At 62.3% G+C, this 56,316-nt stretch carries 57 protein-coding genes, 1 tRNA gene and 1 pseudogene (1 of these 59 cut by a window edge); 47 read left to right on the forward strand and 12 right to left on the reverse strand.

Annotation, left to right across the window (positions count from 1 at the left end; all coding sequences use genetic code 11):
* Positions 1-44: 44 nt before the first annotated feature.
* Positions 45-221 carry a hypothetical protein gene (locus IVB01_RS12785; RefSeq protein ID WP_247277146.1) on the reverse strand — a complete coding sequence of 59 codons (177 nt, stop codon included), beginning with the start codon at positions 219-221 and terminating at the stop codon, positions 45-47.
* Positions 222-347: 126 nt separating this feature from the next.
* Between IVB01_RS12785 and IVB01_RS12790 the strand changes: the two genes are divergently transcribed.
* Both IVB01_RS12790 and IVB01_RS12795 read left to right on the forward strand, forming a co-directional pair.
* Entirely contained in the window at positions 348-1,619 is a 1,272-nt protein-coding gene (locus IVB01_RS12790; RefSeq protein ID WP_247494585.1) for a hypothetical protein, read from the forward strand.
* 129 nt (positions 1,620-1,748) lie between these two features.
* Positions 1,749-2,390, forward strand: coding sequence for a hypothetical protein (locus IVB01_RS12795; protein ID WP_247277148.1), 642 nt, complete (start codon positions 1,749-1,751; stop codon positions 2,388-2,390).
* Positions 2,391-2,489: 99 nt separating this feature from the next.
* Here the strand turns inward: IVB01_RS12795 and IVB01_RS12800 are convergent, their stop codons facing one another.
* The 3 genes from IVB01_RS12800 to IVB01_RS12810 form a co-directional block, all read right to left on the reverse strand.
* Positions 2,490-2,852 carry a hypothetical protein gene (locus IVB01_RS12800; RefSeq protein ID WP_247277149.1) on the reverse strand — a complete coding sequence of 121 codons (363 nt, stop codon included), beginning with the start codon at positions 2,850-2,852 and terminating at the stop codon, positions 2,490-2,492.
* A gap of 44 nt (positions 2,853-2,896) precedes the next feature.
* Positions 2,897-3,853, reverse strand: coding sequence for a hypothetical protein (locus IVB01_RS12805; RefSeq protein ID WP_247277150.1), 957 nt, complete (start codon positions 3,851-3,853; stop codon positions 2,897-2,899).
* A gap of 231 nt (positions 3,854-4,084) precedes the next feature.
* Positions 4,085-4,414, reverse strand: coding sequence for a hypothetical protein (locus IVB01_RS12810; RefSeq protein WP_247494586.1), 330 nt, complete (start codon positions 4,412-4,414; stop codon positions 4,085-4,087).
* A 327-nt stretch (positions 4,415-4,741) separates the two neighbouring features.
* Here IVB01_RS12810 and IVB01_RS12815 point away from each other — a divergent pair, with 327 nt between their 5' ends.
* The 4 genes from IVB01_RS12815 to IVB01_RS12830 all read left to right on the forward strand — a co-directional run bounded on the left by IVB01_RS12815 (position 4,742) and on the right by IVB01_RS12830 (position 7,798).
* Complete coding sequence (locus IVB01_RS12815) at positions 4,742-5,224, forward strand: hypothetical protein (protein WP_247277152.1); 483 nt, start codon at positions 4,742-4,744, stop codon at positions 5,222-5,224.
* Positions 5,225-5,292: 68 nt separating this feature from the next.
* On the forward strand, positions 5,293-5,478 hold the full coding sequence (locus IVB01_RS12820; protein WP_247277153.1) for a hypothetical protein: 186 nt from the start codon (positions 5,293-5,295) through the stop codon (positions 5,476-5,478).
* Between the two features lie 1,055 nt (positions 5,479-6,533).
* Entirely contained in the window at positions 6,534-7,340 is an 807-nt protein-coding gene (locus IVB01_RS12825) for a hypothetical protein (RefSeq protein ID WP_247494587.1), read from the forward strand.
* A gap of 50 nt (positions 7,341-7,390) precedes the next feature.
* Positions 7,391-7,798, forward strand: coding sequence for a hypothetical protein (locus IVB01_RS12830; protein WP_247494588.1), 408 nt, complete (start codon positions 7,391-7,393; stop codon positions 7,796-7,798).
* A gap of 38 nt (positions 7,799-7,836) precedes the next feature.
* On the opposite strand, the gene IVB01_RS12835 is transcribed toward IVB01_RS12830, so the two are convergent.
* Positions 7,837-7,913, reverse strand: a tRNA-Asp gene (locus IVB01_RS12835).
* A gap of 160 nt (positions 7,914-8,073) precedes the next feature.
* Entirely contained in the window at positions 8,074-8,277 is a 204-nt protein-coding gene (locus IVB01_RS12840) for a hypothetical protein (protein WP_247277155.1), read from the reverse strand.
* A 427-nt stretch (positions 8,278-8,704) separates the two neighbouring features.
* Here IVB01_RS12840 and IVB01_RS12845 point away from each other — a divergent pair, with 427 nt between their 5' ends.
* The 31 genes and pseudogenes from IVB01_RS12845 (at position 8,705) to IVB01_RS12995 (ending at position 40,202) form a co-directional block, all read left to right on the forward strand.
* Positions 8,705-10,960, forward strand: coding sequence for a TonB-dependent siderophore receptor (locus IVB01_RS12845; RefSeq protein WP_247494596.1), 2,256 nt, complete (start codon positions 8,705-8,707; stop codon positions 10,958-10,960).
* A gap of 448 nt (positions 10,961-11,408) precedes the next feature.
* Complete coding sequence (locus tag IVB01_RS12850; protein WP_008136158.1) at positions 11,409-11,774, forward strand: NADH-quinone oxidoreductase subunit A; 366 nt, start codon at positions 11,409-11,411, stop codon at positions 11,772-11,774.
* Positions 11,765-12,352, forward strand: a complete 588-nt coding sequence (locus IVB01_RS12855) for an NADH-quinone oxidoreductase subunit B (protein ID WP_247277156.1) — start codon at positions 11,765-11,767, stop codon at positions 12,350-12,352. Before IVB01_RS12850 ends, IVB01_RS12855 begins: the two co-directional genes overlap by 10 nt.
* Positions 12,353-12,363: 11 nt before the next feature.
* A complete protein-coding gene (locus IVB01_RS12860) occupies positions 12,364-12,978 on the forward strand; it encodes an NADH-quinone oxidoreductase subunit C (RefSeq protein ID WP_247277157.1) in 615 nt (204 codons plus the stop codon).
* A gap of 2 nt (positions 12,979-12,980) precedes the next feature.
* The gene (locus tag IVB01_RS12865; RefSeq protein WP_247277158.1) at positions 12,981-14,177 is read left to right on the forward strand and encodes an NADH-quinone oxidoreductase subunit D; all 1,197 of its coding nucleotides are present in this window, start codon (positions 12,981-12,983) and stop codon (positions 14,175-14,177) included.
* Positions 14,177-15,169: an FkbM family methyltransferase gene (locus IVB01_RS12870; protein ID WP_247277159.1), complete on the forward strand. Its 993-nt coding sequence runs from the start codon at positions 14,177-14,179 to the stop codon at positions 15,167-15,169. The genes IVB01_RS12865 and IVB01_RS12870 overlap by 1 nt, the downstream gene beginning before the upstream one ends.
* A gap of 12 nt (positions 15,170-15,181) precedes the next feature.
* Positions 15,182-15,793, forward strand: coding sequence for an NADH-quinone oxidoreductase subunit NuoE (gene nuoE, locus IVB01_RS12875; protein ID WP_247277160.1), 612 nt, complete (start codon positions 15,182-15,184; stop codon positions 15,791-15,793).
* On the forward strand, positions 15,793-15,999 hold the full coding sequence (locus IVB01_RS12880) for a hypothetical protein (protein ID WP_247277161.1): 207 nt from the start codon (positions 15,793-15,795) through the stop codon (positions 15,997-15,999). Before nuoE ends, IVB01_RS12880 begins: the two co-directional genes overlap by 1 nt.
* A gap of 15 nt (positions 16,000-16,014) precedes the next feature.
* The gene (nuoF, locus tag IVB01_RS12885) at positions 16,015-17,340 is read left to right on the forward strand and encodes an NADH-quinone oxidoreductase subunit NuoF (protein WP_247277162.1); all 1,326 of its coding nucleotides are present in this window, start codon (positions 16,015-16,017) and stop codon (positions 17,338-17,340) included.
* Positions 17,341-17,344: 4 nt separating this feature from the next.
* Positions 17,345-17,596, forward strand: a complete 252-nt coding sequence (locus tag IVB01_RS12890) for a hypothetical protein (RefSeq protein ID WP_247277163.1) — start codon at positions 17,345-17,347, stop codon at positions 17,594-17,596.
* A gap of 14 nt (positions 17,597-17,610) precedes the next feature.
* The gene (gene nuoG, locus IVB01_RS12895; protein WP_247277164.1) at positions 17,611-19,686 is read left to right on the forward strand and encodes an NADH-quinone oxidoreductase subunit NuoG; all 2,076 of its coding nucleotides are present in this window, start codon (positions 17,611-17,613) and stop codon (positions 19,684-19,686) included.
* Between the two features lie 10 nt (positions 19,687-19,696).
* Positions 19,697-20,764, forward strand: coding sequence for an NADH-quinone oxidoreductase subunit NuoH (gene nuoH / locus IVB01_RS12900; protein ID WP_247277165.1), 1,068 nt, complete (start codon positions 19,697-19,699; stop codon positions 20,762-20,764).
* Positions 20,765-20,778: 14 nt separating this feature from the next.
* Positions 20,779-21,267 carry an NADH-quinone oxidoreductase subunit NuoI gene (gene nuoI / locus IVB01_RS12905; protein ID WP_026202312.1) on the forward strand — a complete coding sequence of 163 codons (489 nt, stop codon included), beginning with the start codon at positions 20,779-20,781 and terminating at the stop codon, positions 21,265-21,267.
* Positions 21,268-21,276: 9 nt separating this feature from the next.
* On the forward strand, positions 21,277-21,915 hold the full coding sequence (locus IVB01_RS12910; protein ID WP_247277166.1) for an NADH-quinone oxidoreductase subunit J: 639 nt from the start codon (positions 21,277-21,279) through the stop codon (positions 21,913-21,915).
* Entirely contained in the window at positions 21,912-22,220 is a 309-nt protein-coding gene (gene nuoK / locus IVB01_RS12915) for an NADH-quinone oxidoreductase subunit NuoK (protein ID WP_008547737.1), read from the forward strand. The genes IVB01_RS12910 and nuoK overlap by 4 nt, the downstream gene beginning before the upstream one ends.
* Positions 22,221-22,228: 8 nt before the next feature.
* Entirely contained in the window at positions 22,229-24,334 is a 2,106-nt protein-coding gene (gene nuoL / locus IVB01_RS12920) for an NADH-quinone oxidoreductase subunit L (protein ID WP_247277167.1), read from the forward strand.
* Positions 24,335-25,843, forward strand: coding sequence for an NADH-quinone oxidoreductase subunit M (locus IVB01_RS12925; protein WP_247277168.1), 1,509 nt, complete (start codon positions 24,335-24,337; stop codon positions 25,841-25,843). It begins immediately after the preceding gene.
* Between the two features lie 22 nt (positions 25,844-25,865).
* On the forward strand, positions 25,866-27,302 hold the full coding sequence (gene nuoN / locus IVB01_RS12930; protein ID WP_247277169.1) for an NADH-quinone oxidoreductase subunit NuoN: 1,437 nt from the start codon (positions 25,866-25,868) through the stop codon (positions 27,300-27,302).
* A 1-nt stretch (position 27,303) separates the two neighbouring features.
* Positions 27,304-28,110 (forward strand): biotin--[acetyl-CoA-carboxylase] ligase, encoded by an 807-nt coding sequence (locus IVB01_RS12935; RefSeq protein WP_247277170.1) that lies wholly within the window; start codon positions 27,304-27,306, stop codon positions 28,108-28,110.
* Positions 28,110-29,780: a ribonuclease J gene (locus IVB01_RS12940; RefSeq protein ID WP_247465028.1), complete on the forward strand. Its 1,671-nt coding sequence runs from the start codon at positions 28,110-28,112 to the stop codon at positions 29,778-29,780. Before IVB01_RS12935 ends, IVB01_RS12940 begins: the two co-directional genes overlap by 1 nt.
* 10 nt (positions 29,781-29,790) lie before the next feature.
* Complete coding sequence (gene mce / locus IVB01_RS12945) at positions 29,791-30,195, forward strand: methylmalonyl-CoA epimerase (RefSeq protein ID WP_247277172.1); 405 nt, start codon at positions 29,791-29,793, stop codon at positions 30,193-30,195.
* A 9-nt stretch (positions 30,196-30,204) separates the two neighbouring features.
* Positions 30,205-30,480, forward strand: a complete 276-nt coding sequence (locus IVB01_RS12950) for a DUF1467 family protein (protein ID WP_247277173.1) — start codon at positions 30,205-30,207, stop codon at positions 30,478-30,480.
* Positions 30,481-30,720: 240 nt separating this feature from the next.
* Positions 30,721-31,068, forward strand: coding sequence for a hypothetical protein (locus IVB01_RS12955; RefSeq protein ID WP_247277174.1), 348 nt, complete (start codon positions 30,721-30,723; stop codon positions 31,066-31,068).
* A 35-nt stretch (positions 31,069-31,103) separates the two neighbouring features.
* Positions 31,104-32,403 (forward strand): annotated as a pseudogene (mtnK, locus tag IVB01_RS12960) (S-methyl-5-thioribose kinase).
* 156 nt (positions 32,404-32,559) lie between these two features.
* The gene (locus tag IVB01_RS12965; protein ID WP_247277191.1) at positions 32,560-34,146 is read left to right on the forward strand and encodes an ABC transporter substrate-binding protein; all 1,587 of its coding nucleotides are present in this window, start codon (positions 32,560-32,562) and stop codon (positions 34,144-34,146) included.
* Between the two features lie 60 nt (positions 34,147-34,206).
* Entirely contained in the window at positions 34,207-35,142 is a 936-nt protein-coding gene (locus tag IVB01_RS12970; RefSeq protein WP_247277176.1) for an ABC transporter permease, read from the forward strand.
* Positions 35,139-35,960, forward strand: coding sequence for an ABC transporter permease (locus IVB01_RS12975; protein ID WP_247277177.1), 822 nt, complete (start codon positions 35,139-35,141; stop codon positions 35,958-35,960). The genes IVB01_RS12970 and IVB01_RS12975 overlap by 4 nt, the downstream gene beginning before the upstream one ends.
* A complete protein-coding gene (locus IVB01_RS12980) occupies positions 35,957-36,937 on the forward strand; it encodes an ABC transporter ATP-binding protein (RefSeq protein ID WP_247418450.1) in 981 nt (326 codons plus the stop codon). The genes IVB01_RS12975 and IVB01_RS12980 overlap by 4 nt, the downstream gene beginning before the upstream one ends.
* The gene (locus IVB01_RS12985; protein ID WP_247277179.1) at positions 36,930-37,952 is read left to right on the forward strand and encodes an oligopeptide/dipeptide ABC transporter ATP-binding protein; all 1,023 of its coding nucleotides are present in this window, start codon (positions 36,930-36,932) and stop codon (positions 37,950-37,952) included. The genes IVB01_RS12980 and IVB01_RS12985 overlap by 8 nt, the downstream gene beginning before the upstream one ends.
* 146 nt (positions 37,953-38,098) lie before the next feature.
* Positions 38,099-39,883: an adenylate/guanylate cyclase domain-containing protein gene (locus tag IVB01_RS12990; protein WP_247277180.1), complete on the forward strand. Its 1,785-nt coding sequence runs from the start codon at positions 38,099-38,101 to the stop codon at positions 39,881-39,883.
* Positions 39,884-40,040: 157 nt separating this feature from the next.
* Positions 40,041-40,202, forward strand: a complete 162-nt coding sequence (locus tag IVB01_RS12995; protein WP_247275904.1) for an RNA polymerase subunit sigma-70 — start codon at positions 40,041-40,043, stop codon at positions 40,200-40,202.
* Positions 40,203-40,339: 137 nt separating this feature from the next.
* Here the strand turns inward: IVB01_RS12995 and IVB01_RS13000 are convergent, their stop codons facing one another.
* Positions 40,340-40,966: a LysR family transcriptional regulator gene (locus IVB01_RS13000; protein ID WP_247418448.1), complete on the reverse strand. Its 627-nt coding sequence runs from the start codon at positions 40,964-40,966 to the stop codon at positions 40,340-40,342.
* Between the two features lie 127 nt (positions 40,967-41,093).
* On the opposite strand from IVB01_RS13000, the gene IVB01_RS13005 reads away from it, so the two are divergent.
* Positions 41,094-41,486, forward strand: a complete 393-nt coding sequence (locus tag IVB01_RS13005; protein WP_247275906.1) for a RidA family protein — start codon at positions 41,094-41,096, stop codon at positions 41,484-41,486.
* Positions 41,487-41,533: 47 nt separating this feature from the next.
* A complete protein-coding gene (locus tag IVB01_RS13010) occupies positions 41,534-42,235 on the forward strand; it encodes an L-2-amino-thiazoline-4-carboxylic acid hydrolase (RefSeq protein WP_247275907.1) in 702 nt (233 codons plus the stop codon).
* Between the two features lie 320 nt (positions 42,236-42,555).
* Here the strand turns inward: IVB01_RS13010 and IVB01_RS13015 are convergent, their stop codons facing one another.
* The 4 genes from IVB01_RS13015 to IVB01_RS13030 all read right to left on the reverse strand — a co-directional run bounded on the left by IVB01_RS13015 (position 42,556) and on the right by IVB01_RS13030 (position 46,674).
* On the reverse strand, positions 42,556-43,584 hold the full coding sequence (locus IVB01_RS13015; RefSeq protein ID WP_247275908.1) for an ABC transporter permease: 1,029 nt from the start codon (positions 43,582-43,584) through the stop codon (positions 42,556-42,558).
* A gap of 12 nt (positions 43,585-43,596) precedes the next feature.
* Positions 43,597-45,099: a sugar ABC transporter ATP-binding protein gene (locus IVB01_RS13020; protein WP_247275909.1), complete on the reverse strand. Its 1,503-nt coding sequence runs from the start codon at positions 45,097-45,099 to the stop codon at positions 43,597-43,599.
* A gap of 6 nt (positions 45,100-45,105) precedes the next feature.
* Positions 45,106-46,128: a sugar ABC transporter substrate-binding protein gene (locus IVB01_RS13025; protein ID WP_247275910.1), complete on the reverse strand. Its 1,023-nt coding sequence runs from the start codon at positions 46,126-46,128 to the stop codon at positions 45,106-45,108.
* 96 nt (positions 46,129-46,224) lie between these two features.
* On the reverse strand, positions 46,225-46,674 hold the full coding sequence (locus tag IVB01_RS13030) for a globin (protein WP_247275911.1): 450 nt from the start codon (positions 46,672-46,674) through the stop codon (positions 46,225-46,227).
* Positions 46,675-47,189: 515 nt separating this feature from the next.
* Here IVB01_RS13030 and IVB01_RS13035 point away from each other — a divergent pair.
* The 8 genes from IVB01_RS13035 (at position 47,190) to IVB01_RS13070 (ending at position 56,138) form a co-directional block, all read left to right on the forward strand.
* Positions 47,190-47,564: a DUF2946 family protein gene (locus IVB01_RS13035; protein WP_247275912.1), complete on the forward strand. Its 375-nt coding sequence runs from the start codon at positions 47,190-47,192 to the stop codon at positions 47,562-47,564.
* A gap of 90 nt (positions 47,565-47,654) precedes the next feature.
* Positions 47,655-49,871, forward strand: a complete 2,217-nt coding sequence (locus IVB01_RS13040) for a TonB-dependent receptor (RefSeq protein ID WP_247275913.1) — start codon at positions 47,655-47,657, stop codon at positions 49,869-49,871.
* Between the two features lie 77 nt (positions 49,872-49,948).
* Positions 49,949-50,482, forward strand: a complete 534-nt coding sequence (locus tag IVB01_RS13045) for a copper chaperone PCu(A)C (protein ID WP_247275914.1) — start codon at positions 49,949-49,951, stop codon at positions 50,480-50,482.
* A gap of 29 nt (positions 50,483-50,511) precedes the next feature.
* Positions 50,512-51,030, forward strand: coding sequence for a YcnI family protein (locus IVB01_RS13050; RefSeq protein WP_247275915.1), 519 nt, complete (start codon positions 50,512-50,514; stop codon positions 51,028-51,030).
* Entirely contained in the window at positions 51,030-52,592 is a 1,563-nt protein-coding gene (locus tag IVB01_RS13055) for a CopD family protein (RefSeq protein WP_247275916.1), read from the forward strand. The genes IVB01_RS13050 and IVB01_RS13055 overlap by 1 nt, the downstream gene beginning before the upstream one ends.
* A gap of 163 nt (positions 52,593-52,755) precedes the next feature.
* Positions 52,756-54,075 carry a proline--tRNA ligase gene (gene proS, locus IVB01_RS13060; RefSeq protein WP_247275917.1) on the forward strand — a complete coding sequence of 440 codons (1,320 nt, stop codon included), beginning with the start codon at positions 52,756-52,758 and terminating at the stop codon, positions 54,073-54,075.
* 73 nt (positions 54,076-54,148) lie between these two features.
* Positions 54,149-55,429 carry a lipoprotein-releasing ABC transporter permease subunit gene (locus IVB01_RS13065; protein WP_247275918.1) on the forward strand — a complete coding sequence of 427 codons (1,281 nt, stop codon included), beginning with the start codon at positions 54,149-54,151 and terminating at the stop codon, positions 55,427-55,429.
* Between the two features lie 7 nt (positions 55,430-55,436).
* The gene (locus IVB01_RS13070; RefSeq protein ID WP_247275919.1) at positions 55,437-56,138 is read left to right on the forward strand and encodes an ABC transporter ATP-binding protein; all 702 of its coding nucleotides are present in this window, start codon (positions 55,437-55,439) and stop codon (positions 56,136-56,138) included.
* A gap of 91 nt (positions 56,139-56,229) precedes the next feature.
* Here the strand turns inward: IVB01_RS13070 and IVB01_RS13075 are convergent, their stop codons facing one another.
* On the reverse strand, positions 56,230-56,316 hold the 3' portion of the coding sequence (locus tag IVB01_RS13075) for a zinc-binding alcohol dehydrogenase family protein (RefSeq protein WP_247275920.1). Its footprint extends 993 nt past the window's final position; 87 of the gene's 1,080 nt are visible here — the last part of the coding sequence; the start codon falls outside the window, past its right edge — the gene reads right to left on this strand; its stop codon occupies positions 56,230-56,232.

Below are 56,316 nucleotides of genomic sequence, written 5' to 3' on the forward strand. Positions count from 1 at the left end.
TTCAGTAGGGAGTCGACCTAATTCGGTTGAGGCGCTTCGAATTGTCAGTTCGGTGAGCGAAGTAGGTAAAACAGGGCGCTATTTCCCTCGATCTGGGCTGTTTCGCGCGAAGTCTCGTGGCCGCTCATCAGCAGTGTGTCGTCCTTCCACACTTGCCATTCCCACTTCTGCGGGAGAAGGGCGATCAGCCTCACTTCAAGCATCGCGGTAAATTTGGCCATCTACGCTATATGCGCTCCTGATCGTCAATATTCCAGTGGTCAATATCCGTCCGAGGGACGGCACAGAATTGCGCTCGTAGTGCGCAACCCCGCGCGAGCATGCGCGTACTCACCGACAGGATACCAATGGCAAACGATTTAGTCGTCCAACTCGGCGCGAAGTTGGATCAATTCCAAAGCGACCTGAACCAAGCCGGCGATATGGCGGATAGCGCCGTAAATCGGATTGAGCAGTCGTTTGCGAGCATCAACCCAACTGCCGGAGGGTTTGCGTCGCTCGGAGTTGCCGCTGCTGGCGTTACTGGCCTTGTGGGTGGGCTGCTCGCTGCGCTCACCAAGGTCAACAGCGAGCTGGCCGACCTACAGAAGAACGCAGAGTTTACCGGCCTGACTGCCGAGCGATTCCAGCAGATCCATTTCGCGGCTGGGCAGGGCGGCGTCTCTTCGGCGGACGCGGTCACCGACTTGCGCAAGGTTGCTTCGTTACTCGCAGATGCCAAGGAAAACGAAAACTCTCTGACGAAACTGCTTGATGCCAACAACATCAAGTACAAGGACCGCAACGGGCAAGTTATCAGCCTCAACCAGCTTTTGGTGGTGGCTGGCGATCTGATTAACAAGTTCGGCTCAATGCCGGAAAAAACGAAGGCCGCGCAGATGCTCGGCCTTTCAGAAAGCTGGGTTGAGGCGCTTCGCAACGGCAGTAAGTCGTTTGAGGATATTGCGCAGGGGGCAGAGGCGGCTGGTGCGGTCATCGACGGCGCGACCGTTGCCAAGGCTGCCGCGTTCGATCGAGCGTGGAAGCAGTTCTCTGCACAACTTGCTGCGCAGTTCAAATCAACTGCTGCCGATATTGGCGGTTGGTTAGATGATTTGATTGATAAAGCCAACGACCTTGTGAAGACTGCGCTTGCCTCGCAGAACATTCAGCCTGGTAGCGGCCAGGATGTGTTCAATAGATGGGCTGATGCAGCGGACATCTTCCAAAAGGACTTGCGCGGCCTGCCGCAAGATGTCGACCAAGTCACGCGCGCGATCGAACATCTAAACGCTTCGGGCAAACCCGAGAATCTTGAGATCGCAGCTGCCCTTGAGTTAATCCGCGCGAAAGCGCAACTTGCTCGCGACATGTTGCAAGCTGCGGCCGAGCAGCAGTCCAAGGTCGAGTTTCCAGGCGGCGTTCCACTACCATCGTCCCGACCGGCCGCTGCCAACAAAGATGATCCTAATGCTGCAAAACTCCCGACACGCGGTGGTGATGGTGGCGCGAACGCTTACGATCGCGCGACCGAATCCATCATAAAGCACACGGCTAGGTCGATCGCGGACACCGTGGCAGTGGGTAAGGGCGCGACAGCCATGGTGGCGGCGCGCACTAGATTGGAGGTCCGGATATGAGCGCAATAAATGGTTTTGTTCGAAGTAATGCGGCATTCCTGCTGACGGACGTGACTTTCATATTTCAAAGGCATCCCGGATGATGTCAATCTCAATAAGGCTCATCGCCTGTACCGGTTGAATGCTGTCGTGGCTGCGACTGGTCCGGCGCAGTTCGGCGAATGGCTATCCGGTCGTCTCGCTTACAAGTCATTTGACAATTTGATCAAAACCGCTGAGCTTCAGATCACTCATCATTTCCAGCGCTACGCGCGCGAGTACCGCAACGGAGATGCGGCATCTTGCGTTGTGCTGGCTGGTTGGCATGAAAAAGAAGATCGGCCAGCGATCTATTCTATTGAATTAGAGACGGCCGGCACACCAAAAGCTTTGTTGGTCAGACAGAGCGCTGAGTTTGAGGAAAAGCACGTTGCGGCGAGTTTGACAGAATTACCGATCATTTCGATGCCCCCGCCGTCGCTAGAGGAGTTTCAAGCGGCGGACTATGACTTGATTGCCGACTTGGAGAAGGTCGATCCTGAATCGTATCTCCTTCACTGTATGGAGATTCAGCGTCGCAAACGCTTCGATGGGCGTCACGTTGTCGGCGGCCATGCCGTATTGACGACGATCACTGCGAGCGGCGTCGTGCAGCGCCTCGTGCACGTATGGCCTGAAGATCAACCCGGCTCAAGGATTGAACCAGTACCGATTGATTGGTCGGCGTGGCGGGCGGAGCGCGCTGCTGCTCGCTCAGCTCAGGATCGAGTTGCGCGTGCGGGCCGCGGCTGAGGCGAGGAGTGCGAAAACGCGGGCGGGTGTTCTGATGACGGTTGAAAGCCGCAACCTTGAGTCTCTGGGACCCGCGCATCTTATGTTCGGTTGAAGCTATCAGAAGCCGATTCGATAAGGCTTTTCCTCGATCTTAGGCATTTCAATGAGCATCACGGACATTTGGCTGTGATGCTGCAATAACTGGACGTTGCGCCCTCTTTCATCAATGCCGCTGAAAATCAGCATGTCTGGATCAGAAGCCCTTATCTGACGGAGATGGAAGGACCCATCGCTGCCACCCCCGACAACGGTAACTCCTATCTCGGATTCCTCGGACATCTTTGATTGAAAGTTGGCAATGAGAGTTTGCAAGCGTCCAAGCATGTGGCCGGCCGGATTGTGCCTCTTGTGCATCGTTTCCGTCGCTCGCTGCATAGATGCGCTCAGACCAGCCAGGGGATCGGGCGGTTTCATGGGCATGTTCAGGTTCCTAATTCTATCCGGGCCGGGTCCGTGTAAGCACGTCACGGTGGGATAATCTGATTCCCACCATTCATACCGTAAGAATACTTCACAAGCTTATTGCTGCGTTGATTTTCGGGCAGCTCGACCACTTGGATAGGAATCGTCACCGATGCATCAATATTTCTCGAACACAAGAACGCAATCAGAATCTCGAACGTATCGGCGATATGCTCGGTGACCTGCGACGTGTAGGCGGAAACCGGTATTGGTGGTTGATTAAACTTGGGATGGTGCACGGCAATTGTGGGAGGAGCCACCTCGTTATTCGGCGTTAGGGAGTAGTCGGAAACTTCGATCCGCTCGTTTGGTTTCCTGTGTTCGACGCAGTTGCGAGTGATCCTAATTGATTTGCAGAAATTCGCCACGTCTGACGTCAGCCCAATGTATTGGCTGTCGCCCTTGTGTTTCCGCGATACTTCTTCCGCGAGGCCTTCAAACCACCCCTTTAACTTGCTGCCGTAGAACATAGAAGCAATTGCAAAGAGTGCTTGGAGCGCATGATCGGCGCGTTGAATGAACTCTTTGCAGCGAGGCTCTAGGTTGGACGCCGATGGGAGCGTTATAGAACGGCCTTTGATCTGCAACTCTGCAAGCCGTCTCTCTTCGTTATCGTCCTGCCTGCTGAAATCCGTTGCAAGGTCGGACATCGCAGCCAAATTCTTCAAACATTCGAAGCTTAGCTCGATTGCCTTCGTAGACTCGAAGTTGGGACCTAGGAAGCCCTTCTCAAAAAGCTGCTTGCCGGTCAGCAGCGTTTTGGCCACCAACGGCGAGTCTGAGCCGTAGTCCAGAACCTTCTGTTGCGAGTTTGGCACATTGATATTGGTGCGATCAGGATCAATTTCGTCGGCTAGCATAATCCGGTAGATCGAGTCAGTCTTCACGGTGTGAAGACGCTCGCCGATCTTAACCATTCCTGTAATGTGCCCTCCGGACGGTCCCACGTCCATGGACATCGCGGAGTCGCGAAGGTGATCAATCGGGCGCTTCATTTTGCTGCGGTTTAGCGATCAACGAGGGACGATCTTCGGGCGAGGCCAACCAAAGCCCGCCCGAAGACTTATTTGAAAATCGCTGCGAGACTCAGAACTTCAGGCCATTGAGCAGCCCGAAAGGCGCCTCTGGTTTAGTGCCAGCCGACAGGCCCAGAAGGCCGCCAAGGCTTGCAAGCGAGTTGTGCTGCTTGTTCAAGGGCGGACACAATGCTCGGATGAGCCGTTGCTCCACCTCGTGAAAATGCACCTTGCTATGTGGTCGGTACGGTGGACCCATAGCTCGGTCGCGCCATCGCGCTTGGCTTCCTTGATACGATCATGAGATCCGATCCGAGTGGCGAGATCATCGGCTCTGCCGACGTAGTGTACAAAGCCGTAAGACGAGACGAAAGCATACACGCAGTCGCGGCCATAAGGCTTGGCATCAATCGGGTATCGCTGAAACTCGAACTTCCACTGCCAGTCTTGCAGAGAGCGATTTTCCGTAAAAGGGGGATTGATCAAAGCATCGTAAAGTGACATCGATAGTTCTCCATTGCGAGAGCGCCCGGTTTCCCGATTCCCCAAGAAAAGGCCCGGGCGCGGTTCGCGACCCGAATCATTTCGCGTCGCACCCTGAAGAACACACGTAGAACAGAGTCGGCGCAACAGCGCGTTGTCACTCGCGCCGTGGTTGTTCGACCTTTTCACAGACAACGGTGGGCAAGTGGCGGCGAGCCGCTATCCGTGGCGTCATTCTTTGCGGCAGAGGCGACGCAGCAGGCTCCGCCTGGGCCGTGCCCGGTGATGAACTGAGCCTAGCGCGATCCGGCTAATCCAACTATTAGGGTGGGCTGGGGAAGCGCTCGAATGGCCTATGTCTATGATTTGGATTCCGAATTGTCCGACGTTTTCGTCGACAACTTGGGAACCAGTGTAGTTGAATTCGCACTTGGGTACGACCTGGAGCAGGAAGAGGTGATCCTCTTCTCAGTCACGTTAGGCCCATCGATCGACGGCGTTTCAGATCTCCGGTTTGGGATACGGCGTCGCCACATCGAGAAGGAGTGGAAAGTCACAGGTCTCGACTTTTCACGGGAGTCGGTGCTTGAGTGTGTCCCTTCGTACGCACGCGAAGAAGTTAGGATCTTGCTCTCTGCAAGCGTTTCGATGTTGGCCCGAGCCTGCACTGACGAGAAAATTACTATGGAAACTTATTATCGGAACTTGCCTGCGGCTGCCCTTGAAAAGTACGAGATGATAACTAACGTATTGATAGATAATGGTTTTTTAGTCGAAACAAAGTTCCAAGACTTGGAGGGAGTGAACTATTGGCTCTACCGGAGGGGCTAAAATCCCGCTTTGAGCCGGGCGGTAGGTGTGTCAACATGACGTTTACTAGGAGCAGATAGGAGTCGGTCATGACTCGCGAGCAGATCATAGCAATTGCCAAGCTTGGCGCGAAGCGTGCGACCGCCAAAGGCTTTGCCGCGACTCCAGTCCAATCGCGCCATGCCAAGCGGCTTGCCGAACTTAAGAGGCGAGCTGAAGAGGATCGCAAGCACAACGAAGAAGCGTTTGCGCTCCAAGTGCGCATGATTGCCTAGTTAGGCTAAAAGCCACGGAATTCGAGAGTACCAAGGAACTTGAGCGGGAGGCTGCCTCAATTGGCAGCCTCTTTAATTTGGGTCCATCACTTCCAGGCCGGCACACCCGCTAGCCCGCTCCGCGCAATCTGCGACCTCGGCTCTAGCCCCTCGGCTTCCCCTTCAGCGCCTGCCGCATCAGCGTCCGAATAGCCTCAGGGCGGGTAGAGGCTTTGTCCTGTTCTGCAATCCAGTTGTCAACGGCTGACAAGTCGTCAGGCTGCAGGCGAACGCCAACCAGCGTGCCCTTGCCGGTCGCGGGCGGCCCCCGTTTTTTCCGTGTTATCACGGGTTGGCGTTTCATAGAATCCGTGTTAACACAGTTTCGGGGCCGGTCAAATGAGCCGGACGAACTGGGGTTATAAATGACTAATCTAAATCTTAAGGCTAGCGCTGGTATCGATCCATCCACGTCTTTTTGCGCATACACGTACTATACGAGCCTACGTGCTCAAGGCAGCGATCCCATTGTCCGGAACGGCGGTCTTTATTGGAGTGTCGGGGAGTCCTCGAATGACGACCTCCACAAATGGGCCGCGCGCCAGGACCCAAAGGGCGCGCTGCGGATTCAATACGCGCGCATGATGTGGTCAGCGCGGGCCTCGGATGACGAGATCATTGAGCTGGGCGCCGCGCCTGAGCTGGCCTGAGCGGTATGGTATAATCAATCGCGGTGGTGAATCGCCGGCCACTGGATTGCTGAAACCCAGCAGCGAAGCGCCAGCGGTTCACCATCCCCCTTGTGCGTCGGCTCGGCCGGCGAGGTTTGCCGAACAATTCGATTTCTCAGGGGCGTGTTATGCCCATTCCCGCCAACGACAACGTTCGGGGAAGCTCCGTTCGCTTTCCCGTCGACCCGCGCCTCGTGCCGCCGCAGAAAGCCGCTCGACGCCTACACCTGATCGAGTCTGACTTTCTCACAAAACTATCCGCACTTCAGCGAATTGGCTTTCCCGCCGCATGCCCCGTAACTGGACACTATGACCTGCTGGCGATTGATGCTTGGCTAGATCGACGTGCCGGTCTCGGTGCAGCGGTTGGTGTGGCCGTTGATGCTCGCGACGTATTTGAGGAGCGACTGGCGAGCCTTGGCAAGCATTAAGCTCAAGCATTACGTTGTGCGCAAAGGGAAGCATGGCTATTGGCTTCCTACCGCGAAGATGCGCGCCATGGGCTTTCAGATCGTGTCTTGCGGGCAGGACGGCCCAGATGCTTGGGCTATCGCAAGAGAATGGGAAGAGCGCTACCAGCGCGCCCGCAAGGGGTTGGAGAAGGCACCCGCCCGCGTCTATCCCACCGGCAGCGTGGGCGACGGCTTTGAGCGTTTCCGCCGCAGCAACGAATGGAAGTCAAAGCCGCCGCGCACCCGCGAGGATTGGGACCGCGGCTGGAAATACATCGATCCTGTTTTTGGTGACGTCGATCCGAAGACCGTCACTTTCGAAATGCTGGACCGGTGGTACGGACGGCTCAAGACGACGAAGGGCGATGGCGAGGCCGGACGTGCGCTAAAGATCTGGAGGGCGCTCTACAACGTCCTGGCCGGCATGAAGCTCTGTACGCCCGAGGCGGACCCGTCACAGATCATCCGAAAGACTGGCGTGCCCGGCCGCACCGAGACGTGGCAGGAGGGTGAAGTCGTCCGCCTGGTTAAGGCGGCGTGGCGCGCCGGCTACCGGGGGCTGGCCTGCGTCATTGCCGTAGCTTGGGATACCGCTTTGCCCCGGTCGACGTCCGCACCCTTACCCCCGCGCAGGCCGTCACCAGCGGCACCGACATGGCGTTTACCAGCGACCGGGCCAAGACGGGCGAACCCGCGATAGGAACGCTCACAGCACGCTCGCAGCGACTCGTGGAGGCCTACGTCGCTGGCTTGGACTACGACCTGCACGACGATGCGCCCATTTTCCGGACCAAGGGTTTCAAGCCTACGGGGAAGGGCGGTCGGCCGCGCCTCCCGGTTCCATACACCAAGGACTCCCTGATCGACGATTTTGCGGACCTGCGCCGGGCGGTATTCGGCAAGGGCGAGATGCGCCGGCTGATGGATATGCGCCGAACCGGCGCGGTCGAGGCGAATGCCGGAGGAGCGCCCGTAGAGGCCATTGCCGCCAAAATGGCGAACAGCATCGACCAAAACCGCAAGCTGCAGAAAACCTATATGCCGGTGAACATCGCGGCGGTTCGGGCAGCCGATGAGGCGCGCAAAATCGGCCGGAGGTTGCTCGGTTCAGAACAGAACAAGCTCAGAAAGTTGAAACTCGGGACGGGGAAAAGTTGAAACTGAAGGGCGGCCATGCCGCTAAGCCATTGAAATAATGGCGCGAGAGACGGGGCTCGAACCCGCGACCTCCGGCGTGACAGGCCGGCGCTCTAACCAACTGAGCTACTCCCGCGTGGCGCGCTGAACGCGTGCGGAACGTGGGGGGACTTAAAGGGGGGACATGGTGAAGTCAAGGACGTTGCGCTCCGCCGGTGCATCTCGGTTAAGCATTGCTCTGGAAAACGAAAATGGCCGCCCGGCGGCGGCCATTGGTCAGCCCGATCAAGTGCGTCTCAGCGAATCTGCGACGCGCCCGCGCTGGTCACCACCACCGGCTTGCCGGCCTTGATGATTTGGGTGGACTGGGCAGTCTGGCTGTAATCGGCATGGGTGCGGGCTGCAATCCCGAACCCGGCCACCGCAATGCCGGCAACCAGCGCCACCACCACGATCTTCAGGTGGGTCGCGCGATCAGCAGAGTGAATTGAGTGGTTCATCTGAGCCTCCCGACGGACTTTGCCGTCGTCTATGGGCTCCTCTTCTAGGCACTCTCTGTTTCCGGATGGTTTCGCGGGTTCCGCAAAATGGTTTCATCCCCCGCGCGCATGATGCGATCGTCGGCGCGCAGCAACGCAATCGGCGCCTGCTGGATCATTTGAGCGAAGCCGTTCCACGCACTGCTGCGGCAGATTGATCAACTCACGGCGACCGCCGCCGAGATGCTCGAGAACGGGAAGAATTCGCGCTGAGATCTCCGGTTTTCAAGATATTGAAGTGCTTCTAAGAATTTTTCTAAGAAGCTTTCAATTAGGCAATTCGCGCGCCCTCCCATAAGCGTCCTCCTAAGCGCATGTCGCCGCGGGGACTGGCGGCATGATGCATCAAAACATGCAGCTTTGGGGTGGCGCGTTGAATAGTCTTGGAATGCTGCGGTCGGCCGTGTTGGCGACCGCATCCGCTTGGGTTTTGGTGCCGCAGGCATCGCCCGCACAAGCATCGGCGCAGAGTGGCGCGCAGAACATTCCGTCGGTGACGGTCACGGCGCCTGAAGCGCGCCGCCGCGCCGCGGCGACCCCTCAGCGCCGTGCGCCGCGCTCGTCGGTGCAGACCGCCAACAGGAACAAGCCGCAGCCGCAGCGCAATGTCGGCGTGGTCGAAACGCCGCTCGGTCCGGTGAACGGCTACGTCGCCGGCCGCAGCTCGTCGGGCACCAAGACCAACACGCCGATCATAGAGACGCCGCAGTCGGTCTCCGTGATCGGTGCCGAGCAGATCCGCGACCAGAAGCCGAACAAGCTCGACGAGGTCCTGCGCTACACCGCCGGCGTGCGCGCCGGGACCTTTGGAGCGGATACCCGCAACGATTGGTGGCTAATCCGCGGCTTTAAGTCCGAGGACATCGGACTGTTCCTCGACGGCATGCAGCTGTTCTACACGTCCTATGCCAGCTGGAAGCTCCAGACGCCCAACATGGAGCGCGTCGAGGTGCTGCGCGGTCCGTCAGCCGTGCTGTATGGCGGATCGAGCCCGAGCGGCATCGTCAACGTCATCAGCAAGATGCCGCCTGCCGAGCCGATCCGCTACATCGAGGCCGGCTTCAACAATTTCGGCAACGCCTATGTCCGCTTCGATTTGGGCGGACCGGTCGCCACCAGCCCTGAGAACGGCAAGCTGTTCGCCCGCGTGCTCGGCCAGGTCCAGAATGGCGGCACGCAGGTCAACTTCACGCCCGACAACAACTACTTCATCGCCCCGTCGGTCACCTGGAAGCCGGATGCCGACACGACCTTGACGGTGCTGGCCTCGGCTTCGAAGCAGGACACCCGCGGCATCAACTTCCTGCCTTACCAGGGCACAGTGACCAGCGCCTCGTTCGGCAAGATTCCCACCAGCTTCTTCATCGGCGATCCCAGCGTCGACAAGTTCACGCGCGAGCAGGAGATGCTCGGCTATCAGTTCGAGCGCAATCTCACCGACGACCTGACATTCCGTCAGAACGCCCGCTTTGCACATGTGGACATCACATACCGCGGCTATGTCGGCAACGGTTGGGCCGACGTCAACACGGCCACTCTCAATCGGTACAATTGGTATGCGAAGAACACGGCCAATCAGGCCAATCTCGACAACCAGCTTGAGTACCGTTTCAACACCGGCCCAGTCGGGCACACCATGCTGTTCGGGGTCGATCTGAGGGGCTACCAGATCGACGACTATCAGGCCTTCGGGTTCGGCGTGCCCGCGATCAACGTCTTCAATCCCGTTTATGGGGCGGCCCAGGTTCCATTACCGAGCGCTCCGTTCCGGAACTTCCTGATCACGCAGAAGCAGGCCGGCACTTATCTCCAGGACCAGATGAAGCTCGGCAACTTCACGCTGGTGCTGAGTGGCCGCAATGACTGGGTCGAGACCACGCAGGACGCCCGCGACACGGGCGTCATGGTCGCCAGCCGCGACGACAGCAGGTTCAGCGGCCGCGCCGGGCTGATTTATAATTTCGACAACGGCATCGCGCCCTACGTCTCCTATTCGACGAGCTACAATCCCATCATCGGCCTCAACGCCCAGAACCAGCTGTTTCTGCCGGAGACCGGCAAGCAGGCCGAAATCGGCGTGAAGGTCGCGCCAAAAGGCTTCGACGGCTATTTCACGGTCTCAGCTTTCGATCTGGTCCGTCAAAATGTCGCGACGACGTTGCCGGGCAGTGTGCCGGTGCTGCAGAACCAGACCGGCGAGGTGACCTCGCGCGGCATCGAGCTCGAAGCGGTGGCCAATGCCACAAGGGAGCTGAAGCTGATCGGCGCCTTCACGGCCTATCATATCTTCAACAGCAAGGATCTCGATCCGGCGCTGGTCGGCAAGACGCCGACCAACACGCCTGAACTCCTGGTCTCGGGGTGGGCCGACTACACGTTCAAGGACGGACCGTTGGAAGGATTCGGGTTCGGCGGCGGTGTGCGCTACGTCGGCTCCTCCTGGGCCGATACTGCCAACACTCTCGAGGTACCCGCGGTGGTGCTCGGCGATCTCGCGGTCCACTACGAATGGCAGAACTGGCGGACGGCGCTCAACGTGATCAACGTGACCGACAAGATGTACGTCGCGAGCTGCGCGTCGGCCACGTCCTGCTTCTACGGCGACCGCCGGCGCGTGACCGCCAGCGTCTCCTACAAGTGGTAGGCGCGGGCGAGCGGCGGCAATCGTGAAGGCGCGCACGGCCAGGCTCTGGTCCGCGGTCCACACCTGAACCAGCCTGATCTCGACCGTTTTCTGCTGCTCTGCCCGACCGGCCTGCCGCTCTATCGCCAGGCCTCGGGGGCGGTGGGAGCCCCTGTCCTGATTGTAATCTGGACTTTGCTGCGCCTCGGCCTAGATTAAGGTGCGCCTTCCCAATTAGTGGCCGTCACGGCCGAGCGCGCCTGGACTGATCGGGGATCGCCCTTGCTGGGTCGGCTGATCTGCTCCATACCAGCGCGGGGTGATTCCGGGATTTCCACCGTTCTGGGAGCGGCAAAGGGCCTGAAAAGAGCGTGTCTTGCGCCCATTGGTGCACTGCGCTAAGGCTCAGAATAATTCCAAATCGGACGAATCCGTGGCTGTCCCGAGGCTGCGGGAAAAAGGGCTCGTCATGAGCGGCATTCTACAGAACTATCTTCCACTCGTCGTCTTTATAGGGGTAGCGGGCCTCATCGGCCTCGTGCTGCTGATCGCGCCCTTCATCGTGGCGTTTCAGCAGCCGGACCCGGAAAAGCTGTCGGCGTATGAGTGCGGTTTCAACGCCTTCGACGACGCCCGCATGAAGTTCGACGTCCGCTTCTATCTGGTCGCCATCCTCTTCATCATCTTCGACCTCGAGGTGGCGTTCCTGTTTCCCTGGGCGGTGGCGTTCGGCAAGCTTGGCGCGACCGGCTTCTGGTCCATGGTGGTGTTCCTGGCCGTGCTGACGGTCGGGTTCGCCTATGAATGGAAGAAGGGAGCACTCGAATGGGATTGAACCCTGCATCGTCCACGGGTCCGGTTGTTGCGCCGGCCTCCAAGGGCATACTGGATCCGTCGACCGGCAAGCCGGTCGGGGCCAATGATCCGTTCTTCCTTGAGGTCAATTCCGAACTGTCCGACAAGGGCTTCTTCGTGGCCGCGACCGACGACCTCATCACCTGGGCGCGCACCGGCTCCTTGATGTGGATGACCTTCGGTCTCGCATGCTGCGCGGTCGAGATGATGCAAGTCTCGATGCCGCGTTACGACGTCGAGCGCTTCGGCTTCGCGCCGCGCGCCTCGCCGCGCCAGTCCGACGTGATGATCGTCGCCGGCACCCTGACCAACAAGATGGCCCCGGCGCTGCGCAAGGTCTACGACCAGATGCCCGAGCCGCGCTACGTCATCTCGATGGGCTCCTGCGCCAACGGCGGGGGGTACTACCACTATTCCTACTCGGTCGTGCGCGGCTGCGACCGCATCGTGCCGATCGACATCTACGTGCCGGGCTGCCCGCCCACGGCGGAAGCGCTGCTCTATGGCGTGCTGCTGCTTCAAAAGAAGATTCGCCGCACCGGCACCATCGAACGCTAAGGTTTTACGTCATGGACGACGCCAAGCTCGACGCCCTGGGGCAGACGATCGTTAGCGCGCTGCCGGGCGCCGCCACCGGTCACGCGGTGGCCTTCAACCAGCTCACGGTGGACGTCGACGCGAGCAAGATTGTCGAGGTGGTCAAGTACCTCCGTGACGATCCGAACTGCCGCTTCGTCAACTTCACCGACATCACGGCGGTGGACTATCCGGATCGCGAGAAGCGCTTCGACGTGATCTATCACTTCCTGTCGCCGACGCTGAACACGCGGATCCGGCTCAGGGCCCAGGCCGACGAGACCACCCAGGTGCCCTCGCTGATCGATGTGTTCCCTGGCGCCGACTGGTTCGAGCGTGAGGCCTATGACCTCTACGGCGTGATCTTCGTCGGCCATCCCGACATGCGCCGCATCCTCACCGATTACGGTTTCGAGGGGCATCCGCTGCGCAAGGATTTCCCGCTCACCGGCTTCGTCGAGGTCCGCTACGACGACCAGGAGAAGCGCGTGGTCTACGAGCCTGTCAGGCTCAACCAGGAATTCCGCAAGTTCGATTTTCTCTCGCCGTGGGAGGGGGCGGACTATCCGGTCCTTCCGGGCGACGAAAAAGCGGGGCCGAAGGTCTGATCATGAACGAGCAACCGCAAAATCTCCGCAACTTCACCATCAATTTTGGACCGCAGCATCCCGCGGCCCATGGCGTGTTGCGTCTTGTGCTCGAATTGGACGGCGAAGTTGTCGAACGCGTCGATCCCCATATCGGCCTTCTTCACCGCGGCACCGAGAAGCTGATCGAGCAGAAGACCTACCTGCAGGCGATCCCTTATTTTGACCGGCTCGACTACGTCGCGCCGATGAACCAGGAGCACGCGTTCTGCCTCGCTGCCGAAAAGCTGCTCGGCATCGAGGTGCCGCGCCGCGGCCAGCTGATCCGCGTGCTCTATTGCGAGATCGGCCGCATCCTGTCGCATCTGCTCAACGTCACCACGCAGGCCATGGATGTCGGCGCGCTGACCCCGCCGCTGTGGGGTTTCGAAGAGCGCGAGAAGCTGATGGTGTTCTACGAGCGCGCTTCGGGCAGCCGCATGCATGCCGCCTATTTCCGCGTCGGCGGCGTGCACCAGGACCTGCCGCAGAAGCTGGTCGACGACATCGAGGCCTGGTGCGATCCGTTCCTGAAAGTGGTGGACGACCTCGATCGCCTGCTCACCGCCAACCGCATCTTCAAGCAGCGCAACGTCGACATCGGCGTCGTGCCGCTCAAGGAAGCCTGGGAGTGGGGCTTTTCGGGCGTGATGGTGCGCGGCTCGGGTGCAGCCTGGGACCTGCGCAAGTCGCAGCCCTATGAATGCTACGCCGAGATGGATTTCGACATTCCAATCGGCAAGAACGGCGACTGCTACGATCGCTACCTGATCCGCATGGAAGAGATGCGCCAGTCCGTGCGCATCATGAAGCAGTGCATCCAGAAGCTGAACGCGCCCGATGGCAAGGGGCCCATCGTCGTCGCCGACAACAAGGTCGCGCCGCCGCGCCGCGGCGAGATGAAGCGCTCGATGGAAGCGCTGATCCACCACTTCAAGCTCTACACCGAAGGCGTCCACGTGCCGGCCGGCGAAGTCTATGCTGCGGTCGAGGCGCCGAAGGGCGAGTTCGGCGTCTATCTCGTCTCCGACGGCACCAACAAGCCCTACAAGTGCAAGATCCGCGCGCCGGGCTTTGCCCATCTCCAGGCCATGGACCACATCTGCCGCGGCCATCTGCTCGCCGACGTCTCGGCCATCCTCGGCTCCCTCGACATCGTGTTCGGAGAGGTCGATCGGTGATGGCGCAGGCGCCAATTCAGTTTGACCGTGCCTCGGGGGCCCTTGAAGGGGCCAACCTGTGGGAGCGGACGGCTGCCTTGGCGCTAGTTACAGGATCGAAGATCTCGTCGCACTTTTCGCATATGGGCTACATCGCCTGCGCGAACCTGCTGCGGAAGACGCTGCCCGAGCGCAACATCGCGATCAGGCTCAATCCCGACGCGGTATTCGAATTTCCTTACGGCGACGGTTATTGGAGCAAGCTGCTCAACCGCTCCTACAATTACGAGGACGAGCTCGAGCTGTTGTTTTCCGACTCCGTCGACGTCGACTACACGCTGCTCGATTGCGGCGCCAATTACGGCTACTGGTCGGTGCTGGTGTCGAGCAGGCCGTTCGGTTCGCACAAGGCGATCGCGATCGAGCCGTCGGGCCAGAACTATCCGAAGCTCGCCAACAACGCCCGCGTCAACGGCAACCGCTTCGAGACGATGAAGTGCGCGATCGGCGCAGCCCGCGGCACCGCGCGGCTATCCGGCACCAAGCACGAGGCCTTCAGCATCGCCGGCAATCCCTCCGCGGGCGGCGAGGAGGTGCCTGTCATCGCGCTCGACGACCTGATCGACGATGGCAAGGTTGCCGCCGCTGGCAAGTACCTGATCAAGCTCGACGTCGAGGGCGTCGAGATCGAGGCGATCAAGGGCGGGGCCCGGCTGCTCCAGGCCGACAGCGTCATCATGTGCGAGGAGCACGGCAGCGACCGCTCCCATGCCGTGTCGCGCTACATCCTCGAACAGACCCCGCTGAAGCTGATCGTGTTCGATCCGCGCAGCAACCGGATGGAGACCGTGACCGAGCTGTCGATCCTCGACCGCATCAAGGTCTCGACCCACGTCGGCTACAACGTTTTCGGCACCGCGAGCGCATTCTGGCAGGACAGGATCGAAGCCCTGAATGCCAAGAACCTGAACGCCAAGAACCCGAATGCCAAGACCGCGCGCCGCATGCAATGAGAGATTGAAGCCATGTCCGTTCGCCGATTAGCACCGAAGGAAGTCCAGCCCGCGAGCTTTGCGTTCACGGCGGAGAACCTCGCATTCGCCAGGCAGCAGATCGCGAAATATCCGGCCGGACGCCAGGCCTCCGCTGTCATCGCCATCCTCTGGCGCGCGCAGGAGCAGAACGAGGGCTGGGTCTCGGAAGCCGCAATCCGCGTGATCGCCGACATGCTCGACATGCCCTATATCCGCGTGCTGGAAGTCGCGACCTTCTACACGATGTTCCAGCTCGCGCCGGTCGGCAAGAAGGCCCACGTCCAGGTTTGCGGCACCACGCCGTGCCGCCTGCGCGGTGCCGAGGATCTAATCCATGTGTGCGAGCACCGCATCCATCACGAGCCCTTCCATCTGTCCAAGGACGGCAATTTCAGCTGGGAAGAGGTGGAGTGCCTGGGGGCCTGCGTGAACGCGCCGATGGTGCTGATCGGTAAGGACACCTATGAGGACCTGACCAAGGAGAGCTTCGGCAAGGTGCTCGACGGTTTTGCTTCGGGCAATCCGCCCAAGCCGGGTCCGCAGAACGGCCGCCAGTTCTCGGCGCCGATCACCGGGCCGACCACGCTGAAGGAGGTCACCTGATGCGTGATCTCTCGTCGCGTTCAGTGCAGGGGAGCGGTGCCGTGAAGAAGTGGGGCTTCATCGCCATGCACGCCGCCGTGGCGGCCGTGTTCATCTTCCTGCTGCAGCGTTTCAGCCTGAACGCATCGCTGGAATCCAGCCTGCTCTGGGCGCTGACGTTTGGCGTCTGCGCCGCCGGACTTGCCTACAAGCAGTCCAATCGTTGATCGGAAAGCACTGAAATGCTCGAGGACAAGGACCGCATCTTCAAGAACCTCTACGGCCTCCACGATTGGGGGCTCGAGGGCGCGCGGCGCCGCGGCGCCTGGGATGGCACCAAGGCCATCGTCGATAAGGGCCGCGACTGGATCATCAACGAGATGAAGGCCTCGGGGCTCCGCGGCCGCGGCGGCGCCGGCTTTCCCACCGGCCTGAAATGGTCGTTCATGCCGAAGGAATCGACCGACGGCCGGCCGAGCTATCTCGTCGTCAATGCCGACGAATCCGAGCCCGGCACCTGCAAGGACCGCGAGATCATGCGGCATGATCCGCACCTGTTGGTCGAGGGCTGCCTGATCGCAAGCTTCGCGATGAATGCGCATGCCTGCTACATCTACGTCCGCGGCGAGTTCATCCGCGAGCGCGAACGTCTCCAGGCCGCGATCGACCAGGCCTATGAGGCCAAGCTGGTCGGCAAGGACAATGTCAACGGCTGGCCGTTCGACATCTATGTCGCGCACGGCGCCGGGGCCTATATCTGCGGCGAGGAGACCGCGCTGCTCGAAAGCCTCGAGGGCAAGAAGGGCCAGCCACGGCTGAAGCCGCCGTTCCCGGCCAATGTCGGTCTGTTCGGCTGCCCGACCACCGTCAACAACGTCGAGTCGATCGCCGTCGCGCCGGACATTCTGCGCCGTGGCGCGGCCTGGTTCGCCGGCATCGGCCGTCCGAACAATGTCGGCACCAAACTCTTCTGCATCTCCGGCCATGTCGAGCGGCCCTGCAACGTCGAAGAGGCCATGGGCATTCCGTTCCGTGAGCTGATCGACAAGCATTGCGGCGGCATCCGCGGCGGCTGGGACAATCTCAAGGCCGTGATCCCCGGCGGCTCGTCGGTGCGCATGGTGCCGGCCGAGCAGATCATCGACACGCCGATGGATTTCGACAGCTTGAGCAAGCTGCGCTCGGGCCTCGGCACCGCGGCCGTGATCGTGATGGACAAGTCGACCGATTTGATCCGTGCGATCGCTCGCATCTCCTATTTCTACAAGCATGAGAGCTGTGGCCAGTGCACGCCGTGCCGCGAGGGCACGGGGTGGATGTGGCGCGTGCTGACCCGCATGGCCGAGGGCCGTGCGCATAAGCGCGAGATCGACATGCTGCTGGAGGTGACGAAGCAGGTCGAGGGCCACACCATCTGCGCGCTCGGCGATGCGGCGGCCTGGCCGATCCAGGGCCTTATCGCGCATTTCCGTCACGAGATCGAAGCGCGCATCGACCAGTATTCCCACAAGGCCGATGTCGACGATATCGGCGTCCGCGATCCCGTGCACATGGTCGCGGCGGAGTAGGGCGATGACCGACCAGCCGGACAACATCGTGCTCGTTTATCTTCGTCGGATCGACGAAAAGCTCGATCGCGTGTCCGCGGATGTGAGCGATCTGAAGACCCGCGTCACCAACGTTGAAGAGAGAATGGGCCACATTGATTTGAGGCTGGCGCAGGTCGAGATCGCCATTGCGGGCATCGACCCACGGATCGATCGCGTTGAAGAACGGCTGGACCGTATCGAGCGGCGTCTCGATCTGGTCGATCAGCCGCACTGAGAAAGACTTAAGGTATGACCAAGCTCATCATCGACGGCAAAGAGATCGATGTCCCCGCCGAATATACGCTGCTTCAGGCGTGTGAGGCCGCGGGCGCCGAGATTCCGCGCTTCTGCTATCACGAGCGGCTGTCGATCGCCGGCAATTGCCGGATGTGCCTCGTCGAAGTGAAGGGCGGCCCGAAGCCGGTCGCGAGCTGCGCCTGGGGCGTGCGCGACTGCCGTCCGGGCCCCAAGGGCGAGCCGCCGGAGATTTCGACGCGTTCGCCGATGGTGAAGAAGGCGCGCGAAGGCGTGATGGAATTCCTTCTCATCAACCATCCGCTGGATTGCCCGATCTGCGACCAGGGCGGCGAGTGCGACCTCCAGGACCAGGCGATGGGCTATGGTGTCGACACCAGCCGCTTTGCCGAGAACAAGCGCGCGGTCGAGGACAAATATCTCGGCGCGCTGGTCAAGACCTCGATGAACCGCTGCATCCAGTGCACGCGCTGCGTCCGCTTCTCGGCGGAAGTGGCCGGCGCCCCTGAGATGGGCGCGACCGGGCGCGGCGAGGACATGGAGATCACGACCTATCTCGAGCATGCGCTGACGTCGGAATTGCAGGGCAATCTCGTCGACATCTGCCCGGTCGGCGCGCTGACTTCCAAGCCTTATGCGTTTGCGGCGCGTCCCTGGGAGCTCGGCAAGACCCAGTCGATTGACGTGATGGACGGCCTGGGATCGGCGATCCGCGTCGACACCCGCGGCCGCGAGGTGATGCGTATCCTGCCGCGCATCAACGAGGCCGTGAACGAGGAGTGGATCTCCGACAAGACGCGCCACGTCGTCGACGGTTTGCGCACCCAGCGCCTCGACCGGCCCTATATCCGCGAAGCCGGCAAGCTGCGCGCGGCGAGCTGGCCCGAGGCCTTCGCCGCCATCGCCGCCAAGGCGGCGCGCACCGACGGCAAGCGCATCGGCGCGATCGCCGGCGACCTCGCCGGCGTCGAGGAGATGTTCGCGCTAAAGGATCTGCTCGCCAAGTATGGCTCGACCAATCTGGCGGTGCAGGGCGGCGACGCCTTCGATCCCGCGCTCGGCCGCGGCGCCTACATCTTCAACCCGACGCTGGCAGGCGTGGAGCAGGCCGACGCGCTGCTCATCATCGGCGCCAATCCTCGGAAAGAGGCGGTGGTGTTCAACGCCCGCATCCGCAAGCGCTGGCGCGCCGGCGGCTTCAAGGTCGGCCTGATCGGCCCCAAGGCTGACCTGACCTATCACTACGACCATCTCGGCGCGGGCACCGAGACGCTCAGTGATCTGGCGGCCGGCAAGCACTCCTTCATGGAGGTGCTGAAGGACGCCAAGACGCCGATCATCCTGGTCGGCGCGGGCGCGGCCTCGCGTCACGACGGCGCCGCCATTCTCGCCGCGAGCGCCAAGCTCGCGCTCGACGTCGGCGCGGTGAAGGACGGCTGGAACGGCTTTGGCGTGCTGCACGAGACCGCCTCGCGCGTCGGTGCGCTCGACATCGGCTTCTCCGCCACGGCGGGCGGGCTCAACGCGGCGCAGATGACCACGTTCGGAACGCTTGACCTGCTATTCCTGCTCGGCGCAGACGAGATCAAGGCGCCGGACGGCACCTTCGTCGTCTATATCGGCACCCATGGCGACCGCGGCGCGCATCGCGCCGACGTCATCCTGCCGGCCGCCGCCTACACCGAGAAGTCGGCGATCTATGTCAACACCGAAGGTCGGGTGCAGATGACTGGCCGCGCCGCGTTCCCGCCGGGCGAAGCTCGCGAGGACTGGGCGATCATTCGTGCGCTGTCGGAAGCGCTCGGCAAGAAGCTCGGCTATGACTCGCTCGCGCAGCTTCGCCAGGCTATCTTCAAGGCCGTGCCGCATCTGATCCGTCTCGACCAGATCGAGGCCGGTTCCGCCGACCAGATCAAGAAGCTGGCGGGGAAGGGCGGCTCGCCCGAGAAGGCGCCGTTCAAGCCGCTGGTCGAGGACTTCTACCTGACCAACCCAATCGCGCGTGCGTCCGCCGTGATGGCAGAATGTTCGCGCCTCGCCTCCGGGCACATGCTGACCGCAGCGGAGTGAGCGTGATCTGATGGAATTCTTCGAAAGCGCATTCTGGACCGGTTTCCTCTGGCCATTGATCATCATGGTCGCCGAGAGCGTGCTGGTGCTTGTTGTCCTCTTGGTCGCGATCGCCTATATCCTGCTCGCCGACCGCAAGATCTGGGCGGCGGTGCAGATCCGGCGCGGCCCGAACGTGGTCGGACCCTGGGGCCTGCTCCAGTCCTTCGCGGACTTGCTCAAGTTCGTGCTGAAGGAGCCGATCATCCCTGCCGGCGCCAACAAGGGCGTATTCCTGCTGGCACCGCTGGTCTCCTGCGTGCTCGCGCTCGCCGCCTGGGCCGTGATCCCGACCAATCTCGGCTGGGTGATCTCCGACATCAATGTCGGCATCCTTTTCATCTTCGCGATCTCGTCGCTGTCGATCTACGGCATCATTATGGCCGGCTGGTCGTCGAACTCGAAATACCCGTTCCTGGCCGCGCTGCGCTCGGCGGCGCAGATGGTGTCGTACGAGGTCTCGATCGGCTTCGTCATCATCACGGTGCTGCTCTGCGCCGGCACGCTGAACCTGTCGGCCGTGGTCGAGGCTCAGCATGCGCGCGGCCTTGCCAGCCTGATCGGGCTGCCGCAGCTCACCATCCTGAACTGGTACGTCTGGCCGCTGTTCCCGATGTTCGTGGTGTTCTACGTCTCGGCGCTGGCAGAAACCAACCGTCCGCCCTTCGACCTCGTCGAAGCCGAATCCGAGCTCGTCGCGGGCTTCATGGTCGAATACGGCTCGACGCCGTACCTCTTGTTCATGCTCGGCGAGTATGTCGCGATCGTCACGATGTGCGCGATGGCGACGATCCTGTTCCTCGGAGGCTGGCTGCCGCCGGTCGACCTGCCGCCCTTCAACTGGGTGCCGGGGATCATCTGGTTCTCCCTGAAACTATTCTTCATGTTCTTCCTGTTCGCGATGGCCAAGGCGATCGTGCCGCGCTACCGCTACGATCAACTGATGCGTCTCGGCTGGAAGGTGTTCCTGCCGATCTCGCTGGCGATGGTGATCGTGGTGGCCGGCGTGCTGCATTTCGCCGGCATCGCGCCGAAGTGAGGACCGTCATGGGTATCAACGTCAACGCCACTGCACGCTCGCTTCTGCTGTCGGAATTCGTCTCGGCGTTCTTCCTCGCCATGCGCTATTTCTTCCAGCCGAAGCCGACGCTGAACTACCCGTTCGAGAAGGGCCCGATCTCGCCGCGCTTCCGCGGCGAGCATGCGCTGCGCCGCTATCCGAACGGCGAAGAACGCTGCATCGCCTGCAAGCTGTGCGAAGCGGTCTGCCCGGCGCAGGCCATCACCATCGAGGCCGGCCCGCGCCGCAACGACGGCACCCGCCGCACCGTGCGCTACGACATCGACATGGTGAAGTGCATCTATTGTGGCCTCTGCCAGGAGGCCTGTCCGGTCGACGCCATCGTCGAAGGTCCGAACTTTGAGTTCGCGACCGAGACCCGCGAGGAGCTGTTCTATGACAAGGCCAAGCTGCTCGCCAATGGCGACCGCTGGGAACGCGAGATCGCGAAAGCGATCGAGCTCGACGCGCCGTACCGGTGAGATGAGAGTATGATCCTTCCCGCGCTGTTCTTCTATCTGTTCGCCAGCGTCTGCGTCGCGTCGGCGGTGATGGTGATTGTGTCGCGCAATCCCGTGCACTCCGTGCTGTACCTGATCCTGGCCTTCGTCAACGCCTCCGGTCTGTTCGTGCTGATGGGTGCCGAATTCCTGGCGATGATCCTGATCGTCGTCTATGTCGGCGCCGTCGCGGTGCTGTTCCTGTTCGTGATCATGATGCTCGACGTCGACTTCCTCGAGCTGCGCGAGGGCTTCATCGAGTACTTGCCTGTCGGCCTCGTGGTCGGCGGCATCTTCCTGTTCGAGCTGCTGCTCACCGTCGGCTTCTGGGTCATCAATCCGAGCGTCAGCAAGACGATCACGGCGGCGATCCCGGCCAATGTCAGCAACACCGAGGCGCTCGGTCTCGTGCTCTATACGAAGTACATCCACTACTTCCAGCTCTCGGGCATGGTGCTGCTGGTCGCCATGATCGGCGCCATCGTGCTGACGCTGCGTCACAAGGCGAGCGTGAAGCGGCAGGACATCAACGTTCAGAACGCGCGCACGCCGGAAATGGCGATGGCGATGCGCAAGGTGGCGCCGGGGCAGGGGCTTTCGGATGCCGACGCGGCGGAGTGGGTGAAATGACGATCGGGCTCGGACACTATCTGGCGGTCGGCGCGATCCTGTTCACGCTCGGCATCCTCGGCATCTTCCTGAACCGCAAGAACATCATCGTCATCCTGATGTCGATCGAGCTGATCCTGCTCTCGGTCAACATCAACCTCGTGGCGTTCTCGACCTTCCTCGGCGACATCGTCGGCCAGGTCTTCGCGCTTTTGGTGCTGACCGTCGCCGCCGCCGAAGCCGCGATCGGTCTCGCCATCCTGGTGGTCTATTTCCGCAACCGCGGCTCGATCGCGGTTGAGGACGTCAATCTGATGAAGGGCTGAGCTCTCAAATGGTTCAGGCAATCGTTTTCCTGCCTCTGCTGGGCGCCATTCTGGCTGGCCTGATCGCGCTCGTGGGCGCGCACGCCCGCAACCCCTCGGGTGACGAGGTCGAGCATCACGGGGACCACGGCCACGGCGCGCACGCCCATGCGTCCGATACGATCAACGAGGATGCGTCCGTCATCCACGAAACCCATCACGAGCCCGGCGACGGACATGACGATCATGGCCACGGCCCGACTGAGCCGCCGGCCGCGGGCTCGCGCGGCGCCGAGCTGATCACGACCGCGCTCTTGTTTGTGTCGGCGGCCTTGTCCTGGATGACGCTGGTCGATGTCGGTTTCATGCACCACGACGCGCGCATCCAGCTGCTGCCCTGGATCTTCTCCGGCGACCTCCAGGTCTGGTGGACGCTGCGGGTCGACACGCTGACGGCCGTGATGCTGGTGGTGGTGACCACCGTGTCCTCGCTCGTGCACCTCTATTCCATCGGCTACATGGACGAGGACCCGAACCGGCCGCGCTTCTTCGGCTATCTCTCGCTGTTCACCTTCGCGATGCTGATGCTGGTGACCGCGGACAACCTCGTGCAGCTGTTCTTCGGCTGGGAAGGCGTGGGTCTGGCCAGCTATCTCCTGATCGGATTCTGGTACCAGAAGCCGTCAGCGAATGCGGCGGCGATCAAGGCCTTCGTGGTCAACCGCGTCGGCGATTTCGGCTTCGCGCTCGGCATCTTCGCGATCTTCATGCTGGTCGGCTCGACCGACTTCGAGACCATCTTCCATGCCGCACCCGGCCTGACCGGCAAGACCATCGACTTCCTCGGCTGGCACGCCGACGCGCTGACCCTGACCTGCCTGCTGCTCTTCATGGGCGCGATGGGCAAGTCGGCGCAGTTCCTGCTGCACACCTGGTTGCCGGACGCGATGGAGGGTCCGACGCCGGTCTCCGCGCTCATTCACGCCGCGACCATGGTCACTGCGGGCGTGTTCATGGTGGCGCGGCTGTCGCCGCTGTTCGAGCTCGCCCCGAACGCTCAGGCCGTCGTGATGTTCTTCGGCGCCACCACCGCGTTCTTCGCGGCGACCATCGGCCTCGTCCAGAACGACATCAAGCGCATCGTCGCCTATTCGACCTGTTCGCAGCTCGGCTACATGTTCGTGGCGATGGGAGCCGGCGCCTATTCGGTCGGCATGTTCCACCTGTTCACCCACGCCTTCTTCAAGGCGCTGCTGTTCTTGGGTTCCGGCTCGGTGATCTACGCGATGCACCACGAGCAGGACATCCGCAACATGGGCGGCCTCTGGCGCAAGATCCCTTACACCTACGCGGTGATGGTGGTCGGCACGCTGGCCCTGACCGGCTTCCCACTCACCGCCGGCTACTTCTCCAAGGATGCGATCATCGAGTCCGCCTACGCCGCGCACAACCCGTTCGGCGTCTACGGCTTCCTGATGACGGTCGCTGCCGCGGGCCTGACCTCGTTCTACTCCTGGCGCCTGATCTTCAAGACCTTCCACGGCGAACCGCATGACGAGCATCATTACGAGGCCGCGCATGAGGCTCCGATCTGGATGCTGATCCCGATCGGCGTGCTCGCGGTCGGCTCATTCGTCGCCGGCTTGCCGTTCAAGGAGCTGTTCGCCGGCCACGGCATCGAGGAGTTCTTCCGCGAATCCGTGAAGATGAACCCGCACATCATCGAGGAGATGCACCACATCCCCGAGACCATCGCCTTCCTGCCCACGGTGATGATGGTGCTGGGCTTCCTGGTGTCGTACCTGTTCTATATCCGCGCGCCCTATCTGCCGGTCGAGCTCGCGAAGACGCAGCCGATGCTGTACCAGTTCCTGCTCAACAAATGGTACTTCGACGAGCTCTACGACATCATCTTTGTCCGTCCGGCGAAGTGGATTGGTTATCAGCTCTGGAAGAAGGGCGATGGCTTCATCATCGACGGACTCGGTCCCGACGGCATCTCGGCGCGGGTCCTGGACGTCACTCGCAACGTCGTGAAGATCCAGACCGGCTATCTCTATCACTACGCATTCGCCATGCTGATCGGCGCCGCCAGCCTGATCACCTGGTTCATGTTCGGCTTTGGAGGCCAGTAAATGACAACCTGGCCCATCCTTTCGGTCACGACGTTCCTGCCGCTGGTCGGAGCGCTGATCGTCTATCTCAGCCGCGGCGATGACGAGGCGGCCAAGCGCAACTCGCGCTGGATTGCGCTCTGGACCACGCTGATCACCTTTGCGGTGTCGGTGATCCTGGTCATGCGCTTCGATCCCGCAAACCCCGACTTCCAGTTCGTCGAGAAGGCGAACTGGCTCGCCACCGGCATCACCTACCACATGGGCGTCGACGGCATTTCGCTGCCGCTCGTGATCCTGACCACCGCGATCATGCCGTTCTGCATCATTGCGAGCTGGAAGGCGGTTACGAACCGCGTCCGCGAATACATGATGGCGTTCCTGATCCTGGAAACGCTGATGATCGGCACCTTCTCGGCGCTCGATCTCGTGCTGTTCTACCTGTTCTTTGAAGGCGGCCTGATCCCGATGTTCCTGATCATCGGCGTCTGGGGCGGTCCGCGCCGGGTCTATGCGTCATTTAAGTTCTTCCTCTACACGCTGCTCGGCTCGGTCTTGATGCTGCTCGCCATCATGGCGCTGTATTGGAACGGCGGCACCACCGATATCCCGACCCTGATGCACACCGCCGTGCCGCGCTCCTTGCAGACCTGGGCGTGGCTGGCCTTCTTCGCCTCGTTCGCGGTGAAGATGCCGATGTGGCCGGTGCACACCTGGCTGCCCGACGCGCACGTCGAGGCGCCGACCGCGGGCTCGGTCGTCCTTGCCGCGATCCTCTTGAAGATGGGCGGCTACGGCTTCCTGCGCTTCTCGCTGCCGATGTTCCCGCTGGCCTCGCATGACTTCGCGCCGCTGATCTTCACGCTCTCGGCCATCGCCATCATCTACACCTCGCTGGTGGCGTTGATGCAGGAGGACATGAAGAAGCTGATCGCGTACTCGTCCGTGGCGCATATGGGCTTCGTCACAATGGGCATCTTCGCCGGCACCATGCAGGGCGTCGCCGGCGGCATGTTCCAGATGATCTCGCACGGCATCGTCTCCGGTGCGCTGTTCCTCTGCGTCGGTGTCGTCTACGACCGCCTGCACACCCGCGAGATCGCGGCCTATGGCGGCCTCGTCAACCGGATGCCGCTCTACGCGATGACCTTCATGGTCTTCACCATGGCCAATGTCGGTCTGCCCGGGACGAGCGGCTTCGTCGGCGAGTTCATGACGCTGCTCGGCACCTTCAAGGTCTCGATCCCGACCGCGTTCTTCGCCACCTTCGGCGTGATCCTGTCGGCAGGTTACGCGCTGTGGCTCTACCGCAAGGTCGTGTTCGGGGCGCTGGTCAAGCCGTCGCTGATGAGCATGAAAGATCTCACCTTGCGTGAATGCGTGACGCTGTTCCCGCTGATTGCGCTGACGATCCTGTTCGGTGTCTATCCGAAGCCGGTGCTCGACATGTCGGCCGCCTCGGTCCAGCAACTCGTCAACAACTACAACACCGCTGTGACGGCCGTGAAGGCCGCCGCACTGCTCCAGTGATCGGGCAGGTCAGGATATCGCCATGAGCTTTGAGACTGCAGGATATCAATTGGCGCCGGTGCTGCCCGAGCTCGTGCTCGCGGTCGGCGCGATGGCGCTCCTGATGCTGGGAGCCTATCGCGGGCAGGGGACGACCAAGACCGTCACCTCGCTGGCGGTGGTGCTGCTCATCGTAGTCGGCGCGCTCGTCTACATGCAGCCCGCGGGCAAGCAGGTCACTTTCGGCGGCAGCTTCATCGTCGACGATTTCGCCCGCTTCATGAAGATCCTGGCCTTGATCGGCTCGGCGGTGACACTGGTGCTCTCGACCGAGTTCCTGTCCGATCCGTCGCGGCGGATCTTCGAATATTCGATCCTGGTGCTGCTCTCGACGCTCGGCATGATGGTGCTGATCTCGGCCGGCGATCTGATCTCGCTCTATCTCGGCCTCGAATTGATGTCGCTGGCGCTCTATGTCGTGGCGGCCTCGAACCGCGACAATGCCAAGTCGACCGAAGCCGGCCTGAAGTATTTTGTGCTCGGCGCGCTGTCCTCGGGCATGCTGCTCTACGGCGCCTCGCTGGTCTATGGCTTCACCGGCACGGTCAGCTTCACCGGCATCGCATCGGCAGCGACGGTCTCGAATGTCGGCCTCGTCTTTGGCCTGGTCTTCCTGCTCGCCGGCCTCTGCTTCAAGGTCTCCGCCGTGCCGTTCCACATGTGGACGCCGGACGTATATGAAGGCGCGCCGACGCCGGTTACCGCCTTCTTCGCCTCGGCGCCGAAGGTGGCCGCGCTTGCGGTCTTCACCCGCGTCACGCTAACCGCATTCCCCGGCATCGTCTCGCAGTGGCAGCAGATCCTGGTGTTCGTGGCGATCGCCTCGATGGCGCTCGGCTCCTTCGCCGCGATCGGCCAGAGCAACATCAAGCGCCTGATGGCGTACTCTTCGATCGGCCACATGGGCTTCGCGCTGGTCGGCCTCGCCTCCGGCACGGTCGAAGGTGCGCAAGGCGTGTTGATGTACATCGTGATCTATGTCGCGATGACGCTCGGCTCGTTCTCGATCATCCTTGCCATGCGGCGCAACGGCCAGGCCGTGGAGCAGATCAGCGATTTCGCAGGTCTATCGCGGACCAATCCGCTGCTCGCCTTCATGTTCGCGATGCTGCTGTTCTCGCTCGCCGGCATCCCGCCGCTCGCCGGCTTCTTCGCGAAATGGTACGTCTTCGTCGCTGCCATCAAGGCGAACCTGTTCACGCTCGCTGTCATCGGCGTGCTGACCAGCGTCGTCGGCGCCTACTACTATCTCGCCATCGTCAAAACGATGTACTTTGACGAGCCGGCCGGCCAGGTCGATCCTGTTAGGATCGAGGTGCGGACGGTGCTGGCGGTCGCGGGCTTGTTCAACCTGCTGTTTGCGCTGTTCGCGGGGCCCGTCGTGAGCGTCGCCTCCGCCGCGGCAAAGTCGCTGTTCTAGAATGGGGTTCGCGCTCGGTCCTCGTGCACAATCGGCGGGCTACAAGCTCGCGGCCTTCGAACGGACCGGCTCGACCAATACCGACGCGATCGAGCACGCCCGCGCCGGCGAACGCGGCCCGATGTGGTTCGTCACGTCCGAGCAGACCGCCGGCCGCGGCCGGCGCCAGCGCGCCTGGATCGCGCCTCGGGGCAATCTCGCTGCCAGCATCCTCGAAGTCATGGACGTCGCCCCTGCCGTCGCCGCGACGCTCGGCTTTGCCGCCGGGCTCGCGGAGGAGACGGCGCTCGAGAAGGTCAGCCTGGAGGCGGCGCTCCGCCTCGGCGAGGGTCGTCCCCGCTATGCCCTGAAATGGCCGAACGACGTGCTTGCCGGCGGCAAGAAGCTGGTCGGCATTGCGCTCGAGGCCGAGGCCATTGGCGATCGCCTTGCTGTGGTCGTCGGCATCGGAACCAATGTCGTCGCCGCGCCCGAGGGCACGCCGACGCCGGCGGTGTCGCTGGCCGCGCTCGGTGTCCAGATCAGCGCGGAGGAGTTGTTTGCCGCCCTGTCCGACGCCTGGGTCGAGTTCCGCGGGATCTGGGACAATGGCCGCGGCTTTGCCGAGATCCGCAGGCTCTGGCTGCAACGCGCAGCCGGTCTCGGCGAGAAGGTCGCAATCCACACAGGAGCGACGACGCTGGAAGGCATTTTTGACACCATCGATGACACCGGCTGCCTGATCGTCCGCACCGCGGAGGGGCGGCGGGTGCCGGTCGCAGCGGGCGAGGTGTTCTTCGGCCCGGCCGCCTCCGTGGGAGCTGCGTGATGGCGAGGCCCGACGAACTCGTGTTTGCGCCACTCGGCGGTGTCGGCGAGATCGGCATGAACCTGTCGATCTACGGCCTCGGCAACCGCCACCAGCGCGCCTGGCTCGCGGTCGATCTCGGCGTCTCCTTCGGCGACGAGGAGCACCTGCCGGGCATCGACCTGATCATGCCGGACATCTCTTTCCTGGAGAAGGAACGCAAGAATCTGATGGGTCTGGTGCTGACCCACGCCCATGAGGATCATTTCGGCGCCATCATCGATCTCTGGCCGAAGCTGCAATGCCCGATCTACGCAACCAAGTTCAGCGCGGCGTTGTTCGAGGCCAAATGCGCCGCCGAGCGCGGTGCTCCGAACATTCCGGTGACGGTGGTCCCGTCGGGGGGCCGCGTCGATGTCGGCCCGTTCAACGTCGAGTTCATCCCGATGGCGCACTCGATTCCGGAAGCGCACGCGCTGGCGATCCACACCGAGGTCGGCATCGTGCTGCACACCGGCGACTGGAAGATCGACCCGACCCCGACGCTGGGGGCCCCGACCGACGAGAAGCGCCTGCGCGAGCTGGGCGAGGAGGGCGTGCTCGCCCTGATCGGCGATTCCACCAACGCCGTGCGCGACGGCCGCTCGCCGTCGGAGGCCGAGGTCGCCAGAACCATTATCGATCTGGTCAAGGCCGCCAAGGGCCGCGTAGCGGTGACGACGTTCGCCTCCAACGTCGCCCGCATCAAGGCCGTGGCTGAGGCTGCGAAAGCCGCCGACCGCGAGGTTGTCGTGGTCGGCCGCGCCATGGAGCGCGTGGTGCAGGTCGCGCGCGAGACCGGTTATCTCGACGGCGTGCAGAATTTCCGCTCACCCGACATTTACGGCCATCTTCCGCAGGACAAGGTGCTGGCGCTGTGCACCGGCAGTCAGGGTGAGCCGCGCGCGGCGCTAGCGCGCATCGCCAATGACGATCATCCCGAGATCACGCTCAACCGCGGCGACAGCGTCATCTTCTCCTCGCGCACCATTCCCGGCAACGAGAAAGCGGTCGGCTCGATCATCAACAATCTGGTGCTCCAGGGCGTCGAGATCATCACCGACCGCGAGCATCTGGTCCATGTCTCCGGCCATCCCCGCCGCGACGAGTTGCGCGACCTGATCTCCTGGGTGAAGCCGCAGCTCCTGATCCCCGTCCATGGCGAGGCCCTGCACCTGCACGAGCACGCAAAGCTCGCGCGCGCCGCCGGCGTGCCGCGCGTGCTGGTCTGCCGCAACGGCGACCTCGTCAAGCTCGGTCCCGGCGATCCCGGCATCATCGGCGAGGTGCCGTCGGGCCGTCTCTACAAGGACGGCACGATTTTGGAGGACTCCAAGTCCCGCGCGGTGGTCGAGCGGCGGCGCATGGCCTTTTCCGGTTGCGCCTTCGTTGCTGTCGCCATGACGGAGCAGGGCGAGCTCGCCGATGATCCCGAGATCGATCTGGTCGGAATCCCCGAGAAGAACAGGGCGGGTGAGGCCTTCGATGACATCGTCTTCGACGCCGTGGTCTCTACCATCGAGAGCCTGCCGCGGCCGCGCCGCCGCGATCCGGACGCGCTGGCTGAATCGGTACGACGCGCTGTCCGGGCCGTGATCAACGAACATTGGGGCAAAAAGCCCCCCTGTCTGGTACACGTGCTGACAGTTTGAGGAGGGGAAGATGCTGGGCCGGCTCAACCATGTGGCGATCGCGACCAAGGACGCTGTCAAGGCGGCCAAGATCTATGGCGCGGCGTTCGGGGTGCAAATTTCGGAAGCCGTCGCGCTGCCCGAGCATGGCGTCACTACCGTGTTCGTGACGCTGCCTAACACCAAGATCGAGTTCATCGAGCCCTATGGCGAGGCCTCGCCGATCGCCAAATTCCTCGAGCGCAACGCCGACGGCGGCATTCATCATGTGTGCTACGAGGTCGTCGACATCATCGCCTCGCGCGACACCTTGGTGAAGGAGGGTGCGCGCGTGCTCGGCGACGGTGTGCCCAAGATCGGCGCCCACGGCAAGCCGGTGCTGTTCCTGCACCCCAAGGATTTTTCCGGCGCGCTGGTCGAGATCGAGCAGGCATAAGGCCGCCCCATGGCCATCCAGATATCGACCGCCATCGCGATCTACTTCGTCATCTGGTGGGTCGCGCTGTTCCTGACGCTGCCGTTCGGCGTGCGTAGCCAGCATGAGGACGGCGTCGGTGCGCCTGGCACCGATCCTGGCGCGCCAATCCTGACGCGGATGGGACGCAAGCTGATCTGGACCACGATCATCTCGGCGATCATCTATGGGCTAGGCATGATGGCCTATCACGCCGGCTATCTGTCGATCGAGCGCCTGTCGAAGATGATGGGAATGCCGTTTTAGCTTATCTCTCAACTGAGCGGGACTACCCAGTCTTGCGAGCGGTTTCCGTGCGGCCCATCCTTCGAGACGCCGGCCTTTGGCGGGCCCTCAGGGATGAGGACCGAGTGCGCGGTAGCAGTTCCAACGCGCGCCGATGTCCGTTAGCCTCATTCTGAGGAGACCGCGAAGCGGTCGTCTCGAAGGACGAGGCGTGCGCGCTCCTCTCGCCTGGAATTTTGTGCTTTTTTATTGGGGGGACGAATGACTTTTCAGCGGGTCGTTGTTGCGCTTCTGGTCCTGATCGTCGCCGGTCTCGGTGCCATCGGCTATGTCGAATGGAAGATGGCGGTGCAGGTGCGCACCCTGAAGGCGTTCGTCGAGGGCTACGTCTTCAACGAAGCCGTGATGGCCTGCGAGCAGGCCAAGAGCTCGACGCCGTTCAAATGGAACGGCGGCAAGAGCACGTCGGTGATCGGCCTGAACTCGGTCAAGCTCGACAAATACACCGTCAGCGCCAGCTACACCCTGGTGGCGGATAGCATCTATTGTGATTACGATCCGATCAAAAGAAAGGCCGAGATCGGCTCGAGCTTCCTGGAGCGGGAGTAACGATCCGGCCACGCCAAACATGGGATGGGATCGTTATGGTCGAGGCGCAGGCGGGGGACTACCGAATTCTGCATGAGGCGGCGTTGCGGGATTATCTCGCAGGCCTGCCGGAGCTTAGGGCACTGCTCGGCGGCGAGCCGCCATCCTGGGCGATCACCGAGGTCGGCGACGGCAATCTCAACCTCGTCTTCATTGTCAAGGGCAATTGCGGCGGCATCGCGGTGAAGCAGGCGCTGCCCTATGTCCGCCTCGTTGGCGAGAGCTGGCCGCTGCCGCTGTCGCGGGCTCATTACGAATACCTGGCGCTGTCGAAGCAGGCCCAGCTCGCGCCGGGCCTCGTGCCGGCGCTGCTGCATCACAACGAGGCACTGGCGCTCACGATGATGGAGCTGCTCGAGCCCCACATCATCATGCGCAAGGGGTTGGTCGCGGCAACGCAATATCCGCACTTTGTCGACGACATCACCACCTTCATGGCGAGGACCTTGTTCTTCACCTCCGACCTAGCGCTCTCCGCGGCCGAGAAGAAGCAGGGCATCGCGGCCTTCGCCGGCAACCATGCGCTGTGCAAGATCACCGAGGACCTGATCTTCACCGATCCCTACCGCATCGCCGAGCAGAACCGCTGGACCGCGCCGTATCTCGACGGCCTGGCGGCAAGCCTCCGCGATGACATGGAGCTGCATGTGGCGATCTCCCCGCCTCAAGCTGAAGTTCATGGCAAGCCCCGAGGCGCTGATTCACGGCGACCTCCACACCGGCTCGATCATGGTGACGGAGAGCGAGACCCATGTGATCGACCCCGAATTCGCGTTCTACGGCCCGATGGGGTTCGACGTCGGGGCCGTGCTCGCCAACCTCCTGATGGCCTATTTCGCCTCCGCCGGCCACGAGCGCTCGCCGGGCGAGCGCGCCGCATTCGAAGTCTGGGTGCTGGAGACGGTCGAGCAGGTCTGGCGCGAGTTCGCCCGCAAATTCCTCGACCTCTGGCGCGCCGGAGCCGAAGGCGATGCCTATCCCGTCTCGCTCTTTGCCGGCGAGCAGGGCGCCGCACGGCTGGAAGCCGAACGGCAGGCCTACATGCAGCGCCTGTTCGCCGACACGGTCGGCTTCGCAGCCGCAAAAATCATCCGCCGCATCTTCGGGCTCGCCCACAACATCGATTTCGAGCTGATCGCGGACCTGCGCACGCGGGCGATCAGCGAAGCCCGCGCCGTACGGCTGGCGCGGGCGATGATGGTGGAGGCGGGGGCGTTTGCAGCTATCGGCGACGTCACCAGTGCAGCGCGGAAACTGCGCGACTGGCAGCCGGAGTTCGCCGCCGGCCAGGCATGACGAATTTGGACCCGGTCGGCGATCCGGCTTCACCTCTCCCCACGGGAAGAGGTGAAGCCCGGATCGCATAGGTCATTCCTTCAAGGCGCTTGCATTCGACATGCTGTGAATGGTCAACTCGCCGATCAGAGCACGCCTACATTGGGGGGACACATGATGTTCAGGACAATGGCGATCGTTGCTGGCTTGGGACTGGCGCTTGCCGCCACGGCGGAGGCCCAGACACCGCGCAAGGGCGGAACCATCCGCATGACCGCGCCCTATGGCTCGAGTTTCACCAGCCTCGACATTCATACGACGCAGCGCGCGCAGGACGAGATCTACGCCAAGGCTCTGCACCGGTCGCTCTACATCTGGAATTCCACGGAAGGCAAGCCGGTTCTGGAGCTTGCCAAGGAGCACGTGGTCTCCGGCGGAGGCTTCGTTCACACCTTCAAGCTGCGGGACGACGCGTATTTCCACAATGGCCGCAAGATGACGGCCGACGACGTCATCTGGTCCTACAATCGGATCATGGACGGCACCAAGGCCTATCCCGGCGCGCGCTTCGTGCGCGTGATCGAGGGCGCGGCCGCGGTCGAGAAGGGGGAGGCCAAAGAGATCTCCGGCCTGAAGAAGATCGACGACTTCACCCTGGAAATGAAGCTGACTGAGAAGGTCGATCCGGGCTTTTACTTCTTCAACGCGCTGACCTCGATCTATCCCGCCGACGAGGGCGCCAAGGAAAGCTTCATCCAGAAGCCGATCGGTCTTGGACCCTTCAAGTTCGTCGAGCACGTGCCGGGATCGCGTATCGTCCTGGAGCGGTGGGACCGGTTCTACAAGCCCGGCAAGCCCTATGCCGACAAGCTCATCGTCTCGATCATGGGCGAAGCCGCGGCCCGCGATGTCGCTTTCCGCAACAAGGAGATCGACACGTCCGTGCTCGGGCCGGCGCAATATGTCGCCTATCAGGCCGACCCTGGCCTCAAGGGCACTATCGTCGAAGTCGCCGAGGTCTTCACCCGTCACATGGGAATGAATCCGACCTTCAAGCCGTTCGCCGACAAGCGCGTCCGGCAGGCGATCAACCACGCGATCGATACCGACCTGATCATCAACAAGCTCGTCAAGGGCAAGGCCTATCGCGCCACGAGCTGGCTGCCTCTGACCTCGCCGCTCTACGACAAGGCGATGAAGCCCTACGCCTTCGATCCCGCGAAAGCAAAGCAGTTGCTCGCGGACGCCGGCTATCCCACCGGCTTTGAGTTCGAATGGACGACCAGTCAGAACGAAAGCTGGGGTCTGCCGATCGTCGAGGCCATCATCCCGATGCTGGACCGCGTCGGCGTCAAGGTGAAGGTCAAGCAGGTCGAGACCGCAGTGTTGGCGGAGGTGATCCGCAAAGGCGACTTCCAGGCCTATGTCTATTCCATGGCGACAGGCCCGGATCCCCAAGCGGCGCTGAAATGCTTCTACTCGTCGACGCCGCAATCAGCTTGCAATTACACGTCCTTCAAGAACGCGGATTTCGACAAGCTGATCGACGAAGCCGGGCAGGCCGACGACGATGCAACACGCGACCAATTGCTCCGGAAGGCCAATGCTCTGCTCTATGAAGAGGCTCCGGTCTGGTTCTTCAACTACAACAAGGCGGTCATGGCGGTGCAGCCGTGGCTGAAGGGGATTCAGCTGAATGCGACGGAACTGACCCATCAAAATGTCGAGGACCTCTGGGTGGACGAGACGTCGCCCGCCAAGTGACCCGCGCTCTCACCCTCCCACCATCGCAAGAAGCGACGGAGGGAGGGAGGAACAGTTGCAATGCTCGCCTTCCTGATCCGCCGAATCCTGCAAACCGTTCCGACCGTGCTGGCCGTGGTGCTGGTGGTCTTCGTCCTGTTCAGCGTGGTCCCTGGCAGCATCGTATCGAGCATGAGCGATGACGGCCGCGGTGCAGCGGACCCGCAGGTCGTGGAGCGCATGAAAAAGCAGCTCGGCCTCGACGATCCCGTTTACATGCGCTTTGGCGCCTACATCGGCAAGCTTGCGACAGGTGATCTGGGGACCTCGTTCCGGACCCGCGAGCCGATCACGACCATGATCGCAAAACGGATGTGGCCGACGCTGCAATTGATATTCGCAGCCTTGACGTTTGCGATCGCGATCGGCGTTCCGCTCGGCTTTGTCGCAGCATTGCGACCGGGCGGCATCGTCGACACGGTCTCCATGGTCGTCGCCGTGTCGGGCCTTTCGATGGCCAAATTCTGGCTCGGGCTGCTGTTGATGTACCTGTTCGCCTTGAAGCTTGGCTGGCTGCCGAGCTTCGGCTATGGCGACGGCAGCCTCAAATATCTGATCCTGCCGGCCGTGACGCTTGGCGTCTCGCCGATGGCGCTGCTGGCCCGGACGACGCGCGCCGCCGTGCTCGAGATCATGACCGCCGATTTTGTCCGCACCGCGCGCTCCAAGGGCATGAGCGAGACCCGTGTCGTGAAGTGGCATGTGATGCGCAACGCGCTCGTCCTGATTCTCACGACAATGGGCCTGCAATTCGGCGCGTTGATGGGGCAAGCCGTCGTCGTCGAGAAATTGTTCTCATGGCCGGGCATCGGCTCGCTGCTGGTCGACAGTGTCCTCCAGCGCGACATTCCGGCCGTCCAGGGCTCAATTCTCGTGGTGGTGCTGTTCTTTCTCGCGCTCAATTTGCTGATCGACGTGCTCTACGGCGTGATCGATCCCAGGATCAGATACGCATGAAGCTCCGCGCCAATCTCGTCATCGGCGGCGCGTTGTTTGCGCTTGCGATCCTGGTCGGCCTGCTCGCGCCATGGCTGGCGCACACCGATCCGATCATGGACGCCAACCTCATGAATGCAGAGGAGGCGCCGAGCTGGACCTGGTGGTTTGGCACCGACGGGCAGGGCCGCGACATCTACTCCCGCGTCGTGTACGGCGCCCGCGTTTCGCTGACGGTCGGCATCGTCTCCCAACTCATCAACAGCGTCATCGGCGTGGCACTCGGCCTGAGCGCGGGTTATTGGGGCGGCTGGTGGGACGATGTCGTCAACGCCCTGACCAACCTCATGCTCGCGATCCCTTCGCTGATCTTCGCGCTGGCCATCATGGCGGTGCTTGGACCCGGCCTGACCAGCCTGCTCATCGCGCTCGGCTTGACCAACTGGTCCTTCACCTGCCGGATCGCACGGGCCTCGGCGCTGTCGCTGAGGAGCCAGGGCTATGTGCAGGCGGCAACCGTGCTCGGCTACGGCGATATGCGCATCATGATCACGCAGCTGCTGCCCAACATGCTCGGACCGATCGTCGTCATCGGCACGCTCGGCATGGGTAGTGCGGTCCTGTCCGAAGCCGCATTGTCGTTCCTCGGCCTCGGCGTGCGTCCGCCGTTTCCGAGCTGGGGCAGCATGTTGTCGGAAGCCCGCGACCAGATCACGACGGCGCCGTGGCTCTCGGTTTTCCCGGGCCTTGCCATCTTCCTGACGGTGCTCGGCCTCAATTTGCTTGGCGACGGCCTGCGCGACATTCTCGATCCACAGTCGCGGAGCCGGCGCACATGACGGGCTCGCCGCTGATCGAAGTCGAGGATCTGCGCATCGATCTCAACGACGGATCCCGCAAGGTCCCCGCCGTCGAGAGCGTTTCGTTCCGCATCGATCGTGGCGAGACCTTCGGTCTTGTCGGTGAATCCGGCTGCGGCAAGAGCATCACGGCGCTTGCTCTGATCGGCCTGCTGCGGCCGCCATTGTCGATCGGGGGCGGCGTCATCCGCTTTGAGGGGCGGGAGATCCAGCACCTTTCCGCCGCCAAACAGCGGGCGCTGCGCGGCAACCGCATCGCCATGATCTTCCAGGAGCCGATGACGGCCCTGAACCCGGTCTCGCCCGTGGGCCGGCAGATCGCCGAGATGTTCGTGCTGCACAAGGGCAAGAGCTGGCGGGAAGCCAATCAGCTGGCGGTGGATGCACTGGCGAGCGTCCGCGTCCCCGCGCCCGAGCGGCGCGTGAAGGATTACCCGCACCAGCTCTCGGGCGGCATGCGGCAACGCGTGATGATCGCCATCGCGCTGGCATGCGGTCCGGATCTCCTGATTGCAGACGAGCCGACCACCGCGCTCGATGTGACCGTGCAGGCGGAGATCATCGAGCTGATGCGCAATCTATGTGCCGAGCGGCGGACGGCCATCCTGATGATCAGCCACGATCTCGGCCTGGTCGCCAATGTCTGCCGCCGCGTAGCCGTCATGTATGCTGGCCGCATCGTCGAGGAGCGCGGCTCGGCCGATATTTTCCGCTCACCCTCGCACCCCTATACGCAGGGCCTCGTCGCCTCGCTGCCGCGGCTCGGCAGTCGCGCTGCGCTTGGCCGGACCAGACTCAAGGAGATCGCGGGCGTCGTCCCGGCGATCGCGAGCTTCCCGGACGGATGCCGGTTCAATCCGCGCTGCGCGCAGGCGACCGATATTTGCCGAACCACTGCGCCGGGGACGGATTTGCTGGGCGCCGGCGGTCTGGTGAGGTGTCACCATCATGCATGAGCCACAGGGGAGGCCGGACGACGATCTCATTCTCAGCGTCGAGGATCTCGCGGTGCATTTTCCACTGGGGGGCGGCTTGCTCGGCCGCGAGAGGCGGCTGCTCCGTGCCGTCGACGGTGTCGATCTCAGCTTGAGGCGCGGCGAATGCCTCGGCCTCGTCGGCGAGTCCGGCTCGGGCAAGTCGACGATCGCGCTCTCGATCCTCGGTCTCCTGACGCCGACGCGCGGCCGCATCGTGCTGGACGGGCAGGTCGTCACGAACAGGCAGTCCGCGGACCGCAAGGCGCTGGCTCGCATCGTGCAGATCGTGTTCCAGGATCCCTACGCCTCGCTCAATCCGCGCCAGACCGTCCGCCGCACGCTCGAAGATCCCTTGCGCGTCCATGGCGTGACCGCGAAAAGCGAGATCGAGGATCGCGTCGCGACGATGCTCAAACATGTTGGCCTACGGCCCGAGCAGGCCGACCGCTACCCGCATGAATTCTCCGGCGGCCAGCGCCAGCGCATCGGTATTGCGCGGGCGCTGATCCTCAATCCCAGGATTGTCATCTGCGACGAACCGGTCTCGGCGCTCGATGTCTCGATCCGCGCCCAGATCATCAATCTCTTGCTGGAATTGAAGGAGACGCTCGGTCTGTCCTACATCATGATCAGCCACGACCTTGGCGTCGTCGAGCACATGAGCGATCGCGTCGCCGTGATGTATCTCGGCCGCATCGTGGAGAATGGCCACTGGCGCGAGATCTTCGAACGGCCGGCGCACCCCTATACGCAGGCCCTGATCGCCGCCATTCCCGATCCCTTGCGCCACGCCCCGCTGGCGACGACAGGCGGTGACCTGCCCAATCCGCTCAACCCGCCGAACGGATGCGCGTTCAGCCCGCGCTGTCGTTACGCAGAGGCGGTGTGCCGGAGCGAGCCGGAGCCGACGCTGGAGACACGGCCGGACGGGCACGCGGTGAGGTGCTGGCGAAGTGACGAGATTGCCCATCAGACGTCATTGGCCGCGACGTAGCGGTTTGCTCAATGTCCGCTTCGATCCGAAAGCGGCGGAATGGCTTTGTTGCCGCGAATTGATGCAATGGGCCAACAGGAGACATTGGATGGGTGGGCATCCTGCTCGACTTGATGTACAATCGCGCGAGGCGTGGATCGTAGGCCATGGTGCAAGAACGGCCAATCGGGATCGAACGCAGATTATCAGCGATATTGGCTGCCGATGTCGCTGGTTATTCGCGGCTGATGCATACCGATGAAGAACCTACGCATGCCAAATTTGCAGCGCTCTTAGCTAACGCTGTCAACCCGGCAATTGCCGAACACCGGGGCCGTATCGTGAAGAATACCGGCGACGGATTCTTAGCGGAGTTTTCGAGCGCGGTCCAAGCGGTGCGGGCTGCCGTACAATTTCAAAAGCTCATCAAGGAACTTACGATAGGTGACGCTGACGAAACACGTATTGCTTTCCGCGTAGGCATTAACATTGGCGACGTCATCGTCGAGCCCCACGACATCTTTGGAGACGGCGTCAACAAAGCGGTACGGCTGGAGAGCATTGCAGAGCCGGGTGGCATATGCGTGTCTGCCTCTGTGTACGAACACGTCCGAGGTAAGGTCGATGCAGAGTTCGCCGATATTGGCGAACAACATCTGAAGAACATCGCTCACCCTGTTCGAGCTTATGCGATGATCCGGGATGGAGGTAACCGGGCATCAGAAACTGGGCGGACACGACAGGTTTCCCCACCTCATTTTTCCGTCGTTGTGTTGCCTTTTACCAACCTCAGCGGTGATGCTGAGCAAGACTACTTCGTAGATGGCGTGACCGAGAGCCTAACCACGGATTTGTCTCGCATCAGAGGCTCGTTCGTCATTGGCCGACACACAGCATTCACCTACAGAGGAAAGGTCGCTGACCTCAAACAGATCGGTCGCGAACTGAACGTCCGCTACGCACTCGAAGGTTCCATACAACGTGACCGCAACCGGTTGCGAGTGAACGTGCAGCTTGTCGAGACCGAAACAGGTAGTCACCTCTGGGCTGACCGGTTCGATAAACCCGTCGCTGACCTGCTCGACATGCAGGATGAGATCGTAGCGCGGCTGGCGAACACAGTGAATGCCCAGCTGATTGAGGCTGAGGCACGGCGAGCGGAAAACACGCCCAATCCCGACGCCATAGATTTGATTTTCCGGGGTCGCCATTCATTCAATGAGGGCCTCACGTCTAGCTCGCTGACACAAGCTCGCCTTTATTTCGAGCGGGCATTGACGATCGACCCTGAAAACGTCGACGCGAAAATCTGGATGGCGGCGGTCGATGTGACATCCTCATCGACCTTTTTGACTGACGACCTGCCTCTTCGTCTGGCAGCCGCAGAGACCATACTCCTAAAGGCGCTATCCCATGCACCGAGCCATCCCTTTGCACACTTGCTCTTAGGAATCGTCTTGATGCATACGAACCGCGCGGTTCAAGGGTTGGCAGAGTGCGAGCGAGCATTGGAATTAGATCGGAATTTTGCCGACGCCCACGCGATGATTGGTCTCGCTAAGTATATAATGGGTTGCGGCGCAGAGACAGAGGGGCACGTAAACCAAGCATTGCGCCTCTCTCCTCGTGACACTCTTGCCTACAGATGGCTGTCGCCGGTCGGGTTTTCCAAGTTGCAGGTCGGAGCAGATAACGAAGCAGTCGGGTGGTTCCTTCGCAGTATCGAAGTCAACCGAAATTATCCGCTCGTGCATTTTGGGCTTGCGGCTGCTCTCGCGCTACTTGGCAAGCTGAACGACGCGTACGCCGCCGCGAAAGCAGGGCAAGCGCTCGATTCCACATTTACGATTCGTCGCATGAAGAGCATGTCAATCGGCAATAATGCGACCTTTCTCGACGGAAGTAGGCGCATCCTGAAAGGGATGCGCGTGGCCGGGGTACCGGAGGGGTGATGTCCGGCTTCGGGTCAAACTGCGAAGAACTCAGGTTGAGCAAATCAGGCCCGCTCTAATGTAATGACCGGACTTTGGTCCGCCGATGCTCAATTTCGCAGATGGGCCACAACCCGACTCGCTCCCATATAGTAAGGGCTGCTGAAACGGAGAGAACATGAGCGTGCCGGAAATCATTCGACGAGCCATCGAAATCGGTGAACGGAACGGTAAGATTACCTTCGATGAGCTGAATCAGCTGTGTGACAGCCGGTCACTGGACCCCAAAGACGTCGAGCGCATTTCTCAACGCGCTGAGCGAAGCAGGAATTTGGATTGAAGGAGGCTAAGGTCTGCTTCGGGTCATTTTCGACCGATGCAGCGGGAATTGTCGGCCGACCGATGTCCGGTTTGCTCCAAGAAACACAGGTACCGGAGTCGGACTAGACGCCGAGTTGTTACGGGTTTGCGGTCGCCTCAACTCCCGACGCCGCCGACAAGACGAGGGCGGCGGCTAGCGAGCGGTTTCTCCTCCAGCAGGCCGCGCACCCATTCGCGAAAACTGACGATTTCCGGGCAATCCGCGGTGCCTTCAGGCGCAACGAGCCAATCACCCACACCCGCTCCCTCATCCATCCGCTCGCAGCGATAGCCCGGATGGTGACCAAGTCCGCGGGCTATCAAGAGGTCGACCTTGCCCTCGACCAGCTCGTGCAGGCCGGCGGGCTGAAGCACCCGCAAGCCGATCTCCGCATGCGCGCTGCGAAATTCTGCCAATTGGAGGCGGCGCAGGTCGAAGCCGCCATGGACTCCCAATTGCAGCAGGACCGCACCTGCCGGCTTCAATTGCGAGGTCGCCTCGGCGATGTGGCGAAAGCCTTCGGATATCCCGGGTAGATAGGCCTGACCGGCCGCGGTGAGGATGAGCTGCTTATGCAGCCGGTCGAACAGGCGTACGCCGAGGCGCGCCTCCAGCGCTTTCACCTGCTGCCCTACGGCGGCGGGCGTCACGTGCAGCTCGTGCGCGGCCAATTTGAAGCTGAGATGCCGGGCGGCGGCTTCGAATGCGCGGAGCGCGTTGAGCGGTGGAAGGATGTAAGTCATTGCTGCCCAGTTTGTCACTGAATGGCTGCGTGCTTGCAATAGATTTTCTTGCGCTGAACCGCAGCAATAGTGCTTTGCGCCCCGGCGATGCCGCCGGATAGGGTCGGCCGCAACACGGAGAGATCCCATGCCACCAGTTCACGTCGTCACCCACAATCCCGCAACGGTCCACGCTCCGGCCGGCGGCTACAGCATGGGACTTGAACTGAGGCTGCATCGCCGCCTCTTGTTCATCAGCGGCCAGGTGCCGGAGAGATCGGACGGCACCGTGCCCGACGGTTTCGAGGCGCAATGCGAGCAGGCCTGGCGCAACGTCAGGGAAGTGCTCGCCGCTGCGGGTCTGGGCGTCGAGCATCTGGTCAAGGTCACCACGTTCCTGACCGACCGCAACCAGGTCCTGCCCAACCGTATTATTCGCCGCGCGATTCTCGGGGATCACCAGCCCGCGCTGACGGTCGTGATCGTCGAGACCGTTGACAGCAAATGGCTGCTGGAGATCGAGGCGATCGCCGCAGAATGAAACCGGCGTCGCCCACATTGCAATGAGCCAATCATATCGGGTGTCCAATGGCTGAGATCCATCCTTTCTACGAGACGCATCGGGACGCAATGGAAGCCGCCATGCGGCACCGCCTCGGCCTTGCCGATGCGATGTTGCGCGAGCGCGCGCGACTATCCGACATCGAGAAGATCAGGCAGGAAGTCATGCACGAATTCGAAATCGTGCTGACCCAAATGCCCTATGTCGGCGGCGCGGCCAGCCGCATGAGTGATTTCTTCATGCGTCTCACGGGTTTTATGGCCATCAGTCGGGTGCTCCGGCGCCACGGTGTGCCGGTCCCGGTGATCGGGGAGATCGAACGGGAAACCTACAAAGCGCAATTGCTCACCGTGTCAGAGGCGGAACGCCTTGCCTCGGGACGCCAGTTCATGTCGTCCGCGAACCAAGCTCTGCTGCGCGAGCAGGCGGCAAGGAGCGTCACGGAAAGCCACCAGAGGGAGTTTCCGGAGGACTTCGTCTACGATTTCGTAGAGCCGGATCCAGGAGACACCTTCGAATTCGGCATCAACTACAAGGCTTGTGGCTTCTGCAAGCTCGCAGCGCGCCACGGCGACAAGGACATCCTGCCGAACATTTGCGGGCTTGATTTCGACGCCTATGCCACGCGAGGCATTCGCCTCGAAAGGACGCAGACGCTGGCCGGCGGTGCGAGCCATTGCAATTTCCGCTTCTCGCGGCTGCCGTCGCATACGGAGGCCGAGAGTTAGGACGCGTTCCCTGGCTTCGCGATTGAGACGATCCAGGATTCCTCTGCTGCCTCCAGACCGTCATTTTCGAGCGCAGCGACGCAATCCAGACTGCCACCGCGGAAAGATTCTGGATTGCTTCGCTGCGCTCGCAATGACGGGAGTGGGCACCGCCTCTCGGAGCCGCCGGCCATCGTGACATCATGCCCCTGTTTTGCCCGACGAGTCAAATCCACTTCGTAAAATCCGCAATGTCGCGACGCCACCGGCAAGCGATTGATTTCGCTAGCCCCGGCTACTGTGCACGAGGTTGTTTTCGCTGTTTTCGTTTTGGGGGCCGTCTACTCCGCCGCTTTTTCCCTCAGTCGCTGCGCATAGACGTTAATGACCAGCGCCGCCAGCAGGATCAGGCCGCGGATCAGGATCTTCAAAAAACTGTCGATGTTGACGTGGTCGAGCCCGTTATTGAGAACACCAAGAACGAAAAGCCCGACGATGGTGTTGCCGATGCCGCCGCGGCCGCCGAACAGGCTGGTGCCGCCGACAACGACGGCGGCGATGGAGTCGAGCAGGTACGTGTCGAATTCGTTCTGCTGCGCGCTGCCGAAATGGGCAACGCCGAGCATGCCGCCAAGGCCGGAGCAGACCGCCGAGATCACCATGACCGCGCCGAGGATCAGCTTGACGTTGAGGCCGGAATATTCGGCCGCCTCGCGATTGCCTCCGACCATGTAGACGTAGCGGCCGAAGCGCGTGTAGGTCAGCACCAGATGCCCGCCGAGCAGCATGATGGCGGCGACGATGACGATCCAGGGGATGCCACCGATCGAGCCCGAGCCGAGCGTCGTGATCAGGCTCGGCACCTTGTAGGCGATCTGGCCGCGCACCAGGAGCGCCGAGATGCCGGCCGCGATCTGCATCATCGCCAGCGTCATGATGAAGGAGGGGATGCCGATCACGGTCAGCCCCAGCGCATTGACGAGGCCGAGCAGCGCGCAGAGCAGGATCGACAGGATGATGGCCACCGCGCCGGGCAGCGGCACATTCGCGATGTTGACGTAGGATTCCTGGAGCGTGAAATAGGCAACCGCGATGCCGGTGACGTTGGCGATGCTGGCGATCGAGAGGTCGATCTCGGCGCAGAGGATCACGAAGGTGAGGCCGACCGCGATGATGCCTGTCACCGACACTTGCGTGAGGATGTTGCCGAGATTGTCGAGCGTCGCGAAGGAGGGGCTGGCGAAGGCGAAGAAGCCGGACAGGAAAATCAGCGTCAGGAATGGCGCAATGTTGCGCATCTGCGAGCGCAGGAAGGGCGCAAGTCCCCGCGCTCGAGCAGCCGCCGCCGGAACCGTGTCACTGCTCGCCATGGTGCTTCTCCGTCACGCCGCTTCCAGCAGGCGGTCCTTGCTGACCGGCTCGTTCCTGAATTCCCGCACCAATGCGCCGCGCTTGAGCACGAGGATGCGGTCGGCCAGCGACAGCACCGTTTCCGGCTCGGTCGACAGCACGATGACGGCAAGCCCCTTGGCGCGGAGGTCGCGGACGATGTTGATGACGTCGTTCTTGGCGCCGACATCCATGCCGCGGGTCGGCTCGCACAGCACCAGAAGCTTGGGTGGATAGGTCAGCCATTTCGCCAGCGCAACCTTCTGCTGGTTGCCGCCGGAGAGCATGCCGAGGTCGAGGCCGACCACGGGCGGTCTGATCTGCAATTGCTCGACCTGGTGCCTTGCGATATCGCGCTCCTGCGCCGGCTTGAGCAGCAGCGCCGAGATGCGATCCAAAATGCTGATTGAGATGTTCTTGTAGACCGGCTCCTGGTGAAACAGCATGTCGCGCCGGCTCTCCGGCACCAGCGCCACGCCGGCGCGCCGCGCCGCCGCCGTGCTGGCGAAGGTCTTTGGTGCGCCCTCGACGGCGAGCGTGCCGCTGTCCGGCTTCAGCTTGCCGAACAGGATGCGCGACAGCTCCTGCTGGCCGCAGCCCATGAAGCCGTAGATGCCGAGCACCTCGCCGGCGCGGGCCTCGAACGAGACATCCTGAAGGCTGCGCGCGAGGGAGAGCTGGTCGACCTTCAGGACGACCGGACTGTCGCTCGGCCGCGGCAGCATCAAATCGTCAGTGTAGCTATGCTCGAGCGTTTCGCCGCCGCGGCCGATCATGGCCTCGATCAGCGCGCCCTTGCTGGTCGCGGCGCTGGCGGTCTCCGCGACCTTCCGCCCGTTGCGGAAGACGGTCACCGTGTCGGACACGCGCAGAATGTCCTCGATGAAATGCGAGATGAAGACGATTGCAGTGCCTTCCTCGCGCAGACGCCGGAGCGTTGTGAAGAGCCGCTCGACCTCGGGTGGGGAGAGGGCGGAGGTCGGCTCGTCCAGGATGACGATGCGAGCGCCCGAGAACAGCACGCGGGCGATCTCGATCAACTGCTGGAGCCCGATCGGGAGGTCCCCAAGCCGCGACATCGGGTCGACGTAGATACCGAAGCGGGCGAGCTGCTCGCCCGCCTCGCGCGCCATCCGCCGCCATTGCACCAGGCCGAAGCGGTTGACCGGCTGGTTGCCCAGAAAGACGTTCTCCGCAACCGTGAGGTCGGGCGCAACGCTGAGCTCCTGGTGCACCATGGCAATGCCGGCCGCATGGGCATCGCGCGCCGAGCGGAAATGCGTTTCCGCCCCGTCAACCAGGAAGCGGCCGGAGAATTCGGTGTGCACGCCGGCGATGATCTTCATCAGCGTGCTTTTGCCGGCGCCGTTCTCGCCGACGAGACCATGGATCTCGCCGGGAAGAAGCGCGAAGTCGACACCACGAAGCGCTTCGACGCCGCCGAAGCTCTTCGTGATGCCCTTCAGTTCCAGGATGGGCTGATGTCCCGCAGGCATGGAGGCTCAGATCAGGAAGTGATCCTGCATCCATTGCATCCCGGCGGCATTGGCCTTGGTCACGACCGGGCCGTCGGTGACGACGTTCTTCGGGATTCCCTGTCCGCTCTTCTCGCCGCCGACCACGGCCGACACGCCTGCAACGATGGCGCCGCCATGGATGCGGCACGACGGATTGCGCACGGTCGCGAACATGCGACCCTCGCTCACCGCCTGGATCGCCGGCGGCATGGCATCGACGCCGCCAATCAGGATGTTGGTGCGGTTGCGGGCCTTCATGATGTTGTAGGCGGCGAGCGCCATGTCGTCATTGTGGAAGAACGCAGCGTCGATCTGCGGATATTTGGTGAGATAGGTCTCCCAGAGGCGGGCGGTCTTGGAGACGTCCCAGTCGGCCGGTTGGGTGTCGAGCACCTCGATGCCAGGGAATTGCTTGACCACCGAGTTAAAACCCTTGGCGCGTCCTTGCGCGCCGGTGTGGCCGAGCGCACCCTGCGTCATGATGATCTTGCCCTTGCCGCCCATCGCGTTGCACAGCGCCTGGGTTACCGAGGCGCCCATGAACTCGTTGTCGGGGGCAAGGAAGGAGTGGACGTTGATCTGGTCGAGCGGCGCAATCAGCGTGTCCATGTCGATGACGGGCGTGCCGGCGTCGATCATCTTCTGCACGGGCTGGGTGAGAGTGCCGATGCCGAAGGCCTGGATCGCGACGAAATCCCATTTCTGCGAGGCCATGTTGTCGATCGCGGCGCGCTGCTTGACCGCGTCGAGCTGACCATCGAACCAGGTCACCTCGACATTGAACAGCTTGCCCCAGAATTCCGCGGCCTGCTTGCCCTGCGCGCACCAGGTGGCCTGGAGGCCCGCGTTGGAGAAGGCCGCTTTCAGCGGTTTCTCGCTTCGTCCGACTTCGGCTGCAAGTGCTGGGTTTATGCCCATGCTGCCGAGGATGGCAGTCGCGGCGCCGGCGGTCGCTGCCGCCTGAAGAAGATCGCGCCTCGTCGTCGAGAAATCTTTCGTCCCGGACATCGCTCGCTCCCGTAAAATTTTATCGTCGGCGCGTCATTGAATGCGCGACCGATGTCCGAAAGTGTCTCACAAGAGCTGATGCCACTCAATCTGCAATCAATCGCTTGATCGCAGCAAGCCACCCTTGGTGCAGCGCAAAGCGTCAGGCCCGCGCCTTGGTGAATGCGTCGACTCGACGAGCAATGTATCCCATGCCCGCGCAATGTCGGCCGACCATCGAGCGCCGAGCAGATCGCGGCTCGTATCCCTGATGATCGCGAAGAAGGCGATGAAGAGCTCGCGCGACGTGCCGTAAGCCTCGTGCGAGGCTGCCTCGCAGGCGATCAGCCGGAAGTGCCCACGACGTTCATTGGCGAAGTCGAGGACCGCCTCGATGGCCAGCGCGAGCATCGATCCCATCACGAGCTCGCTGCCTTGCGAGCGGAACATCGCCCGCGTTTCCAGATGCTGTTCGAACAGGCGTTGATAGACCAGCGGCGTGAGGTCCGCGCAGCGCGATGCCGCAAGTTCGAAGCTATTTTCGATCGGATTAGAGGGACCACTCATCGGCGTCGAAGCCCCGCAGACAAAAAAAGAGCGGGGCCCTGGCCCCGCTCAAAAACAAAAAAAGAGCGGGGCCCTGGCCCCGCTCAAAAATTGTGTCGACCCTATTATCCCCGATTCTAAGATTTGCTCTTGATTAACGGGGCGACGCTGCGTTTTGCGCGCCAGGGGCTCCTCCCGAGACTTGGACCACCAGACTTCGACCTCACGGCCAGCCTGAGCAAGAGGGATGCTAGATCAACTTTTCTCACTTGTCATCATTTTCGGCAACGAATGTTCAAAATTCGAGCATTTGACGAAATGATCGGGCTCATATCCCTGTAAACGTATGGGAAACAAAAGGAATTTTTGGACGAGGGAGGTGGTTTGACTTGCCTCAATGCCGGACCCCTGGCGTCGCGGGTAGGGTGCTCCCGACCACTTCGAGATGTTTTCGCTGGCCAACAAGGCGGCGGAACTGACCTCGACTCGGGGCTTGGGGCGGTGTTTAGTTAGTGGAGGAACGAACGGTTCGGCGGATGCGCGCGCGCTTGCAAAAATTCCTACCCGTTGTCCTGCTCGCCCTGGTGATGCAGGTGCTGGCGCCGATTGCCGCCTGCTTGGCGGCCGGCCAGGCCGTTGCCGATCGGCTGTCCGCCGGCGTCATCTGCCACAGCGGGGGTGAGCAGCGCGGCCTGGGCGATCAGACCGACAGCCCCACCGCGCACGGCGGCGCGTGCGCGCTGTGTTGCCTGGCACAGGCCAACGCCTCGCTCGATTCTCCGCCCCACGTTGGGCTCTCCATCCCCTTCCGCCACGCCAAGCGCGTGGCATGGCACGCTTTGGAGATATCCGTCGTCGCTGCCGATAGGGGCTCTGGCGCCCAGGCACGCGCGCCCCCTCAATTTTCCTGACCCGCGACGAACTTGTGCTCGGTGCGGCTCGCTGGTGCCGCATCTCGCTTTGCAACGGACTGGCTGCGTGCCGGTGTCAGGAAATGTCCCATGCCTTGTCTTCGTTCTTTGCGGAGTGCGCGTGCGCGCGGCACTCTGCTCGCGTCCGTATCGATTTTGGCCTTTCCACACACTTCGGATGCCCAGGTAAGTCGGTCGGAACTTCCCTCGGTTATTGTTGAAGCTCCACAGCAAAAGCGCGCGGCCCGGGTCCGGCCCCACCGCGACGCCGTGCGATCAGCGCGTGTGGCGCGAAGCGCACGACCGGCTGGGCTGCCACAGCAAACCGCGAGCGTGCAAGGCGCCAGGGTCCCCGGCTCCCTGACGGTGCTGACCGCACAACAAGCGCTTGCGGAAATCAACCAGACGCCGGGCGGCGTAGCGCTCGTAACGGCGGAAACTTACAGGAATTCGACGCCCGCCAACACGATCAAGGATGTGCTGGACTACGTGCCTGGTGTGTTCGCCCAGCCTAAATGGGGCGACGACACGCGGCTTTCGATTCGCGGGTCGGGCCTGTCGCGCAACTTCCACCTTCGCGGCGTCCAACTCTACATGGACGGCATCCCGATCAACACTGCCGATGGCTATGGCGATTTCCAGGAGATTGACCCTACTGCCTACAAAGATATCGAAGTCTACAAGGGCGGGAATGCACTCCAGTTTGGCGCGAATTCCCTCGGGGGCGCCATCAACTTTATAACTCCGTCGGGCCGCGATTCATTTCCGAACGGCGTGTCTTTCGACGTCGGAGGTTTCGGATTCAAGCGGCTTCAGGCGAACGCAGGTGGCGCGAACGGGCCGTGGGACGGTTTCGTGACCGCTTCCACGCAGGCCGCTGATGGATTTCGCGATCATAGCTTCGGCTCGAGCAATCGCTTGAGCGGCAATTTCGGCTATCAATTCTCTCCGGACGTTGAGACACGATTTTACCTCAATGCCAACCAGGTGCGGCAGCGGATCCCTGGTACCGTGACCAAGGCGTCTGCCTTGACCAATCCGGAGGCTGCCGCTCCGACGAACGTTGCCATGGATCAGCAGCGCAATATCGATACTGTCAGGTTGGCCAACAAGACGACCGTCCGCTTCGATGACACCAAGGTTGAATTCGGCGCCTTCGGGCTCGACCGCCATCTGATGCATCCGATTTTCCAGTGGCTGGACTACCGCTACAAGGACTATGGAGGCTTCGCGAAGCTCACGGATGACCGCACCATCGGCGGCTTTCGCAATAGACTGGTCGCGGGTGTCTACGTATTGAATGGTAGCATCGACAATCAGCAGTTTGCCAATCTTGCCGGTCAGAAGGGGAGGCTGCTTTCTTCCTCGATCGATCGCTCAGAGAACACCTCCGTTTACGTCGAAGACAGCTTCTACTTCCTTCCGAGCGTCGCAGTGATCGGCGGTACCCAGTTTCTGTACGCAACTCGCAATCGGCAGGACCGCTTCCTCAGCGACGGAGATCAATCGGGAGCAACGCGGTTCAATCTCTGGTCGCCGAAAGCAGGCCTCCTGTGGCAAATCGATCCCACATGGCAAGCTTTCGCAAATGTCTCGCGAAGTGCCGAGGTGCCGAGCTTCGGTGAGAGCTCGATTGGTCCGGGCATTCCAACGATCCCGTTCACCAGCATCCGCGCACAGATCGCGACCACGTACGAAGTCGGAACGCGCATGAGGCGGCCGGAATATGCCTGGGAGCTCACCGCCTATCGCGCCAATATTCGCGACGAGCTGCAATGCCTTTATAGCGCGTTCGGGAATTGCAACGTGACCAACGCCGACCGGACGCTTCACCAGGGAATCGAGGCCGGGGCAGGTGCAGCAATCTTTCGCGACATCTTCGTCAATGGCTCCGCGCCGGACAAGGTCTGGCTTAACGTCTCTTACACGTTCAACGACTTCCGTTTCGACCGCGACCCGGTCTTTGGGGACAATCAATTGCCGGGTGCGCCCCGTCATTACCTGCGCGCAGAGCTCCTCTACAAGCATCCGACGGGTCTCTATGTCGGCCCCAATGTCGAATGGGTGCCACAAGCCTATTTTGTCGATAGCATGAACACGCTCAAGACAGAACCTTATGCGCTGTTGGGATTGAAAGCCGGGTTCGACAATGGGGGTCCGCTATCCGCCTATGTCGAGGGACGCAATCTCACCAACAAGACCTACATTGCTAGCGCGAGCATCATCGATCGGGCAACGGCGACGTCACCCTTGTTCGAGCCGGGTACCGGGCGCGCGGTATACGCCGGAATGAGGTATCGATGGTGACGCACCAAATAGCACGCGCCAAATAGCAAATGACCAAGGACGTCTCTGCCAGAGTAATCATCAATGAGGCTATCGAAATGAAGAAAGTGAAGCAGACTCTCCTCACAATCGCGCTGCTGCTGGGCGGCTGCGCCGTCGCATCGGCCGACGACGTCAAGGCCGGCGATCTCGTGATCTCGCAAGCCTGGAGCCGGGCGACGCCGGGCGGCGCCAAGGTCGCGGGCGGCTATCTCACCATCGAGAACAAGGGGGCGGCGGCGGACAGGCTGGTCAGCGCTTCCGCGGACATCGCGGGGAAGACCGAGATTCACGAGATGGCGATGGATAATGGCGTGATGAAAATGCGTCCGCTGGACAAGGGGCTCGTTATTGATCCCGGCAAGACCGTGAGGCTTGCGCCCGGAGGCAATCATTTGATGCTCCAGGAGCTGAAGGGCGCGTTCAAGCAGGGCGATAAGGTGCCGGTGACGCTTCAGTTCGAGAAGGCCGGCAAAGTCGCAGTCTCCCTCGACGTACAGGGCGTCGGCGCGCAGGCACCGGGCGAGGCCGCGCATTCAGGTCATATGGACATGAAGAAAATGCCGGATCACTCGGGAATGAAGATGAAATGAGACGGATCCGAACTCTCGGGAGGCTGAACATGCCGAAGCGATTCCGCCTGATCCTGGTTGCTGCGTTCGCCGCCTCGCCGGCGGCGGCGCACGTGTCGCTCGAGACCAAGCAAGCCACGGTCGGTGCGTCTTACAAGGCTGTCTTCACAGTGCCCCATGGTTGTGCGGGCTCGCCCACGGTGAAGATCCGCGTGCAGATCCCGGAAGGGGTGATCGCGGTCAAGCCAATGCCGAAGGCAGGCTGGACCATCGATGTCGTCGAAGGCAAATATGCCAGCGAATATGACTATCACGGCAATAAGATCTCGTCCGGCGTCAAGGAGGTGGCGTGGGCCGGCGGCAAGCTTCCGGACAAGAACTATGACGAGTTCGTCATGCACACGGTTCTGACCGACGAGCTCAAGCCGAACACGACGTTGTATTTCCCCGTTGTCCAGGAATGCGAGACCGGTGTCAGCCGTTGGATCGAGATCCCGGCTGAGGGGGCAGGGCATTCGCACGAGGGCAAGTCGCCCGCCCCGGGTGTGAAGCTGCTGCCGAAACCCTGATGCGCCTGCTCGCCGCGCTCGCGACGCTGCTCCTGGTCACCGGCTTTGCGACCGGGGCCTCGGCGCATGCGGCACTCATCTCGGCCGAGCCGGCGAGCGGCAGCAGGCTCATGGCCGCGCCGGAGGCTGTGGTGCTGCGTTTCAACGAGGCCGTCACGCCCGGCGCGATCCGGCTGATCGATGGCGCGGGCAGGACGCGGGACGATGTGCGCATCGACGCGTCGGCGGAGGCCATTTCGGTTGCGATGCCGCCGGACCTGCCGCAGGGTACGGCGGTCGTCAGCTATCGCGTGATTTCGCAGGACGGCCATCCCGTGGCCGGATCGGTGATCTTCTCGATCGGCATGCCGACGGGGACGAAGCCTCTCGCGAACACGGATAGCGGGTTGAGCATACTCATCTGGCTGGCGCGGGTTGGTCTTTACATCGGGCTGTTTGTTGGTGTCGGCGGTGTGTTGTTCGCGCGCTGGATCGCGTGGTCGACGACCAGCATGATCGTGCCGCGCGTGGCACTCGCGGTCGGCCTTCCGAGCGCGGTGATGTCCCCCGGTGCGCTGGGTCTCGATCTCCTCGGCCTGCCACCGGCAGCTCTTGCGACGGCCGCGCCTTGGAAGGTCGCGTTCGCGACCAGCGCAGGCCCCGCCTTGCTGGTCGCCGTCGCTGCGATGCTGCTGGCCCTGATGGCGCTGCGTGCCGCCTGGTACGCGCGCGCTCTTGCGTTTATCGCGTTCATCGGCGTCGGCCTGTCGCTGGCCATGACCGGACACGCCGCAACGGCACCGCCCGAAATGTTGACGCGGCCGGCGGTCTTCCTCCACGGTCTCGGCGTCGCGTTCTGGATCGGGGCAATGGCGCCGCTCGCTGTGCTGGTGTCGAAGCCGGCGGCCACGGCTTTGCCTGTCGTAAACCGCTTCTCCCGTATCGCCGTGCCGGTCGTCGCCACGTTGGCCCTGACCGGCCTTGGGCTCGCTATCGTCCAGCTCGAAAGGCCTTCAGCGTTGGTCGAGACCCGCTATGGCCTCGTCCTTTCCATCAAGCTCGCGCTGGTCCTCATGTTGCTCGCACTCGCCGCGCTCAACCGCTTTCACCTGAGCCCGGCGCTGGCAAGCGATCACGAGGCCGCGTCCGCCCTCAAGCGCTCGATCCTGTTCGAATGTGCGATCGCACTCGTCATCTTCGCGGTCGTCGCCGGGTGGCGCTTCACGCCGCCGCCGCGGACCATGCTTCCCGAGGCGCCGCTCGCGATCCACGTCCACAGCGACAAGGCAATGTTCCAAGTCCTGGTCTCGCCGGGTAAGGCCGGTGTCGATGACTTCGTGGTCCAGCTCATGACCGGCGAGGGGACGCCGCTCGCGGCCAAGGAGGTGACGTTGACCTTGAGCTTGCCCGAGCGCGGCATCGAGCCGATGGAACGGGGTACCTCGCTCGGGCCGGACGGCTATTGGCATGTGCGCAAGGTCGAACTGCCCTTCGCTGGCCGCTGGCATATCCGGATCGATGCGCTGGTGAGCGACTTCGAGAGCATTACGCTGGAGGATGAACTCGAGGTGGCGCCGCCCTAGGCTCGCCGGCTTTGCTGGCATGCTGCTCCTCAAGCCAAATCTGAAGTCAACGGAAAATGACAGGAATTCCGCCGCGTTAGCGGCTTTTCCTCACTCGCGGTCTTGTGTTTTCGCTCCCAATCCGGTTTCACTGCAACCCGTCACTGATTCCTAGAGTGTTGCCATGCGGTTGTCGCGATTCTTTCTGCCCATTCTGAAGGAAAATCCGAAAGAGGCCGAGATCGTCTCGCATCGGCTGATGCTGCGCGCCGGAATGATCCGGCAGGAGGCCGCCGGCATCTATGCCTGGCTGCCGCTTGGCTTCCGCGTGCTCAAGAAGATCGAGCGGATCGTGCGCGAGGAGCAGGACCGCTCGGGCGCGATCGAGGTGCTGATGCCGACGCTCCAGCTCGCCGACCTCTGGCGCGAGAGCGGCCGCTACGATGCCTATGGTCCGGAGATGCTGCGCATCGCCGACCGCCACAAGCGCGAGCTGCTGTACGGACCGACCAACGAGGAAATGATCACCGAGATCTTCCGCGCCTATGTGAAGTCGTACAAGAACCTGCCGCTCAATCTCTATCATATTCAATGGAAATTCCGCGACGAGCAGCGTCCGCGGTTCGGTGTGATGCGCGGCCGCGAATTCCTGATGAAGGACGCTTACTCCTTCGACCTCAACGAGGCGGCGGCGCGGGTCGCCTACAACAAGATGTTCGTCGCCTATTTGCGGACTTTCGCACGGATGGGGCTGAAGGCGATCCCAATGCGCGCCGAGACCGGTCCGATCGGCGGCGATCTCAGCCACGAGTTCATAGTGCTCGCGGAGACCGGCGAATCCGGCGTCTTCATCAATCGCGACGTGCTGGACCTGCCGGTGCCGGGCGAGGACGTCAATTATGAGGACGATCTGACGCCGATCATCAAGCAGTGGACCTCGCTGTATGCTGCTACCGAGGACGTTCACGATTCCGCGCGGTTCGAGCGGGAGGTGCCTGCGGACAAACGAGTGAACACCCGTGGCATCGAGGTCGGCCAGATCTTCTACTTCGGTACCAAATATTCCGAGCCGATGAAGGCGCTGGTGGCGGGCCCCGACGGTGTCGACGTGCCGATCCATGGCGGCTCCTACGGTGTCGGCGTCTCACGCCTGCTTGGTGCCATCATCGAGGCCTGTCATGACGATGCCGGCATCAAATGGCCGGAAGCCGTGGCCCCGTTCCGCGCCGTGGTGCTCAACCTCAAGCAAGGCGATGCCGCGGTCGATGCGGCCTGCGAGAAGCTCTATGAGGAGCTCACCGCCAAGGGCGTGGATGTCCTCTATGACGATACCGACCAGCGCGCCGGCGCTAAATTCGCCGCCGCCGACCTGATCGGCATCCCCTGGCAGATCATGATCGGACCGAAGGGGCTTGCTGACGGCAAGGTCGAGATCAAGCGGCGAGCCGACGGCGCACGCGAGACCATGTCGCCTGCGGACGCGGTCGCCCGCCTGGTCGGCTGAATATTGTTCATCGCGCGATATCGCGGCCGCCAATCCGGCCACAATTGACCCCGAATCATGGGATTATCGAGCGATGGACGAGACCATGACCGAAACCGTGCAGACCGCGCCTTTTGCGCCATTCGAGTGGATGCTGTCGGGGCGCTATTTGCGAGCGCGCCGCAAGGAGGGATTCATCTCGGTCATCGCCGGGTTCTCCTTTCTCGGCATCATGTTGGGCGTGGCGACGCTGATCATCGTCATGGCCGTCATGAACGGCTTCCGCAAGGAGCTGCTCGACAAGATCCTAGGGCTCAACGGCCATATCCTGGTCCAGCCGCTGGAATCGCCGCTGACCGACTGGAAGGACGTCGCCGACCGCCTCAGCCAGGTCGAGGGCATCCGGCTCGCTGCGCCCGTGGTGGATGGCCAGGCGTTGGCGTCATCGCCATGGAACGCTTCGGGCGTCCTGGTGCGCGGCATCCGCTCCGACGACCTCAACAACCTCACCTCGATTGCCAAGAACATCAAGCAGGGCTCGCTCGAGGGCTTTGACGAAGGGCAGGGCGTCGCGATCGGCCGCCGGCTCGCCGACCAGCTGTCGCTGCATGCCGGCGACAGCGTGACGCTGGTGGCGCCGAAGGGCGCGGTCACCCCGATGGGCACAACGCCGCGCATCAAGCCTTACAAGATCGTCGCCGTGTTCGAGATCGGCATGTCCGAATACGATCTCGGCTTCGTGTTCATGCCGCTGGCCGAGGCGCAGGCCTATTTCAACCGCAGCAACGACGTCACCTCGATCGAGGTGTTCACCACCAACCCCGACAAGATCGACGCCTTCCGCAAGGCGGTGACGGAGGCTGCGGGCCGCCCGGTGTTCCTGGTCGACTGGCGCCAGCGCAACTCGACCTTCTTCAACGCGCTCCAGGTCGAGCGCAACGTGATGTTCCTGATCCTGACCATGATCGTGCTGGTTGCCGCTCTCAACATCGTCTCCGGCCTGATCATGCTGGTGAAGGACAAGGGCAGCGACATCGCGATCCTGCGCACCATGGGTGCCTCGCAGGGCTCGATCATGCGGATCTTCCTGATCACGGGCGCCTCGATCGGCGTGGTCGGCACGCTGGTCGGTTTCTTCGTCGGTCTCGTGATCTGCCTCAACATCGAGTCCATCAGGCAATTCCTGTCCTGGCTCACCAGCACCGAGCTATTCTCGCCTGAACTCTATTTCCTGTCGAAGCTGCCCGCCGAGATCGACGTCGGCGAAACCACGGCGGTCGTCGTCATGGCGCTGACGCTGTCGTTCCTGGCGACGCTGTACCCGTCGTGGCGCGCCGCGCGCCTCGATCCGGTCGAAGCGCTCCGGTACGAGTGAGGGGCTGATGGAGCAGCAGGGGGCGGAAGATGTACCAGTCATTTATCTCCACGAGATAAAGCGGCAGTACGTGCAGGGCGAGATGCCGCTGACGATCCTCGACGGCGCCAAGCTGGCGTTGTGGCGCGGGCAGTCAGTCGCGTTGGTGGCGCCGTCGGGGTCCGGCAAGTCGACGCTGCTGCACATTGCGGGGCTGCTCGAGGCACCGGATTCCGGCGAGGTCTATGTCTCGGGCGCGCCGACCTCGCAGCTGCCCGACATCGAGCGCACCCAGTTGCGCCGCACCGATATCGGCTTCGTCTACCAGTCGCACCGGCTGCTGCCGGAGTTCTCGGCGCTTGAGAATGTCATGCTGCCACAGATGATCCGCGGCCTGAAGAAATCCGAGAGCGTCAAGCGCGCCAAGGAGATCCTGGGCTATCTCGGCCTCGGCGACCGCATCACCCATCGTCCGGCGGAATTGTCGGGCGGTGAGCAGCAGCGCGTCGCGATCGCACGTGCGGTTGCCAACGCGCCGCGCGTGCTGTTTGCGGACGAGCCGACCGGCAATCTCGACCCCGGCACCGCCGAGCACGTGTTCCAGGCCCTGATGCAGCTGGTCAAGGCGACGCAGGTGTCGATGCTGATCGCGACTCACAACATGGAGCTCGCCGGGCGCATGGACCGGCGCGTCTCGCTGTCGAACGGCCAGGTGGTCGAGCTCGATTAAAATGCGAAAACAACCCCATGCACAGTAGCCAAGTGCTTGGCCGGACTTGCGAAAAAAATTGGCGACGGCGCTCCCCCGCGCCCTCTGGGTATCAAGGCCGGATCGCCGTCAGTTTGAACGGCCTGCCATTGGCGGCGGCGTGTTCCACGGCCCCGTTGGCGTGGTCGAGATCGAACGC

This window comes from Bradyrhizobium sp. 164, from assembly GCF_023073715.1.
Taxonomy (GTDB): domain Bacteria; phylum Pseudomonadota; class Alphaproteobacteria; order Rhizobiales; family Xanthobacteraceae; genus Bradyrhizobium.

Coding starts and splice junctions, on each gene's coding strand:
- IVB01_RS12990 (WP_247277180.1), top strand. CDS start 38,099: ATGGTGCAAGAACGGCCAATCGGGATCGAACGCAGATTATCAGCGATA.
- nuoH (WP_247277165.1), top strand. CDS start 19,697: ATGGAATTCTTCGAAAGCGCATTCTGGACCGGTTTCCTCTGGCCATTG.
- IVB01_RS12985 (WP_247277179.1), top strand. CDS start 36,930: ATGCATGAGCCACAGGGGAGGCCGGACGACGATCTCATTCTCAGCGTC.
- IVB01_RS12975 (WP_247277177.1), top strand. CDS start 35,139: ATGAAGCTCCGCGCCAATCTCGTCATCGGCGGCGCGTTGTTTGCGCTT.
- IVB01_RS13000 (WP_247418448.1), bottom strand. CDS start 40,966: ATGACTTACATCCTTCCACCGCTCAACGCGCTCCGCGCATTCGAAGCC.
- nuoG (WP_247277164.1), top strand. CDS start 17,611: ATGACCAAGCTCATCATCGACGGCAAAGAGATCGATGTCCCCGCCGAA.
- IVB01_RS12935 (WP_247277170.1), top strand. CDS start 27,304: ATGGGGTTCGCGCTCGGTCCTCGTGCACAATCGGCGGGCTACAAGCTC.
- IVB01_RS12870 (WP_247277159.1), top strand. CDS start 14,177: ATGGCGCAGGCGCCAATTCAGTTTGACCGTGCCTCGGGGGCCCTTGAA.
- IVB01_RS12980 (WP_247418450.1), top strand. CDS start 35,957: ATGACGGGCTCGCCGCTGATCGAAGTCGAGGATCTGCGCATCGATCTC.
- IVB01_RS12850 (WP_008136158.1), top strand. CDS start 11,409: ATGAGCGGCATTCTACAGAACTATCTTCCACTCGTCGTCTTTATAGGG.
- IVB01_RS13035 (WP_247275912.1), top strand. CDS start 47,190: ATGCGCGCGCGCTTGCAAAAATTCCTACCCGTTGTCCTGCTCGCCCTG.
- nuoE (WP_247277160.1), top strand. CDS start 15,182: ATGTCCGTTCGCCGATTAGCACCGAAGGAAGTCCAGCCCGCGAGCTTT.
- nuoL (WP_247277167.1), top strand. CDS start 22,229: ATGGTTCAGGCAATCGTTTTCCTGCCTCTGCTGGGCGCCATTCTGGCT.
- IVB01_RS13030 (WP_247275911.1), bottom strand. CDS start 46,674: ATGAGTGGTCCCTCTAATCCGATCGAAAATAGCTTCGAACTTGCGGCA.
- IVB01_RS12800 (WP_247277149.1), bottom strand. CDS start 2,852: ATGCCCATGAAACCGCCCGATCCCCTGGCTGGTCTGAGCGCATCTATG.
- IVB01_RS12845 (WP_247494596.1), top strand. CDS start 8,705: ATGCTGCGGTCGGCCGTGTTGGCGACCGCATCCGCTTGGGTTTTGGTG.
- nuoF (WP_247277162.1), top strand. CDS start 16,015: ATGCTCGAGGACAAGGACCGCATCTTCAAGAACCTCTACGGCCTCCAC.
- IVB01_RS13025 (WP_247275910.1), bottom strand. CDS start 46,128: ATGTCCGGGACGAAAGATTTCTCGACGACGAGGCGCGATCTTCTTCAG.
- nuoK (WP_008547737.1), top strand. CDS start 21,912: ATGACGATCGGGCTCGGACACTATCTGGCGGTCGGCGCGATCCTGTTC.
- IVB01_RS13015 (WP_247275908.1), bottom strand. CDS start 43,584: ATGGCGAGCAGTGACACGGTTCCGGCGGCGGCTGCTCGAGCGCGGGGA.
- IVB01_RS12815 (WP_247277152.1), top strand. CDS start 4,742: ATGGCCTATGTCTATGATTTGGATTCCGAATTGTCCGACGTTTTCGTC.
- IVB01_RS12805 (WP_247277150.1), bottom strand. CDS start 3,853: ATGTCCATGGACGTGGGACCGTCCGGAGGGCACATTACAGGAATGGTT.
- IVB01_RS12855 (WP_247277156.1), top strand. CDS start 11,765: ATGGGATTGAACCCTGCATCGTCCACGGGTCCGGTTGTTGCGCCGGCC.
- IVB01_RS13045 (WP_247275914.1), top strand. CDS start 49,949: ATGAAGAAAGTGAAGCAGACTCTCCTCACAATCGCGCTGCTGCTGGGC.
- IVB01_RS13020 (WP_247275909.1), bottom strand. CDS start 45,099: ATGCCTGCGGGACATCAGCCCATCCTGGAACTGAAGGGCATCACGAAG.
- IVB01_RS12890 (WP_247277163.1), top strand. CDS start 17,345: ATGACCGACCAGCCGGACAACATCGTGCTCGTTTATCTTCGTCGGATC.
- IVB01_RS12940 (WP_247465028.1), top strand. CDS start 28,110: ATGGCGAGGCCCGACGAACTCGTGTTTGCGCCACTCGGCGGTGTCGGC.
- IVB01_RS12840 (WP_247277155.1), bottom strand. CDS start 8,277: ATGAACCACTCAATTCACTCTGCTGATCGCGCGACCCACCTGAAGATC.
- IVB01_RS12790 (WP_247494585.1), top strand. CDS start 348: ATGGCAAACGATTTAGTCGTCCAACTCGGCGCGAAGTTGGATCAATTC.
- IVB01_RS12810 (WP_247494586.1), bottom strand. CDS start 4,414: ATGTCACTTTACGATGCTTTGATCAATCCCCCTTTTACGGAAAATCGC.
- IVB01_RS13070 (WP_247275919.1), top strand. CDS start 55,437: ATGGAGCAGCAGGGGGCGGAAGATGTACCAGTCATTTATCTCCACGAG.
- IVB01_RS12925 (WP_247277168.1), top strand. CDS start 24,335: ATGACAACCTGGCCCATCCTTTCGGTCACGACGTTCCTGCCGCTGGTC.
- IVB01_RS13005 (WP_247275906.1), top strand. CDS start 41,094: ATGCCACCAGTTCACGTCGTCACCCACAATCCCGCAACGGTCCACGCT.
- IVB01_RS12950 (WP_247277173.1), top strand. CDS start 30,205: ATGGCCATCCAGATATCGACCGCCATCGCGATCTACTTCGTCATCTGG.
- IVB01_RS13050 (WP_247275915.1), top strand. CDS start 50,512: ATGCCGAAGCGATTCCGCCTGATCCTGGTTGCTGCGTTCGCCGCCTCG.
- IVB01_RS13055 (WP_247275916.1), top strand. CDS start 51,030: ATGCGCCTGCTCGCCGCGCTCGCGACGCTGCTCCTGGTCACCGGCTTT.
- IVB01_RS12970 (WP_247277176.1), top strand. CDS start 34,207: ATGCTCGCCTTCCTGATCCGCCGAATCCTGCAAACCGTTCCGACCGTG.
- mce (WP_247277172.1), top strand. CDS start 29,791: ATGCTGGGCCGGCTCAACCATGTGGCGATCGCGACCAAGGACGCTGTC.
- IVB01_RS12860 (WP_247277157.1), top strand. CDS start 12,364: ATGGACGACGCCAAGCTCGACGCCCTGGGGCAGACGATCGTTAGCGCG.
- IVB01_RS12865 (WP_247277158.1), top strand. CDS start 12,981: ATGAACGAGCAACCGCAAAATCTCCGCAACTTCACCATCAATTTTGGA.
- nuoN (WP_247277169.1), top strand. CDS start 25,866: ATGAGCTTTGAGACTGCAGGATATCAATTGGCGCCGGTGCTGCCCGAG.
- proS (WP_247275917.1), top strand. CDS start 52,756: ATGCGGTTGTCGCGATTCTTTCTGCCCATTCTGAAGGAAAATCCGAAA.
- IVB01_RS12965 (WP_247277191.1), top strand. CDS start 32,560: ATGTTCAGGACAATGGCGATCGTTGCTGGCTTGGGACTGGCGCTTGCC.
- IVB01_RS13040 (WP_247275913.1), top strand. CDS start 47,655: ATGCCTTGTCTTCGTTCTTTGCGGAGTGCGCGTGCGCGCGGCACTCTG.
- IVB01_RS12955 (WP_247277174.1), top strand. CDS start 30,721: ATGACTTTTCAGCGGGTCGTTGTTGCGCTTCTGGTCCTGATCGTCGCC.
- IVB01_RS13065 (WP_247275918.1), top strand. CDS start 54,149: ATGGACGAGACCATGACCGAAACCGTGCAGACCGCGCCTTTTGCGCCA.
- IVB01_RS12880 (WP_247277161.1), top strand. CDS start 15,793: ATGCGTGATCTCTCGTCGCGTTCAGTGCAGGGGAGCGGTGCCGTGAAG.
- IVB01_RS12785 (WP_247277146.1), bottom strand. CDS start 221: ATGGCCAAATTTACCGCGATGCTTGAAGTGAGGCTGATCGCCCTTCTC.
- IVB01_RS12995 (WP_247275904.1), top strand. CDS start 40,041: ATGAGCGTGCCGGAAATCATTCGACGAGCCATCGAAATCGGTGAACGG.
- IVB01_RS12910 (WP_247277166.1), top strand. CDS start 21,277: ATGATCCTTCCCGCGCTGTTCTTCTATCTGTTCGCCAGCGTCTGCGTC.
- IVB01_RS13010 (WP_247275907.1), top strand. CDS start 41,534: ATGGCTGAGATCCATCCTTTCTACGAGACGCATCGGGACGCAATGGAA.
- IVB01_RS12820 (WP_247277153.1), top strand. CDS start 5,293: ATGACTCGCGAGCAGATCATAGCAATTGCCAAGCTTGGCGCGAAGCGT.